Below are 57671 nucleotides of genomic sequence, written 5' to 3'. Positions count from 1 at the left end.
TACGCTGGAGATCACAGAATTATCGTTCCAAATTCCAACGGTGTATTAACTCGAGTTCTATTTGTAGACTACTACTCACAACGTTTCTTAACAGCGAAACGTGTTTTTACTGAAACGGTAAGCACCGCACCGGTTGCTGAAACACAAGCTGACAAGCTTGTCCAGTTTGCAGCCAATCTAACTGGAAAAGCCAAGTTCGGATACACGTATAATGAAAGCACACTTACCTTCACAGGTGCTGGTTTTACCTATTATGTGTTTAAAAAACATGGAATCGATTTGAAATACAAATTAGCTAGCAGACAAGCCACAGTAGGTCAAACGGTTTCAAAAGCAAACCTACAAAAGGGAGACGTTATTTACTTCTCACTTGATAATAAAGGAACAAACATTACTCACGCTGGTATCTATCAAGGGAATAATAAAGTTCTTATCTTATCTACATCTACTAAAGAATTAGTTTCACTTGATTTAAACTCTGACTGGGCAATGAAAAATTACGTGATTGCAAAGAGATCATTATAATTACTTCAAAAAGGGAGCGATATGCTTCCTTTTTGTATTTTAAGGACTAGAAAGCGGCCATCTCTCATATAGTACCCCTCACTACCCAATTCAAACTACAAATTGTTTAAAAAAGGGACAAACCTCTATACAACCATAGGACAAATTTCATATGATAGTACGAGCTTGTTTGTATGGAGGTGTTTTTTTATGATAATCGGGAATACTAGCGCTTTAATTGAATCGAATCAGCATCAAAAAATTGTTGAAGCCAAGGCAGACGAATTAATTAATCTTGGCAAAGAATTAATAAGAAAAGCAACGTATAGCAAAGAAATATATAAGCCAACATACCCATATAAGTTTTCTTGCGCCACATTTTTGATGTATATTTTTGAAAAGTGTGGTGTAGACCTGGCGACTTATAATGAAAATTACATGATGCTCCAGGGGGTATATGTACCAAGAAGTGAACTCCAGAAGGGAGATTTACTATTCTTCCTTGATAAGGATAATGTTGGTGAACCTGCAGATCATGTAGGAATGTATATTGGTGAGAATAAAATGATTCATATGGCAAATCCAAAATATAGAATTGTCATATCTGACTTAGACAGCAAATCATATTATAAAGAAAACTATGTAACCGCTCGCAGAATCCTTCCTACTCTGATTCCTCAGACCCCGTTAACTAAAAATGATAAAATCATCCAAACAGCCTTTCAACTAAAGTACAAGGCAAAAATTGGGTTGAACAATGATGAAAAAACATTTACTTTCAATCCTGCAGGGTTTATTAGTTATGTATTCGAATCAAATGGTGTACACCTTAATACCAATAATATATGGGAACAAATGAATATGGGTAAAACCGTAAAACGCAGTGAGCTTAAGAAAGGTGATTTAATCTTTTTTAGTACATCTATCCATTCAAGTAATCCATACTTAGTGGGTATATATGCCGGGGAACACCGTATGATTATTCCAACTTATCAAGGAGTTAAAACTAGAGTTCTTTTTGTTGACTACTACAAACATCGTTTCTTAATAGCCAAACGGATTTTGGATGATGAAGGTAACATCATTAATCCATATTCATTAAAGTTAGACAAAGTTATACAATTTTCCAAGTATCTGATGGAAAAAGCAACATTTGGTTATACCTATAGTCGATCCACTTTAACATTTACAGGAGCTGGCTTTGTGCATTACGTATTTAAACAAAATGGAATTGAACTCAAGTATAGAAAATCAAACCTTCAAGTACTAGTTGGTGAGTATGTTTTAAAGCCGAATTTGCAAAAAGGCGATCTTATCATTTTTTCAGGAGATGACAGCGGTTTGAAGGAACCGCACACTGGCATATATATTGGAAACAATGAGTTTATACATTTATCAAGAACAAAAGGAGTAACGATAGAAAGCATTGATACTGATTGGGCTCAAGAAAATTACATGACATCACGCAGAGTATTGAAGTAAACAGGAGCTTTGGGCTCCTGTTTTTGAATTTCTTTCATTAACCTAAAATTTTTTCATTCCTCCCTTCCTTCCCCTGTATCTTTTCACTACAATACCAACTTCGCAAAAGGTTCAACCTATTTACCTTACTTAACTCTTATTTCAGTTAGAAACTTTACTTTTATAAGGATAGATAACCATACATCATGAAACAAACTTCATAACATATATCGAGTTGTCTTTGTAGCATTATTTTTGGAGGTGGAACAATTGAATACTATTGTATTTATTGGTGTAAATAAATCTGGTTCGAGTCGAGACGCTATAAAAGCAGCAGAGAAGATGGGATATTTTACAGTTGTTTTTACAAATCGTGATCGACAAATTGAACAAAGGGAAGAGTACCCAGACGTTCATGAGATGATTTTTATAGATACAGAAAACCTTTCTATCATGAGAGATGAAATAAAGAAGTTACAAATCCAAGGGAAGGAAATTAAAACGATAGTAAGTTTTATTAATTCCTATATCCATACAGCTTCTCTTCTATGTGATGAGTTTTGCCAAAGCATTGGAACCCCTGATGCCATATTTAAAATGGAAGATAAGGTAGAAACAAGGAATGCATTAGAAGGTCAACCTTATAACCCTAAGTTTTTCATCGTAAATCCAAATGATTCATACTCACTCATGTATGAAAAACTAAACTTTCCCGTGATGGTAAAATCACCCAAATCGACTGGCTCAAAGGATGCTTTGTTTGCTGAGAACCCTCACCGCTTACAGGACCAAATGAAGAAGTTAACGGAGAAATACCCTGAAGAATCTATTATCATTGAAGAGTACATTGATGGGGATCAATATTTGGTAGAGGCTATCATTCATAATAGTAAAGTGTACACCGCAGCCATTATTGAACAAGAAATTACACAAGGAAAAAGGTTTATTGTTACTGGCTATGGGGTCCTTGCTAGTGTCCCAGAAGAGATACAAACTGGAGTTGAGGGGGTTCTAAATTCGATTGTCTCAGAACTAGGACTTAAAAATGGCTCCCTACATCTAGAATTACGACATTCAAAAAATGGGTGGAAACTGATTGAAGTGAACCCAAGAATCTCAGGTGGCGCAATGAACCAAATGATCCATGCAGCATTTGGCTACAATGTAGTAGAAGAAACGTTGAAATTATATCTAGGTGAAACTCCGATACTAAAACCGAAGAGAAAGAATTTTGTTTTTACACAATATATGATTATTTCTAAAAAAGGAATTTTAGAAAGAGTAACTGGGAGAAATAGAGCGAGAAGGTCGCCAGGGGTTATTGATGTATATATCAAACCTAGGAAAGGTACTAGGCTAATTCCTCCGCTGTCAATGGGGCATCGTTATGCATATGTAATGGCAGCAGGTCATAGCTTGGAAGAGGCTAAAGCCAATGCTAAAAACGCAGCGAATGAAATTGAGTTCCACTTAATTGAGGAATAAAACTACATTCAAAAATGGCCCGTGTATAGTCACGAGGCCATTTTATAGTTTTTCTATTTCTCATCCCTTCACTCCTGATCGTCCAGAAAGTCTTTCCAATCTCCTAATAGTTGAGGCCTCTCCCAAAAAGGAGAGGCCTCAATTAAAGTCTGTTACCCTTTTCTATTGACCAAAAGTCTCATCTAAGAATTTAACTGTGTCAAACATGTTTGTTTTACTAGCGCCTTTTACCAATACCGTATCTCCAGCGCGGATTGTATTTAGTAACTGGTTGTGTAACTTTTCCCGATCAGTAAAGTGGTATATATTTTGTGAAGGAAAACCTAACCTTTTCGCATGATTGCCAATTTCATCTGCTCGGAATCCATAAGTGAATAATACATCGATTCCCTGATCCTTAACATATTTCCCGACTCTTCGGTATTCCTCCACTCGTCTTTCACCTAACTCACGCATTTGGCCTAAAATGGCAATTTTTCTCCCTTTACCAATATTTGTTAACACATCTAATGCAGCCATAACAGCTTGAGGATGAGAGTGAACCGTGTCATCAATTACTTTTATCTGATCTTTGCATTCGTAAATCGTCATTCTACGAGGTGGTTTTCTAAACAGTAGCCCAGATTTAATCTCCATGGGTGAAAACCCTAAATAGTCTGCGACGGCTATTGCATTTAGCGCATTATACACATGATGTTCTCCGAAAATAGGAATGAATAGCGTATGTTCATCCCCCTGCAAATTCATTTTAAACGTCATTCCATTATCTCGATATTGAATGTCATAAGCTCTATAGTCTGCCCTCGTTCTTACGCCAACGGTGAAAATCTTCCCTTTGAATTGTTGTGTTTCTAACAATCTTGAGTTTTTATCATCATTATTAACGAATAGGACACCATTCTGATCCATACCGTGAATAATCTCTGATTTAGCCTTTGCAATTCCTTTTATATCACCATCGAAGTTGCCAATATGCGCCATACCAATATTGGTAACAACACTAATGTTAGGTTGAATGATACTACAGTGTTCTGTAATAACTCCTGGGTATGCCATTCCATATTCTAATACAACCGCCTCATGTTCCTGACTGATTTGTTCAGCATGTTTTTTCGTATGATCTGTTGTATTCCAATAATCCTTGGATTCAAATATGTTCCATCTCTTCGATAAAATAGAGGCTAAAAAGGCCTTGGAAGTTGTTTTACCTGCACTACCGGTAATACCTACAATTGGTATACTACCTCTTTCCTCAATCTTTTTCCTTTTAACTTCCATAATTTTTCTTTTTACTTCACTCTGGTTAGTTGCTAAGTACATTGCGTACCTTATCGTGTTAATGACAACATCCATTTCCAAATAAAAAGCTGGTGGACATCCAGGTCTCCAGTTCACCTCATAAATCCAAATTTTATGGTTTTCATCTAACCCTACATCAATTCCAATTTCATCAATTACCTCATTGTGTTCAAGCATTTGAAGCTCATCTAAATGATTTGCTAACGAAAGTGTAAAGTGTTCTAATGTACGCTTTATGTTAAAGGCTTCTTGTTGAAATTCTTGTTTTAAGAATGGGTCTAAATAATTGGTGTATCCCCCATTGTTTATGTTTGCAATAATAGACCCTATTGGTGCAATCCTTGGATATATGGTTGTGATCACCCAATTTCCTTCCCCATCTTTTTGGGCATGTAAACGGAAATCAAACACTTGGCCTGATTTGGTTACAGATTTTATATATGGCTGAATAATAAATTTTTCAGAGGAAATTTTCGATTGTATAAAGTCCTTTAGCTGCTGTTTAGAATAGAAGTTCGTCTGGGACCCTTGATTAACTTGATAACCTGAATCTATCTTAGAAATAAAAAAGATACCCTTCCCTTTCCTTCCATCAATGGGCTTAAACACCAATTTATCAAAGGCATTTAAGAATTTAAAAAAGGATTCTGTATTCCTCACTATTTCAGAAGGAATTAAATATTGTGCAAAATCCTTTGCCGCCTTCAACCTTTCATTTACACTCCACTTATTCCCAATTGAGTGAGTAGTAAATGGGATCGTTCTTTTTAATTTATTCACAATACTTTTGGATTTAGCAAGCTTTTCTGGACTTCCAGCATTGTAAATGACATCTGGAAATCTTGTAAGTTTCTCGACCCATTTACCATTTTCATAAACTTTACCCCTAATGGATTTATTAACAAGATTTACGGATCCTGGAGTAAAATAAACAAATTCAGCTCCTTCTGCTTTTGCAACCGCTGCGTAAGCATAGGACTTTACCACATTTTCGGGGTCTTTTCGATGATGGAGCATCCCTATTAATGTCATGATAATCCTCCTTTATGCTGCATCTCATCTCTATATACAATACATTCAAACGCTCCTACTTTTGATACAGGCATCTGTGTAGTTTTAGTGCCTTTTTTAAAGATGGGCGTAGCGCAAACTACTTACTAAATTACATGTATTTTAATAAGGTAATATGTTGGTAAATATCGGTTCTTTTCACATAAGAAACTTCTAGGTATTTGTACATTTTTAAATGATTTACCTATTATGGACAAGAGCAGTTACAGTTTTTTCCAGAACACCATAGAATAATGTAAAACTGAAGGGGTGGTGAAATCTGTGGGCCTAGATCACTCATTTGAAGTATTTGTAAACGCATTTGCAAATAATGTGAATGTAAAAATTGAGGATCTTAATTTTGACGTTATGGGAGACTTAACTTATCGTGTAAATGTTTGTGCTGACAGACTTGAGCATTCTACTCTTAATTTAGACTTTTTACCAGAGGATTCGACAATTCCAAGCTTTAGTTTTCATGCAACGAGGATTACTCTAGTTTCTTTTGATCAAGATGGTAAATACTGTGATATTACAGTCGGTGGTGTTGGTGAAGTAGATGGGGTAAGTTATTCTTTTAATGCGACTTTTCGAGATCATGACTATCCATCTAAAATTAGTAGTGTAGAAGATTTTATTATTACTGATTTATTTGACCAAAGTCGTGCAGTTGTATTTAATGAGATTTCTATAAAAGATTGATTACTAGTACTTGTTCAGTAATGGTAAAAGGGCTCACAGAAGGTAGATTCTGAATAATCTTGGCTCATGCGTAATTTAATAGGCTTGGAGGTGAATAGTATGTCCAACGTAAGGGGGCTTTGGAGTCAAAACTTACTAAAAAAGAATAAATACCTCTCAAAATATATGGTTGCTACTGATATATACAATAGGAAGTCACTTTTTCGCTTTCTTAGGCAATACCAAAAAGTCATGATAAAGCCTAGTTTTGGGGAAGGTACAATCTTTGTTCATCGGATAGAGCCAAAAGGTTACTATGAAATAACGACAAACGAAAGCAAACTCCTAGTAAAAGATAAGGAAGAGTTATTTGATGCGCTTAGTAACAGTCTAGAAGAACACAAGAAATATTTAATTCAAGAACAAAGTTTTCATGGAAATGTAATAACTAGGCAGCTTATTACCATTCATAAAAAAGGGTATTTTCCTGGTTGGAAAGTTACTTCGATGTTAAATGAATCTGGAGTATATCAACTATCATTTATTAAGAGAAAGCTATTGGACTATATTTGTATAAAGATCGGAGTTCAAATAGGAAAAGTACTCCCAAAGTGCCAGGCAATTGTAATTGAAGTTGGAGTGGACACAAGAAATACGATAAGAATTCTCGATACGTATCTTCATTATCCAATAAGTAAATGGAGTCAATATAACTCCTTGATATTAATGTCTAAAATTGCTCCGTATTTACCTGATACACAGCTAGCTACCTTCCAGAGTTTCAAACATTTTATTCAATTATATAAACAAGTGATCCTTAAGCCATGTGTTGGCCAGTGGGGACAAGGAGTAGTTCAAGTCACGTTGGATGCAGACTCTTCTTTTGAGGTACATTTTAAAAGGAAAAAAAGTACATTTACAACCCTAAAAGAAACGTATCGTTTTCTAGAGAAAAAGTTTCTTTCTAAAGAGCAGTATCTAGTTCAAAGAAAGATACCCCTTGCTTCTATTAATCAAAATCCATTTGACGTCAGAGTAATCACTCAAAGAACTTCTCATTCGTCACCATGGAACATTACAGGAAAATTAATGAAAGTGGCTAGTACTGGATTTATCATTACAAATGTAGCAAAATCACTCCTAACAATAGATGAAGGCATTCCGCTCTCCTCTCTACAAGGAAAATCTATCACTTCTATCCAAGACGAACTCAATCAATTATGTATCAAAACTTCCATTCAGTTAGCAAAAGTATACAAATCCATCTACATTTTAGGTTATGACATTGGAATAAATGACCAAGGAGAGTTATTTATTATAGAGGTAAACTTTGTACCAGATATCTCCATGTTTCATCAGTTAGAAGATAAAAAGATGTATCAAGAAATATTAAGATATAGCCAAAAATTCAAAAAAGCTTCTTCTCAAGATATTCATTCAATAAAAGGAAAAATGGGAGGATTAATAACAAAAATAAAAAACGCCCTAAAATGGTTTTAGGGCTTTAAGGGTATTGTTATTCTTACCATTTTGGCTCGACAATGATCTTTCTTCTAAGTAAATCAAGATCAAGGGGTTGAATTCCACATACACAAGATAGATCTACATGAACACACGTAGTTGTCCTCTTTAACTTTATTACCTTACAAATTGATGTTGCATCTCGCCCTTCAATATCTAAAGGTTGCAGCAAGGAAATAACCGCACAACAGGAATCTTTATCAACACTTTCCACTCTAAAATAATTTGTGGAAAAGCACACTTCCTTACCCGTGTCAGGGTTCACGTACGAACCAGTTAAGGTAAATAGTCCATCCTTTGTTAAAAAGAAAAAGGGAATGGTATCAACACCTATTAGTTTGGGAAGTAATTTTCCAAAGTATTTAGTTGAGGAATTTGAAAGGTAGTCTTGTAGTGATTTCAACTCTAAAAGGGCTTCGCATAAACAATCCTTGCTAAATGTTTCACTACGCTTTTCCATTTTTTCTCCTCCCTCCTATCTGTCCATTTACTATTATGATATAGGAACAATGGAAGGAGCGTGCAAAGCAATGTGAAAATTAAGCTTGGACTATTCACCCAATTTTAGGTTGAATCGATAAAGAATTTTATCTCCATTGCAGCTGATTTAGCATTATCTTTTGCTTCATCAAGTGTATCTCCGACAGCTACTATACACCCATAACGATTCCCCATAGTTCTCGGTGTACTTATAATCGCACCGCTCTGGGGTTTGATATACACATACTTGACCCCTTTATGGTCTAAAGCAGAGGATTCTCCGGTTATCTCAAGTAATTTGCCATAAGTGTTCACCGTTAAAAATTTTGCATGTACATACTGGTTTACTTTCGGTTCAATCTTCGGTTCTTCTCCAAGATGTAATTTTAAAATTTCCTTAACAAGATTGATATCTGTCCCCTCGATTATAATCTTGTTCATCACCCCTCCAGCCATCCTTGGATTAACTTCAACAAGCTTCCATTGACCATCTGTGTTTCGCATTTCTAGATGACATGCACCATCCTTCAGGTTCAACTTCTCTGCGATAGAAATAATTGATTCACGAAGAGCTTTGTAATCTTCATCTTTTAAGTCAGCTGGATAAGAATATCCTGTAATAATAAATTCGTTTTCCTTGCTAAATTCTTGTTCTACGACGCCAGCTATTTTCACTTCCCCTTTATAGACCATAACTTCGATTAAGTACTGAGGGCCGTTTAGATATTCTTCAATTAATAAGGAGGTTTCTGGATATTTTTTGGCTAATTCCTTTATAGTGCTGCGAAGTTGCAATCTTGTTTTAGCTAACATTACATCCCTTGAACCATGTGAAATAGGAGGTTTAACAATAAGGGGAAGCCTATCTTTATACCTTTTCACAAACTCTTTCTTCGAACTACCATCTTTGTAAACGGTATAAAAAGGAGAGACGGAAGAATCCTTTAACACTTCTCGAAATTTAAGTTTATCTTCCATTAACTTAAGAGAATTTATTGAAAGTCTATTAAGCCCCAGCTCTTCCGCTATTGAAGCTGCGAATGAAACATATGGATCTATAAAGCTTAAACACGCAGAAATTTGTTTTCCAGATGAAGTTAATACAGCAAGACTGGATAGGATTTGATCTTTCTCTAAAAGTTGTTTCTTATAGATAAGACAATCTACCTCTGGGAAGTCACTATCTTTATAGGAAGATTTTTCGGTGAATAATGTAACGTAATACCCCATTTCCTTAGCACACAGTAAAGCTTCTCGACTGGTCCCTGACTTATAACTTCCTATAAATACAATCGTATTCATACCGATCATTCCTTAAATAATGGGTTCTTAACATACACTATGTGAAAGTTATATTCGTGCTACTTTGTTCTTTCTATATGGCTCTTTTCGTAAACTTTGTTGCTATTAGATAATTTAAACTATTTTTGAACGGATATAGTGCTGTTTTCCTTTTTAAGGAGAAATATGCCACGAAACAGCTTAGAATCCGTGTTAGAGACCATTTACAAATAGCAAAAAACAGCCTTATATAAAGAAAAAAACCGATTTCTATGTAAATCGGCTTTTTCTACAAAGTTATTAAAATGTAGTTTTTGCTCCTAAATAACGGGGCTTCCAATAAGAGTTATTCATATCAGTAATGGTAACGCCTTTGGATGAGCTCGAATGAATAAATTTATTGTTCCCTAAGTAGATTCCCGCATGAGATGGGCCAGCTTTGTAGGTTGTAAAGAACACGATGTCCCCTACTTTTGGTGAGGAAACAGATTTAGTTGCCTTCCAAATGTCAGCTACCGTTCTTGGGATTGAAATTCCAGCTCTGTTAAACACATATTGTAAGTATCCACTACAATCAAAGCCTGAAGGAGTGCTGCCTCCCCAAACATAAGGAACACCAATGTATTTATTTGCTTCTGCGATTAATACATCCACCTTAGAGATCGTAGATGTAGCTACTCCAGTTGTATTAGATGTGGGTTGTGTTAGCTTCAGAACTTGACCAGCATAAATAGTATTAGAGTTTAAGTTATTAATAGATTTTAATTGTGTTACTGTAAGATTATTTTTAGCTGCAACTGACCACAGAGTGTCTCCACTTTTAACTGTATACGTCGATCCATGTGAGTGCGGAGCCAATAATGAAAGCTTTTGTCCTGCGTAAATCGTGGAACTTGTAAGCTTATTCCATACCATTAATTCATTAACTGTTATGTTATTTGCAGTTGAAATTCTCCATAGTGTATCTCCTGCTTTAACCTCGTATGTATTTTCATGTGCACTAGCTTGTCCATTAAACGTTGTGAAAAGTAATCCTGCTGTTAGTGCAGCTGTAAGTAGCTGTTTCCTCATGATGATCACTCCTGATGTTTTGTTGGTACTCTCATAGTATTCTCAAATCTATGAATATGGTATCTCTAAAACTTGGAGCAAAAGGTAATACTATACAGGATTGGGTTATTTTTAAGGTGCTTACAAATAAGTCCTAATTACATAACAAATATGTTACAACGAGAGCTCTGTAATTATCTGAATTTTTCAGACATTATTACAGGAGTGTTACAATTATGTATTTCAACTGGTAATATCTTGTGCCCTGAGTAAAATCTTACCATTGAACTAGAGATATATTACCTTCTATTACAAGAATGAATATGTTGTTACAAAGTTCCTCAATCACATGAAAAAAGAGCCTAAAAAAGGCCCCATTCGAAGTAGTTTCATATAAATCTCTGAAAAAACTAAGCAAATTTAATTAATCTCAGATCCAAACAGAGCTTCATTAGTTTTTTCGTATACTCTTCAAAATACATACCTGTTTCATACTTGGTCAATGTAAGGATTTCATCCAATGAGCGTTTTCCGTCCATCCAGTAGAACAAATGATCAGCATAACCCATTGGAACTTTTGTCTCAAAATCCTGTAGCCACTCTAGTCTTTCCTCAGAGGGTAAAGCCTTTATCTCATCAGTAATCCTTATGGGACCCTTAAGTAATCTTACATATATTTCATTTTGCCAGTCATCCATTGATGAATTTGGTGGTGGATTCACTGTTTTCACAAGAGATACTTCTTTTTCAACCATCTCATGAGTAAAATCAATCTGTTTCTTTAACATCTTTTCAAACCATTGAATATGGTCTGTAAGTTTATTAAACTCTCTTACTATCGAATATTTTTTTAATTCCTCGAGAGCTAAACTTTCATAGTTTGTAAATAATGTTAGAGCATCCATCGCTTCTTCTTTAGAAAAGTTTTGCTTTAGAATCCAATCCTTTGCTTCTAAAAGCTGATGGATACTTTGATTGGACATGCTTCTTAAGAATAGAATCCAGTCATCCTCATTTCCATTTGCTAATCCATAGGCATAAAGGGATGTAATTACACCTACTAACTTCATCATATCTTCACTAAGATTATTAGTTGTATCAGTCGTTGTATGATAGTTTCGGTCAGGCCATTGAATCAACATCGGACAAGGAATTCCGATAGTAGGGTCTGAAATAATATAGTGATCGCTGCCTCCAGAAAATCTTGTTTTTACATATTGGACGGTACTATATTCTGTTGTCCCAGAAAAGTTCTTTGTATTGGCTGCAAGTTCTTCAACTAGCTTGTAAGTATATCGGTCAACAAATGTAGGATTTGCTAACGGAGGTTGCTCGATACAAAGTGGACCTCCCCCTTTTGATTGATCTGCTCCAACCATGTCTAGGTTTAATGCAGCAAAAGTATACGGAATTCGGTCAGGGTGCTGTTCAAAATAAGCAGCTGTTCCCGTCATTTCTGGCATCATTAAGAATCTAATTCCAAGTTCAGGAGTTGGTAGTTTACCACTTTTAATTAACTTTGTTAAACTACGCATGACTTCCATTAATGTTCCTGGACCTGAAGCGTTATCCTGCCCACCGGGATAAGGATGACACAAATGACTTACCAGTAAGATTTCTTCCTTTTTAACACCAGGGATGAAAAACTCGATATTCTCATAAGATCCCTCATAAAGCTTTGTATTCACCTTAGCAGAAACTTGAATAATTTGATCCTTTGCAAGGCTTCTAATTTCTTCACTAATTCTCGGGGAAACAACAAAACCAAATGACTTTTGCTCTTGCTCCTTATGCCACCAGTATGACGTATATTGTCTTGCATCGGGAAAATCTAGCCTCGTTCTGATCGGTGGATATTCATTTAGGTTATCAAAAACCAAGCCAATGGCTCCGAATTTTTCAACAGCTAAAGAATGAACCACCATAGGATTTCCCCTAACTAATGCCATTTTTCCTTTTAAGTCTACCCCTTTATAACTATCTTCATCTTCAGCATTGTCAATTATAACAAGTTCTGTGGCGATACCATCTTCTGGTGTGCAAATACTTCGTTGTATAAGAGAAATCTCCTCTTCTTCAAATCGTGCAATTCTCTTTCGATATGGTTCCTCAATCCACAATTCTGCTGATTCGCAGCTCCATTCTTTAAAGGAATGATGTGAGATAAAACGATTTCCAAATGTTGCGGGATAGGAGACCAACTCAGCTTTTACCCCATCCCTTTCTAGTAACTTCATGACTTCATTTGCCGCATTGCGATATCCAGGTGAAGCCTGGATACGATGATATTGAGCAATTCTTTCTGCATATCTAAATGCTTGCTTACCTGATATTTCCTCTGTTAAAAGCTTTTTCCACTCTTGAAACATCAAATGATCCCCCCTCTTGTTTAAACTATATATTTCGATATCCTAAAGAAATACCCTTCATCAAGAAGCTCTTCGTATAAGAAAAAATGTTTTAAAATATTTTCAACCCCATTGACAAACTTGTATATACAAGTTAAAATGAAAACGCAAACAGAACTTGTATATACATGTCGTGATGAAATAGAGAAACATACATGATAGATAATAGGAGTTTTACAAACTTATATGTAAAAAAATCCAAAGATAAATTGATTCATGTATATGTTTCAAAAAATGTAAAACGATAAATATATGGATTTCCATTCGTTAGGAGGAAAAATGATGAGTCAGTATACAGATTCAGCTAAAGAATTGCTTGAACACATCGGCGGTAAAGAAAACATTGCTGCTGTAACGCATTGTGCTACGAGAATGCGCTTTGTGTTGAATGATCCAAGCAAAGCAAATAAAGAAAAGATTGAGGCCATTAAACTAGTAAAAGGAACCTTTACACAAGCTGGACAGTTCCAAGTTATCATTGGAAATGAAGTTGCAACTTTTTATAACGAGTTTACAAAGATGGCTGGAGTACAAGAAACAACTAAAGACGATGCTAAAGTTGCCGCAAAGCAAAATATGAACTTTTTACAAAGGCTCATTGCCCACCTGGCAGATATCTTTACTCCATTAATTCCAGCACTTGTCGTTGGGGGTCTTATTCTAGGTTTTAGAAATGTAATCGGTGACATTAAGATGCTTGAAGATGGAACAAAATCACTTATTGAAGTATCTCAATTTTGGGCGGGAGCACATGCTTTCCTTTGGCTAATTGGTGAAGCGATATTCCACTTCTTACCTGTTGGGATTACGTGGGCAGTGGCTAGAAAGATGGGAACAACCCCAATTCTAGGTATTGTCTTAGGGATTACGTTGGTATCTCCTCAACTACTTAATGCTTATGGTGTTGCTGGTGCTGAAGAAATACCCGTTTGGGACTTTGGCTTTGCACAAATCGACATGATTGGTTATCAAGCTCAAGTTATCCCAGCAATTTTAGCAGGGTTTGTATTAGCTTATCTAGAAAGATGGCTACGTAAGGTTGTTCCAAATTCCATTTCAATGATTGTTGTACCTTTCTTTGCTTTAGTTCCAACTGTCCTAATCGCACATACAGTACTAGGTCCAATCGGCTGGCAAATTGGTTCATTTATTTCTGATGTCGTGTACTCCGGGTTAACTTCAGCATTCGGATGGATTTTTGCGGCAATCTTTGGTTTCGCATATGCTCCGCTTGTTATTACTGGATTACACCACATGACAAATGCCATTGATCTTCAACTTATGAGTGAACTAGGTGGAACAAACCTTTGGCCGATGATTGCTTTATCAAATATCGCACAAGGATCTGCCGTTCTTTCAATGATTTATATTAATAGGAAAAATGAAGAAGAGAAACAAGTATCAGTTCCTGCAACCATTTCATGTTATTTAGGTGTTACAGAACCAGCAATGTTTGGGATTAACTTAAAATACGGATTCCCATTCTTAGCTGCAATGCTAGGTTCAATGGCTGCTGCTGTAATCTCCGTTGCAAGCGGAGTAATGGCGAACTCTATCGGTGTCGGAGGACTTCCTGGAATCCTTTCTATCCAACCACAACACATGTTGACATTTGCAATAGCGATGTTAGTAGCAATCGTTGTTCCATTCCTACTTACAATCGTCTTTTCAAAAACGAATATGGGTAGAAACGCTTTCAAGAGATTTGGTGCTCGATAATTAGGCGGAAAGCGCCTGACATACGATTCAAAATGATAAAAAGAGGGAGATAGCTCCCTCTTTTTACAATTAAATGAAATGATATTCTTTTGAATGGTAGAAAATAATGAAGTGAACGAACTAAAATTAATTCATGAATGAAAACAGGTGGTGCTTAATATGTCTAGCCCTTGGTGGAAGAAATCTGTAGTATATCAAATTTATCCGAAAAGTTTTAATGACACGACTGGAAATGGTGTCGGTGACCTACAAGGAATTATTAACAAATTAGATTACTTAAAAAAGCTCGGGGTCGATGTCGTTTGGTTAACCCCTATATACAAGTCCCCTCAGCGAGATAATGGATATGATATTAGTGATTACTTTTCGATTCATGAAGAATACGGAACGATGGAAGACTTTGATCTCTTACTAAAAGAAGCGCATAATCGCGATATGAAAATCATTATGGATATAGTGGTTAATCATACATCTACTGAACATGAATGGTTTTATAAGTCAATGGGGTCTAAAGAAGATAATCCATACCGGGACTTTTACATATGGAAAAAAGGGAAAGATGGGAAGGCTCCAACTAATTGGGAATCCAAATTTGGTGGATCTGCATGGGAATACGACGAAACAACTGGAGAGTACTACTTGCATTTATTTGATGTTACTCAGGCTGACCTTAACTGGGAAAACGAAGAAGTACGAAATACAGTCTATCATATGATGAATTTCTGGTTAGACAAAGGTGTAGATGGATTTAGACTTGATGTAATCAACTTGATATCAAAGGATCAGAGCTTTACTGACGATCCAACTGGGGATGGTCGTAAATACTATACCGATGGGCCACGTATACATGAATATTTACAAGAAATGAACAAAGAAGTATTTTCAAAGTACGATATTCTGACTGTCGGTGAAATGTCATCTACGACTATCGATAGCTGTATTAAGTACTCAAATCCTGAGCGGAATGAGTTGAGTATGACGTTTAATTTTCACCATTTGAAAGTCGATTATCCAAACGGTGATAAATGGACGAAAGCGGACTTTGATTTTCAATCATTAAAAAGTATTTTATCTACATGGCAGGTTGAAATGAACAAAGGCGGTGGTTGGAATGCCTTGTTTTGGTGCAACCACGATCAACCACGTATTGTTTCACGGCTTGGGAATGATGAAAACTACCATAAAGAATCAGCAAAAATGCTAGCAACTACGATTCATACGATGCAAGGTACCCCATACATCTACCAAGGTGAAGAATTTGGAATGACCAATCCTAAATTTAGCCGTATCGACGAGTATCGAGATGTAGAGTCTTTAAATATTTTTAGAATTAAGAAAGAACAAGGGATGAGCGAAGAAGAAATTCTTGAGATCCTGAAGCAGAAATCTAGAGATAACGCTAGAACACCAGTCCAATGGAGTTCAAATGAACATGGAGGATTTACAACGGGTACCCCATGGATAGGTGTTGCCTCCAACTATAAGGACATCAATGCAGAGAACGCCATGAATGATAAGGATTCCATCTTCTACTTCTATCAAAAGCTTATACAACTAAGAAAAGAACATGATATAATTACGAATGGAGATTTTCAATTAATTCTTGAGGATCATGATACAATTTTTTCATATATCAGAAATAGTGATAATGAAAAATTGTTAGTGATTAATAATTTCTATGGGAAGGAAACTACCTTCCACTTCCCTTCCGTTGTTGACGTGGACGGGTTAACAGGAGAAATTTTAATTTCTAACTATCAAGATTCGCCAGCGGATTTTAAAAATATTGCCTTAAGACCTTATGAATCGATTGTTTATCTGTTGAAATAAGGATTATGGGCACTATATAAGCGCTCTTAACTTTTAATTAATAAATGGGGATTTTCTTATGATAAACAAGTATTTAACGATCTATAACGAAATAGTTGAACAAATAGAAGCGGGAATTCTAGAGCCTAACTCCCTTCTACCTTCTGAAAATGACCTTAAGGATCGTTATAATACTTCAAGAGAAACGATAAGAAAAGCGCTGAACCTTCTTTCTCAAAAAGGCTATATTCAAAAAATAAGAGGAAAAGGATCCGTTGTCATCGATATAGACAAGTTTGATTTCCCAGTTTCAGGATTAGTTAGTTTTAAAGAGCTTGCACAAAAAATGGGGAATAAGCCAAAAACAGTTGTAAATGAACTTTCGCTCATAACACCTGACCAAGAAATTAAGCAACAGCTAAACTTAGCAAAAAAGGACCTTGTATGGAAGGTAGTACGAACTCGGGTCATTAACGGTAAGAAAATCATCTTAGATAAAGATTACTTCAATAAAAAGCTTGTTCCGGAATTAACAATCGAAATATGTGAGAATTCTATATATGAGTATCTTGAGGATGAACTTGGTTTAAAAATTAGTTTTGCTAAGAAAGAAATAACCGTTGAACAACCTACAGAAGAAGATAAAAATCTCTTGGATTTAGAGGGATTTCAGACCATCGTCATTATTAAGAACTATGTTTATTTAGATGATGCAACGCTTTTTCAATACACTGAATCTAGACATAGACCTGACAAATTTAAGTTTGTAGATTTTGCACGAAGAACACACTAAATGAAGAAGCCGGCTACCCTTGGGTTAGCCGGCTTTTAGTTACTACTTTTTACACTTTTTCAGATTTTAAGGTATTAAAGTAGCTTATTAGTTCCCGTTTTTTCTATTTTTTCAGGAATCAGTGTACTAACATAATCTATTAGTTACCATTTTTTAAATATATCTTAAAAATTTGTGTTAACACTACATATTAGTAACCTTTTTTATGTTATTCATTAGATATCAGGCATCAAAATGGTTCAATTAAAACCGCATCTTGCCTGATAATGTCCGTACCGCTTTCCCCCCGACACTTACAACAGGTCCTTCCTCACCTTTTTCAACAAAAATATCTAAAAAGCCTGGTCTTCCCATTGTGTGGCCTTGGGCAATTTTATAATGCTCATCAACTAGAATCTCTTCCAATGCGAAATACCCTGCCAAAGCCCCGTTAGCTGAACCGGTTACAGGGTCTTCCGCTATTCCTACTGCAGGTGCAAAATCCCTTGTATACACCTTACATGTATCATCTTGACTATCAAAAGTGAAAAGATGAGTGGTGCTAATGCCTGCCTTCTGATTATGCTCTTTCAAGTCATCGATTTTCGGGATAGCAGCATCAATTGCTGGTCGACTTTTAACCGGAATTAGGAGATGCCAGTTCCCCGTATATCCAAGTTTAATAGGATATTTACTATCAATATCTGCCACGTCCACTCCTACCATACGAGAAATATCTTCTAGATGATCGGTAAATTCCTTCACTTTAGGAGCTACTTGCGTCATTACTACAGAAGATAACTTCCCTTCCTCCTTTTTCAGCCATTTTACAGGAACCAAGCCGATGTTCGTCTCAAGTAATACTTGCTTTGCTTTATTAGACCAATCAAACTCTGTTGCCAATATCCAAGATAGACCTACCGTTGCATGTCCACAAAAATCAATCTCACTGCTCGGGGTGAAGTATCGAATTCGAAAATCAGCTTGCTCACTAGAATTATTAAAAATAAAAGCTGTCTCAGATAGGTTTATTTCTCTAGCTATATGTTGCATTTCCTCATCTGTTAAGCCATCAGCATTTGGGACAACGCCTGCTGCATTTCCTCCAAACGGACGATCCGTGAATGCATCTACATAAAATACTTGTACTTCCTTCATACAATCTCTCCCTTTTCTCTAAAACTATTTTCATAGTGGGTTTATAAAGCTTTGTAATTGATAAACTATGTAGTATATCTTAAGGCTCTTTTCGTGAACATTGTTGATATAAAATACTTGAATCGGTTTTATACGGATTATCGTGCTGTTTCTTTATTCATAAGAATAGATGCCTCGAAGCAGTAGTTAAGATAATATACGTACAGCAACTATCTATGCGAAAACAGCCTATCTTCAACTCACAAAAAAATTTTACTCGCATAACAAAAATTATAAATGATAAAGTTTTTAAATGTGTTAGTGATATTATATAATATAGAAATACTATGGAAAAATGGAAAGGCTGATTTAGGTTGGAAAACTCTTCAAATTTTATTAAAAGTATTATTAAAGAGGATTTAGAAAAGGGTAAGCACAAAGAAATTATTACCCGCTTTCCTCCAGAACCAAATGGATACTTACATATTGGTCATGCGAAATCAATTGTGATTAACTTTGGCCTTGCAGATGAATTTAACGGAAAAACAAACTTACGTTTTGACGATACAAACCCATTGAAAGAAGATCAGGAATACGTTGATGCCATTAAAGAGGACGTAAAATGGTTAGGATTTGAATGGGAAGAGCTACGATTTGCATCAGATTATTTCGATGAAATGTATGATAGAGCTGTTTTGCTTATTAAAAAGGGCCTTGCGTACGTAGATGACTTAAGTGCAGATGAAATTCGTGAGTATCGTGGAACTTTAACCGAACCTGGTAAAGAAAGTCCTTATCGTAATCGTTCAGTAGAGGAAAATCTAGATCTATTTGAACGTATGCGTAAAGGTGAATTCGAAAATGGACAAAAGGTATTAAGAGCAAAAATTGATATGTCTTCACCTAATATCAATTTGCGTGATCCTGTTATCTATCGAGTTTCACACGCTACTCATCACAACACAGGAGACAAATGGTGCATATACCCTATGTACGCATTTGCTCACCCTCTTGAGGATGCAATTGAAGGTGTGACGCATTCACTTTGTACGGTAGAATTTGAAGATCAACGCCCCCTTTACAATTGGGTAGTTGAAAAGTGTGAAATGGAAAGCACACCTCAGCAAATTGAATTTGGTCGTTTAAACGTAACCAATACAGTTATGAGTAAAAGAAAATTAAAGCAACTAGTTGATGAGGGATTTGTAGATGGTTGGGATGATCCACGCATGCCGACGATTTCTGGACTAAGAAGAAAAGGCTACACTCCAGAAGCAATCCGTGAGTTTGTTAAGGAAACAGGTGTTTCAAAGGGATCAGGCGCTGTTGATGAAGCCATGCTTGAGCATTTTGTACGTGAAGACTTAAAGCTTAAATCACCTCGTACAATGGGAGTTCTAAAACCATTAAAAGTGGTCATTACAAACTACCCTGAAGGTCAAGTAGAAATGCTAGATGCTGAAATCAACCCTGAAAATCCAGAAATGGGTACGAGACAAATTCCATTCTCTAGAGAAATTTATATTGAACAAGACGACTTTATGGAGGATCCTCCAAAGAAATATTTCCGTCTATTCCCCGGCAATGAAGTACGCCTAAAACATGCTTACTTCATCAAGTGTGAAGATTTTATCAAGGATGAGAATGGAAATGTAGTAGAGATTCACTGTACGTACGACCCTGAAACGAAGAGTGGAACAGGTTTTACTGGCAGAAAAGTAAAAGGAACCTTACACTGGGTAGAAGCAACACAGGCTGTTCCAGCAGAGTTCCGACTTTATGAGCCTCTTATTTTGGATGCAGATGAAAATAAGGAAAAAGAAGAAACTTCTGAGGAAAAAACGTTCCTAGACTATGTAAACGAAAACTCATTACAGGTTGTTCAAGGATTCATTGAACCAAACATGAAAAACGTTAAACCACATGACAAATTCCAATTCTTCAGACACGGTTACTTTAACGTGGATCCAAAGCATACCACATTTGAGAAACCAGTATTTAATCTTATTGTTTCATTAAAGAGTTCGTTTAAATTATAGAGATCAAAAAGGACCTAAACCGCTTTGGTTTAGGTCTTTTTAACTTATATAGTTTGCTGCTCGGCAATTCTTTTCTTCCTTACAGTTACTAACGTCATGAAAATAGTTATTAATAGAAAAATACTTGAAATTTGAAATAGAGTTGCGATTTCAATATATTGAGCAAGTATCCCAAATACTAATCCACTAAGTCCAATCCCTAAGTCAATAGAGGAAAAGAACATCCCATTTGCTACTCCACGTCGATTGGCTGGAGTTAAGGATAAAGTCCAAGATTGCAATGTCGGAATTAGTGATCCAAAGCCTAGCCCAAACAATAGTCCAGCGACCGCTATCGCAAAGTTAGAATGAGCATATGACAACACCCACATTCCAACAAAGGTGACACCTGAACATGCTACGATGAGACCTAGAGGTCCTCTCTGATCAAACCATTTACCTGCGATAGGTCTAGCGAGTGAAGCCATAATAGCATTAAATAAGTAGAAAAGAAAGATTTGATCGATTCCTCTCTCTTCTCCAAAAATGACAATAAAGGTAACAATCGATCCATATCCTAATGTAGCCATTACGGTTATAAAAGCGGGATACCAGCTAGATTTTTCAATTAATGACCCGGTAAACGAAAATTTTAACTCTTCCCTTTTTGTGTTTTTGACCACTTCTGGTGTGTCGTACTTTACCGTCCATAACAAGAGGATGGCAATAACGCCTAAAATTCCTGAAATCATGATCAAGTTTGTAAAAGAAGTTACTTGAAATAGATAAATTCCAAGGCTTGGTGCAATAATCATCCCGAGCGTGACGGATAGACCAAAGTATCCCATTCCTTCTCCAAGCCTAGAATTCGGTACAATGTCCACCGCAGCTGTTCCATTAACGGTTGTAGACCATCCCCACGCCAAACCGTGTGCAAAGCGGAAAAGCAAAAATAACACAACGATTTGTGAAATCGGATAAATCACGGTAATCAATAGTAATGCAATCGCACCTATTAAAACAAGTGATTTACGGGCTTTATATTCAAGCATAAAACCAATGAAAGGACGGCTTAATACCGCTCCAATCGAGAATAAAGTCGTTACGAGTCCTATTTCTAACCCTGATGCCCCGAGCGATTTTATGTATGGTGGCAAAGTTGGAATTAGCATTTGAAATGACATAAATACAAATAGATTCCCAATCATTAACATAATAAAAGATTTAGTCCATAGTACTTCTTTCTTTTGACTCAAAATATCCCTCTCCCCTACTCAATTAATAAAGTGGAACGGGCATTAAAAAAAGAATCTCCACATGAAGATCCAAATCAAAACCGTTTCATCTGTTCACTTTTATTATTTCGAATCACTAAGAAATCATAACATAATCCTAGAGTAATTGAAATTTAAATTCATGGAAATTATTAGGTGCTCCAATAGACAAAGGCTAACAAAGATTCTAGCGATTTTCGTTAGCCCTAATCTCTTCATAAAGTTTTAAAAACATTTCTTTTCGGTTAGGATGACCTAAAAAGGATTCATCTTTTACAATACTAGATAACAACTGCTTCTTCATAGTGCTATCTGTTACATGTTTGAGGATAAATTGCCTACTTTCATGAAGGAACTCGATATATTCTTCGTATTCTTCACCATATAAAGTTTCAAGATCCCTCTTAATTTTACTAGCTAACATAGGACTTGCACCTGATGTAGAAATAGAAATCATTAATTTACCACGTCTAAAAATGGACTGAAATATGAAGTCCGACCCGCTTGGATCATCGACCATATTTAATAATTGATGAGGTTGAGCAGACTCCTTTACAGATCGATTGATTTCTTTATCGTTTGTTGCAGCAATGATTAAGAAGGCATCATTTAGATCACCTGGACTGAAGGTCTTCATCTTCCATATAATTAGTTCTTGCTTAGCTAGCCTCTCAATTGTTTCAGTGACTTTAGGGCTTATGACAATCATATGATCTGCGCTTTCTAAAAGCCCAATTACTTTTCTTTCTGCTACGATTCCCCCACCAATGATGACGATTAACTTTCCTTTTAAATCTAAGGCAATTGGGTAAAATGAACTCATCCTTTCACCTTCCATCCCAGACTCTTACTGGTGCTACTTGAGTCTCTTTGACACGATATATTAATAAATCAATGATTCTCTTATCAAACCCAGTAGGATCACAAAGTATCACTTGCCTAGTAGCTTGTAAGCTGGAAATCGTTTGCTTTACTATTTCGAATAGACTGTTTGCAAAAAGTAAATGTGGAACGACAAAAACTCGGTTGTTTCCGTTTTCTAACAAACGACTAATGGTCTTATCATAATAAGGTTCTATTTTTAAGTAACTTGCTAACCCATGAGAGTAGCCTCTATCCTTTAATGTAGACACCATTTTTTCAAACTCCACTTGAGCGATTGGCTCTCGACTACCATGTCCTAACAGAAGAACAGTATCATTTCCTTCCTTCGAAAATCCCTTATATCTTAATCGCTCCTCCAAAATATTGATTAGAATTTCGTGTACACCTAAAGGATTCCCGTACCGAAAAAACACTTCTGGATATTTCCTCTTTGCATTCTCAAGCTCTGTTGGAACGTCTTCATTTGCATGAATACCTGGGAGAAGGAAGACTGGGACAACCGTGATGGTTGTTGCCTTCTTTAAGACACAATCATCAATGGCTTGCAAGATAGAAGGTTGAGCATTTTCGAGAAATCCATAGGATTTGATTGGTACATCTATTTGGTCAAATGTTTTATCAATAAAATTAATAAATTGATCGTTGCCCGTCTTCCTTCGACTTCCGTGTCCAACAAATAATATTGCCTCCATTAGAACATCTCCCTGTTTTTAAAAATTAACCTTATCCCTATTAATCGTTAATAAATCCAACATGCTTTCAATCGTTGGTACCTCAGGCTGTTCTTTCGATACAAAACCATAGAGTTCTGCTGTTTTCTTCGTACGTTCTCCCATACAAAATAGGTCTAATTTTTTTACAAGAGATGCCGAGATAAACCCTTTCTCAACGACATCTTCCACAAACATTCTTACACTTTCACTACTCGGGAAGATTAGAGAATCTAATGAGGCTTCTTCTAACATTCTTTGAAAAATAGGAATAAACTGTTCGTCTACGATTAATTCGTTTACGATAAGGAAATCGCATGTCCCGTACTGAACGGTGTAATTCACTTTATTTCTATAGGCTTTATTATCCCCAACAATTAGCAGTTTCCCGCTTATTGGCATCTCATCTGCTAATTTAGCAAACACAAATTTCTTTTTCAATTCTTCAACCGATTTTCTAGAACGGCCATAGAAATCAGCATCAATCATGCGAATATCGATTTGCTCCTCATAGATCATTTCGAAAAATTCAGTAACGCACTCCGGAGAAGAAAATAAGATCTTTTCGTAGGAGTGAAGATTGCTCATGATACGTTTATCAGGACGTACTTTTCTTTGTTTCCACTTAGGAAATTCAATGACGTCTGCTCCTTCATTTATTAATGCTTTAGCTAACTCACTCTCATTTGTACCCGTACGAGGTAAAAGAATTTGACGACCATATAGGGGCTTCCTCTCAAACCACGCTAATTTGCTTCTTAAGCTCACGATGTCCCCCACTAAAGTGATGGCAGGATTCTTGAAGTTCTCTTCCGCCACTTTCTTAGCAATCGTTGACAATGTTCCCTCTAATGTCTTTTGACGTCCATACGTTCCCCATTGGATTAAGATAACCGGTGTCTCTGGCTTTCTCCCATATTTCATGAGGTTTTCACAAATATAAGGGAGGTTCGATACTCCCATATAAAAAGCAATGGTATCAACACCGGTAGCAAGGCCTACCCAGTTTAAAAGCGGTTTTCCCTCATCCGATTTATCATGAGCGGTTACAACTGCAAAGCTTTCTCCAAATTCTCTATGGGTAACAGGAATTCCAGCTTGAAGAGGAGCGGCAATACCTGAAGTAATACCTGGTACCATTTCATAAGGAATGTCATGAGCGGCTAACTTTTCCGCTTCTTCGCCCACTCGACCAAATACACCTGGATCTCCACCTTTTAAGCGTACAACGATTTTTCCTTCTAATGCTTTTGAAACAAGCAAATCGTTGATTGCTTCTTGCCTAAGTATATGGCGGTGAGGCAATTTCCCACAATAGATTAATTCAGCATCGGAAGAAGCAAAGTCCAGAAGCTTTGGATTTGCTAACCGATCATATAGGATAACATCCGCAGATTTTATAGCTTCTAGTCCCTTTACTGTAATTAAACCAATATCCCCAGGTCCCGCTCCTACTAAAAATGCTTTTCCTTTACCCATGATGTATAGCCTCCTAAGTTGAATCATTATGGAGGGACCCCAACATCCCTCCTTCATGTTTTATACAATCATATATACCCTTTGATCGATTACTTCTATTTGAAAAGTCTTCACTTGTCCCTCATCTGGCGCCTGGACAAGGCCATCTAGTAGAGATATTTTCCAATCATATAAAGGGCAGAACACATAGTGACCACTTACTAACCCATCTGCTAATGTACCACCTTTAGGGTGTGGACTCTTATTCTCCACGGCCTTAACTTCTCCATTTGACAATCGAAAAAGAACGATCTCTTGTTCCTCTATTTTTATAACCTTTCCAACTTTTAGTGGTAGGTCTTGATAGTTTGATATTTCTATACGTGTTAAGGTTGTTTGCATCATAATCGCCCTCTCTTATTTCAAGCTTAATGAGTGAGATTGATAATATTTCTCTCGAATTTGCTTATTTTCAATCGCTTCCTTCCAAGGCTCGTTGTATCTCGTTAATGTTCGATCTAGTCGTTCGTTTAAAGTGTTCACTAATGCCTTGTCTGCAACCACTGATTGGACTGTTTCTAACCCTATTCTTTCAATCCAGTAAGATGTTCTCTCTAGGTAATTTGCTGTCTCACGATAATATTGGATATAGGCACCTACAATTTTCATAACCTCATCCTTGGTAGATACTGTGCAGAGGAGATCTCCGCCACGTAAATCAGTTCCACCGTTTCCACCAACGTAAATTTCCCACGCTCCATCAATTCCTACAATCCCAACATCTTTTATGCCGGATTCTGCACAGTTCCGAGGGCAACCGGAAACACCCATCTTAAATTTATGAGGAGTATCTAAGCGTTCAAACTTTTTCTCAAGCTCGATTCCGAGTCCCATAGAATCTTGTGTACCAAATCGACAGAACTGAGACCCAACACATGTTTTTACTGTTCTTAGCGTTTTCCCATAAGCGTAACCAGAAGGCATACCTAATTCTTCCCAAACACTTGTTAAATCTTCTCTCTTTACCCCTAAAAGCGCAATCCGTTGTCCACCGGTTATTTTAACTAGTGGAACATGATATTTCTCAGCTACTTCTGCGATTTTTTTCAAATCTTCCGCTGTTGTAACCCCTCCATACATCCTTGGAACCACCGAGTAGGTACCATCCTTTTGAATATTTGCGTGCAATTTTTCATTTACTAATCTAGAATCCCGATCATCTTGATAACCTTCTGGGTATATCATTCCTAGATAATAATTTAGAGCAGGTCGACATTTTGAACAGCCTTCTTCGTTTTTCCAATCTAGTACGTACATAACTTCTTTAATACTGTTAAGTCCTTTTTCTTTTATTTCTAGTACGACTTCATCTCGACTCAAGGAAGTACAGCCACACAATGCTTTTTTCTGAGCAGTTTGATCAAATTCGTCACCAAGTGTAAATGCAAGAATATCAGAAACTAGTGATTTACAACGACCACATGAGCGGCCCGCATTTGTGCAAGAGCTTACTTCATCCACTGATGTTAACCCTTGTCCCTTGATCGCTTCGACAATCGTACCTTTCGTCACTCCATTACATCCGCAGATCAGCTCTGAATCTGGCATAGCCGCTACGCTTTGTGATTCCTGTTCACCATTACTCAAGCCTAAAATCGCACTGCTTGTCTTTCCACTAATATCTTCTTTCTCCATTAGCATACGGAACAATTTTGTACTGTCTTTTGTGTCACCATATAAAACGATTCCAACAATCCTGTTATTTCGAATTAATATCTTTTTATAGATGCCTTCAAATTCGTTATGAATGATGATTGATTTAGTCGAAGCATCCTCTAGTATTTCACCAGCAGAATATAAATCAATGCCTGCTACTTTTAGTTGTGTACCTACCACTGACCCTTCATATGGCTTTGTTCCCTTCTCACATAAATGTTCAGCAAGAACTTTTGCCTGTTCGTATAGAGGAGCTACCATTCCATACGTAATTTCCCGATGTTCCGCACATTCCCCAACTGCGTATACAGAATCCACACTGGTTTCCATAAAATCATTGACAACAATCCCTCTGTTGACCGTCACTCCAGCATCTTTGGCAAGCTTTGAATTCGCTTGAATTCCCACAGCCATTACCACTAAATCTGCCTCTATCTCAGAACCATCTTTAAACTTTAGACCTTTTACCTTTTGATCGCCTAAGATTTCAACGGTTTGCTTTTCTAAAAGAAATTTAATTCCTTGTTCTTCAAGTTCTCTTCGAAGCATGTTTGATGCAGTTGGATCCAATTGTCTTTCCATCAGATGTGGCATTAAATGAACAACATGAACGTTCATCCCAAGATGTACTAATCCTTTAGCTGCTTCTAAACCAAGTAAACCTCCACCGATTACAACGGCATTCTTATGGCTTCTCGATACATTGATCATCTTTTCACAATCTTGTATATCTCTAAAGCCGGTTACACCATCCTTATCAGCACCTGGAACTGGAAGAATAAAAGATCGTGATCCTGTTGCAAGAATCAATTGATCGTAATGAACCTTATTTCCTTTTTCTGAAAAAACGATTTTATTGTTCGTGTCTATATGAACGACAGGATCACCCGTATGGAGATCAATGTTATTTTCTTTATACCAATCCCATTCGTTTAGGATCATTTGCTCAACTGTCATGTCACCTTGTAAAACATTTGATAATTGAATGCGATTATAGTTCGGATATGACTCTTCGCCAAAAATAGTTATATGATATGCATCGGCATTAATTTTTAAAATCTCTTCAATCGTTCTTACTCCAGCCATCCCATTTCCAACTAATACTAGTCTTTTCTTTTCCATGACCTGAGTCCTCCTCTGGATGTATCAATATTGTTTGTTGTTATGATAGCTCTATTTTAACTGCTTGAATGGTGAAAACTTGTGATGTTTGTCACAAACCACTGAATTATGTGAAGTTATTCACAAATAGTTCAAAATGGAGCCGCTTTCAAAAAAGTTATAAGAAAAGGGCTTTCCTCGAATAGGAAAACCCTCCCTTACAAGTATTAGTTTTTATGATTTTCCGTTTGCGAATAGATCTTCCAATTGCTTTCTAAGAACAAACTTTTGAATTTTCCCACTTGCATTCCTCGGTAAAACATCACAAAACACATATTTTCTAGGTCGTTTGTAATTTGCTAGTTCCTCGCTGTTTTTACACCACTCATCAAGATCGGCTTCAGTGATTGCAGGGTCCTTTTTTACGACAAACGCTGTAACACTCTCACCCCAACGATCATCGGGTTGCCCAATAACCGCTACATCAAGTACGCCACCTTGGGCATAGAGTACATCTTCTACCTCGCGTGGATAAATATTCTCTCCACCAGAGATAATCATATCGTCGACACGGTCTTTAACCCATAGATACCCTTCCTCATCTAGATAGCCGATATCCCCTGAATGGTACCAGCCTTTAAACATCGCTTTTTCAGAAGCTTCTTTCCGATTAAAGTAGCCACTCATCATGCATGGTCCTTTTACGATGATCTCACCTGCTTCACCAGCTGGGAGAATATCGTCTGGATCTGAAGGCCCATCTTCCTTAGGCCTTACAATCCTTATTTCGTGATTTAAACACGCCTGACCTGCAGAGCCAGCTTTTCTAATCTGGTCATCTTCATCTAAAAAAGTAATGGCAGGTCCCATTTCAGTCATTCCATAAGCTTGAACTAAAGAAATACCTAATTGATTTTGACAAGCATATACTAGTGCTGGTGCCATTGGTGCTGCTCCATAAAGACCGAGTTTTAAGCTGGATATATCATAGTTGTCTAACGGCTCTTGGAGAAGCATATTCCACATCGTTGGAGCTGCAAAAAACTTTGTGATTTTTTCAGTAGAGATTAATTGCAATACACCCTTTGGATCAAAGTGGTGGAGAATCGTATTTTTGGCTCCTACATGGACCCTCGGTAAAAACGCACAGTGCAGTTCAGCACAATGGAACATAGGAGCTGTAACAAGTCCATTATCACTTGGTGTAAGTCTAGTAGATCCTATCACAATTAAGCTTTGTTCCACCATTTCTCGATGACGATGGATGACTCCTTTTGGTCGACCTGTTGTACCGCTCGTGTACATAATTGCATAAATATCATTTTCATGGATGTCTGCTTCTATTTCATTATTTGGTGCTTCAATTACTTTTTCATGATAGCTTTTCGCGTAAGATGGTACTCCATCATCAATGATCCAAAACGAAGTATGGGGGAATCTTTCAGCTATTGGACTTATACTAGATTCAAGCATTTTTTCAAATAATACGACCTTTGGCTTCGCATCATTTAGTATAAAAGCTACTTCCTCAGACATTAATCGGAAGTTAATAGGATTAAAAATAGCACCAATCTTTGCACATGCAAAGAAAGCTGTTGCTAACTCTTCTGTATTAAAGAGGTAAGTCGAAACAATGTCACCCTTTTTGACCCCTTCATTTAGAAGGGCATTTGCTAATTTAGTTACTTCAATGCTCCACTCTTTATACGTATAACGAAGGTCTTTTCTCACATCATAAAGTGCTTCTTTATTAGGATACTTATTAACGGTTAAATCAAATATCTTTCCAATAGTAATCGTCATGCGATATTCCCCCTATTATATTTAATTTAAACATGTAATGTCTCGGCTGAAGCCTTATTGGTATCATGTAATGTCTTTAAAAAATAGTAAACCGTGCATAGACGAAATTCTGAATTTACCTTAAAGCCCTAAATTCTTGGCAATTATCGTCTTCATGATTTCATTTGTACCAGCATAAATACTTGAAACCGGAATATCACGGTACCTTCTTGCAATCTCATATTCCTCCATATACCCATATCCACCATGAAGCTGCATGCATTCAGCTGCTATTTGTTTAGCTATGTCCGTCAATTTAAATTTAGCCATCGATACCTTTGTAACAATGTCCCTGCCATTTATATGATCAAGAATGAGTTGATCAAGAAACGCTCTTCCCATCTCAATGTCCGTTGCCATTTCAGCAATTTTAAATTGAGTGTTTTGGAACTGACTGATTGGTTTTCCAAAAGCTTCACGGCTTTTCACATATTCAATGGTCATCCTTAACATTTCTTCCGATGCAACTTGGGCAGCGATAGCTACTAATAGACGTTCCTGTTGAAGTTTTTCCATCAGATAGATGAAACCTTTCCCTTCCTCACCTATTAAATTCTCCTTAGGAACACGACAATCTTCAAATATCAATTCTGCTGTATCTTGACTATGTAAACCTACTTTGTTTAGTTTTCTTCCTCTTGAAAAGCCAGGGTGATCTCGCTCAATGACGAGTAAGCTGACCCCTTTGTGCTTCGGCACTGCATCTGGGTCTGTCTTACAAGCCACAATGACCAAATCAGATTGAATACCATTTGTGATAAATGTTTTTTGACCATTAACAATATAATGATCTCCTTCAAGTCTCGCGGTTGTTTTTATATTCGCCAAGTCTGATCCTGTACCCGGTTCTGTCATGGCAATCGCGGTAATGATTTCCCCTGTTGTACAACGAGGTAGCCACCTCTGCTTCTGCTCTTCCGTTCCATAGGCTGTAATATATGGAATCACAATATCATTGTGCAAAGCGACACCTACCATACTAGAACCGACTCTTTCAATTTCTTCGTTAATGACTACACTAAATCCCCAATCAACGCCGCTTCCACCATATTTCTCATCTACATCTGGGCATAAAAACCCTTGTTCACCCATTTTTAACCAGAATTCACGTGGAATCATTCTTTCTTCTTCCCATTGGTCATAGAATGGGTAAGCCTCTTTCTCGAGGAACTTCCGTAAAGACTTTCTAAAAATTTCATGTTCTTCTTTTAAATATAAATGAGCCATTGTTACACCTCTATTAGAATTTAATTTCACTTATTCGTAAGCGCTTACTTTCTTCTGTAAATTAAAGGACTCATACCTCCCTATTTTTAAATTGTATTTCTCTCACTCAAGGTTCATGACAAAGATGATTTTTTGCAATACTATTTTACACTCTCTTAATACCTATATTTTAGATTATACAGAATTGTCAATCTATTTAGAAGGGATAGACTCAATTAATCTATGTTTAAGACTCTACTTCTCGGGAATAGACTAAATAGACAGTAAATAATACTGAATCTATTATAAGGAGATGGTGTAGTTGAAACCTACTGTAAAAGAATTTTATAAGGACACAGAAGTTTTATCAGAAGTTAATAGACTATCTTCTGAGGGAGTAGACAAAGAAAATATTTATGTTTTATCGCATGACGACGATCGCACAGAAAGAGTTGCAGATAACGCTGACGTTAATCAAATTGGCATGAAAGAATTGAGTTTAGGTACTACGGTAGAAAATATATTCAATAAAAAAGGGGACGAGCTTCGAAATCAATTAGAAGAGTTCGGGTTTAGTCAAAGAGAAGCAGAAGAGTATGAAGAAAAACTTGATGATGGAAAGATTTTATTAATGGTTGCACACTAAATTAAAAGCCAAGGAATAAATCCTTGGCTTTTTCTAATGCCTATTCAATATTTACTAATGCATCCAATGCTATATGAGCTTCAGCTTCAATAGCGTTTGAAACAGCATCTGTATGTGGATTATACTCTTCTCTTAAATCTGCATCTGCGTATCCATCAATTGCTAAGATAGCTCCTGCTTTTATTCCTCTTAGTGAAGAAATTACGTACAGTGCACTGTTTTCCATTTCCACAGCTAATACACCAGATTTTTTATATAGGCCATGCGGAAACTCAATAACCCCACTATAAAAGGCGTCTAAAGTAAGTGTCATCCCTTCATGTACGGCAATTTCACCATTTCGAGAGGAAGCTGCTCTACGTAGTGACTCAGTAACATGTCGGTCCGCTACAGCAGGAAATCCAGGTGGTACTAGCTGACTAGTTAACCCATCACATCGCACAGCTGAAGTACTTATTACAATGCTTCCTGGGAGTACTGCCTTTTGATATGACCCAGCCGTCCCAACACGAATGATCGTCCTAGCCCCACCTTGTATTAATTCCTCAAAACACACTGCTGCACCAGGAGCACCAACACCATGACTGACAACAGCTACTTCCTTCCCTTTCCAATGTCCGATATAACTATGATACTCTCTGTTTTGAGCGAATAACCGACCGTTCGTTAATAAGCTAGATATATGCTTAGCTCTAACAGGATCTCCACATACGACAACAGAATGTGGAAGTTCTTCTGGATTAATTTTTAAATTAGGTAGTATTTTAGTCATAATCCTTTCTCTCCCATTCATCCTCAGGTATTGGTAAATCCTCTCCTGAAAAACGTTCTTCCTTGAATGGATCACCGTTTATATGGAAGCCATTTTGCTCCCAAAAACCTGGTTTATTTTCATTGATGAATTCAATGCCTCGAAGCCATTTCACACTTTTCCAAAAATAAAGATGTGGAATAACGATGCGTAGAGGGCCGCCATGCTTATCGGTTAACGGCTCTCCTTCAAAAGAGTGAGCTAGTAAAACATCATCTCTATCTAAATCGGCTACTGAAACGTTTGCGGTATAATCCATATCACCATGTAACATAACGTACTTTGAAGAAGGCGTTACACCTATTTCCTTCAAAAAGTCACGGAACAATACACCTGAAAATTGATTATCGAACCTTGACCAACGGGTTACACAATGAATATCACGAGTTACCGTCGTTTGTGGCATTTTCATTACGTCCTCAAAAGATAACTTAACTTCCTTATCAATTTCACCAAAGACACTTAAATCCCACTTGTCTAAATCATAGACAGGCACATCGCCTTCATGTAGGATAGGAAACCTTTCTGTTAAAACCTGCCCTGCTGGAATACGCTTGGCTAGGGCTGGATCTGATACTGGAACTACTTTCATACGTTTTATCCGTTCCGCTTTATTCACAAAATCACCTCAAAACTAAGTATTATCTTGAGCTTTGTTGTCCTGATAATTCAGATGACGCTCCTCGATTTTTCAAGAAAAACATTGCAAATATGGTAATTAAGTAAGGTAGCATTGCTGTAAACTGAGTGGGCATCGAGAATCCTTGGAGACGGATACTAATGGCATCCATTAATCCAAATAAAAAGCTAGAACCAATAATTCCTAGTGGATGTGACTGTCCTAACATCATTGCGACTAAGGCAATAAATCCACGCCCCGCAGTCATCCCTTCTGTAAACATCGTAACTTGCCCTAAGGACAGCTGTGCACCAGCCAATCCGCATAATACTCCACACAATATGATAGCCAAATATTGAAGTCTAACTGTTTTAAGCCCAATACTCCGTGCGGCTACCTCATTCATTCCAACTGCTAAAACTCTAAATCCAATAACCGTTTTATATAAGAATAAATAGAGGATGATAGCAACTAGAAAGGCAAAGTAAACTAATGGAGAATGATTAGAAAACAGAACACCTACATAAGGAATATCAGATAATAATGGGAGATCCATCTTAGGTAGACCAACCATTTCTTTATCATAAAAAGCTCCCTTTACACCAAAAATCGTGCTAAGTCCAAAAGTTGTTAACCCCATTGCTAAAAAGTTTAAGGCAATCCCCACAACAATGACATTTGCTTTCAAATGTATGGACAAATAGCCAAATAATAAGGAAAATAGGATTGTTATCCCCGCAGAAAATAAAATTGCAATTAAAATGCTATTAAAAAAGTAATTTCCTACTATGGCCGAGAATGCACCTATTAAAATCAAACCTTCCAAACCTACATTGAAAATCCCTACCCTAGCACAAAGGGCTCCACCTAATGCAGCAAGTAAAATTGGCGTTACCATTCTCATGGTTGAACCAAGAAGTTCCCAATCAAACAGCTCCATGTGAATCCCTCACTTTCTTTCTACTTTTCCACCATTTGAACGTAAATTTTGCCGAAATAAATAAAATAAGAACCGATTTAATAACAGCTGCTATTTCTAACGGAACCTCTGTATTTCGCTCAAGTCCCATCGCGCCAGTTTCTAATGCAGCTAAAAAGATACCCGTCACAACAGTTCCAATAGGATGTGAGTTTGCTAGAAGAGTTGCCATTATTCCAGTCCAGGCAAACCCTGGTCCAGTTAAAGCTCCATCTACGAAACGATATTGTGTACCAAGTACTTCAACCGTTCCAGCTAATCCTGCCAAGCCTCCACTAATAAACATACTATAGAGCAATAACTTTGCTTTATTTATGCCACCGTATGAAGCGAAAAATGGATTCAACCCAAGCATTTTAACTTCATATCCAATGCTTGTTGCTTTAAAAATAAAGTACATGATCAGTGCTATGCAAATTGCAATAATAAACCCTACGTGTAAACTCATACCTTGAAATAATTTTACAAACCATGCACTTTGATCAATCATTTGTGATTGAGCAAGAGCAGCGGAGCCCGACTTGTCTTGAAAAGGCTCTGCTACTAAGTAACTAGCAAATAGCACAGCTACATAGTTAAGAAGTAGAGTTGAGATTAGAAGCTGTACTTTAAATTTCGTTTCCATCCAGCCTGCCAAAAGGGACCATAATCCCCCGGCAATAACACCAGCTAGGAGAGCAGCCATGATTTTAACAAGCCCAGGCCCTGGAACATAAAGTGCGGCTAATGCAGCACTAACAGCCCCTAATACCATTTGTCCTTCTGCACCAAGATTGAATACACCTGCACGAAATGCCAAAGCTACCCCAAGTCCAACGATGATAATAGGTGTCGCTCGTGCAAGAGTAGCAGTAATAAAGTAGAAACTACCAAATGCACCTGACCACAATTCCATATAAGTAGACAGTATAGGTTCTCCCACTACACTAATGGCTACCGCTCCCGCAAGTAAGGCAAGTATGATCGCCGTAAATGGCTGGAGTAATGGCTTAAACAGTTGTAAGAACTTTTGCTGCATGTTCATCTTTTTTACCTCCCGCCATTAACAAGCTTATATTTTCCTCATTTATTTCACTACCTACTAATCTTCCTACTATTTTCCCTTCATACATGACCAGAACCTGATCAGAAAGCACCATGATTTCTGAAAGCTCTGAAGATACAAGCAGAATGCTATCTCCATTATTTCGTTTCTCTATTAAAGCCTCATGAATATATTCCATTGCACCTATGTCAACCCCTCGAGTCGGTTCGGCTGCAATTAATAGGGGTGTGTTTTGCCCAAGCTCCCTTGAGACGATCAGCTTTTGTAAGTTTCCTCCGGATAAATTTCCAGCCTCTTCTTGTAAGGAACTAGTCTTAATCTCAAAGAGTTGGACCCAACTATTCACTAGCTTTTGGAATTGCTTTTTAAGGAGAAGAGACTTCTTATTATATTCTGGTTTCTTGTAAAACCCCATAAATGCCGTTTCTTCCACAGTGGCTCCTTTTGCGGCTCCCCACAGATAACGATCTTCTGGAATATGGGATAAACCAGCATTGCGAATGAAAGAGACAGGTTGATCCGTTACATCTGTTCCGCCAAGCTTAATAATCCCGCTGCTAACTTTACGAAGCCCAGATATCGCCTGTAGCAACTCAGATTGCCCATTTCCCGATACACCTGCAATGCCAACAATTTCTCCCCGGCGTATGGAAAAGCTAATATCATCTAAAAGAGGCTTCTTTCCTTTTTCTTCAATTGTAAGTTTGTTAACTTCTAAGAATGTATCCTTATTTAGGTTAACTCTTTGGGTAATCTCTTTAAGCTCTCGTCCAACCATTAGCTTAGCTAACTCATCTATGGTTGTTTCTTTCTTACTTAATGCTCCTGTCACCTTTCCGTTTCGAAGGACAGTGATTCGATCAGCTACCTCCATAACCTCACGAAGTTTGTGTGTAATCAAAATGACACTCTTTCCCTGATTCGCAAGGTTCCGAATCGTCTTTAGCAGACTTTTCACTTCTAATGGAGTTAACACGGCTGTTGGTTCATCTAAAATAATTATTTCTGCTCCCTGATATAAAACTTTTAATATCTCAATTCTCTGCTGCTCACCAATGGAGCACACACTTGTTTTTACCGAAGGCCTAACTTGAATTTTATAGGTATCTGATAGTTTTTCAACTTGCTCAGTCGCACTTAAACGATTAAAAAAACCATATTTTTTTGGTTCATGACCCATCACAATATTTTCAGCTGCAGTAAAATCAGGAAACAACATGAAATGCTGATGAACCATACCGATTCCACTTCTTATAGCATCTTTTGGATCATGGAAGGTTACTGGTTTTCCATTAAGTAAGATGTCGCCCGATGTTGGTTTTTCCATTCCATAAAGCATGCGCATTAAAGTCGTTTTGCCTGCACCATTCTCACCAACAATAGCATGTACCTCACCCGTTTTTAGGGTAAAAGATACATCTTCATTTGCTAGAAATGTTCCGTACTTTTTAGTCATATTTTTCATTTCTAAGCGAAATGTCATATTGTTATCCTCCCTTAAAATCTAATATCCATGGCAAACAAAATGGAAACCGACTACGAAAATAGTAGTCGGTCCCGTATTTTATTCAAATTCTACTAAATCCACTCTATTGAGCTAATGGATTCGGAACCTCAAGAGTTCCCGCTAGAATCTCATCTTTAATTGCGATAACTTGGTCAATCATTTCTTGACTAAGGAAAGCGTTTAAAGGTGTTTTACTGTCATGTGTTACGTATGTTAATCCAACACCGTTTTCTTTAAGCCCATATTCAACTACTCCAGCTTTGAAGGTCCCTTCAGCAAATGCTTTAATTGTTTCATAAGATGCAGCATCAGTTCCTTTAAGCTGTGATAACACGATGTGCTCCGGATCTACTTCTGTACGGTCAATATCTTGACCCGCAGTATAAAAGCCTTTTTCTTTCGCTGCTTCAAATACACCAAGGTCACCTACTGCTGCTGCTCCTGCAATAAAGTCAGCTCCCTTTGAAGCTTGTAAAAGTGCTAGTTCTTTCGCTTTTGCTGGATCCGTAAATCCACCAACATAATTCACTAAAAATTCTGCATCAGCGTTCGTACTCTTCAACCCTTGTTCAAACGCTACAGTCCACTTCTTCAAAAGAGGAATATCCATTGCTGCAACCATTCCTACTTTGTCAGTTTTAGTTGCTAAACCAGCTGCTGCTCCAAGAAGGTATGCAGCCTCATGCTCTCTAAAGTTAACACTTTGTACGTTTGGAAGATCCACGGTTGTGTCGATAATCGCAAATTGACGATCTGGATTTTCAGTAGCTACCTTTTTTAATGCATCTTCTGCTTCAAAAGAAGAGGTAATAATTAAATCATAACCTTCAGCTACCGCCACACGTAAATTCTCTTCAATTGCAGAGTGGTCTGCAGATTCAATCGTTTTTAGTTCTACACCAAACTCATCAGCAGCTTTTTTTGCACCATCATCCATTTGTTGGAAGAACGGGTTCACACCAATCTTTTCTGGAAGAACTAGTGCAATTCTTGATTTTTTCTCATCGCTCGTACCGTTATCACTTGCTTGTTGCTGTGTCTCTTTAGAGCCGCAACCCACTAGTAAAACGGCAAAAATAGTCAATAATACAAAAAGTTTTTTCATCTTCAGATAACCCCCTAGGTGTTTAAGTTCGTCTTTTCTAAAACCATATTCATAATTTAATAGATTCTCACTATTATTACAAGTAAAATATGAATATTTTTTAAAAAAAGATGTTAAATTGTTCGTGTTTTCCTGTTCAACTCCATAAAAAACCAATATATGTTATGTACCTATTCGTCAGTATCCGAACAAATAGCAAAATATGGGTGACTACTTTTTGAAAAATCATTTTATAGAAAAGATTCTTCTCGCCCCAGACAAGCAAATGTCCTTCCAACTTTAAGTTGAAACATTAACTGATTAAATAAAACATCAAAAAACTTTAACGTAGAGGGCTAATCGCTGGCAAGATGCAGATGCAGCTACATCAGAATGAGAGTTTTCATCAAATAATTAAAAAAACAAAAAACTCTTCCTAGTACAAGGAAGAGTTCGCATTATATTTAGATCCTACTCTCCCTCATCTTTCAGAACCATTGTTCTGCTGGAATTGGCACCATACTATAAAAAATAGTGGTTGCCGGGCATCATCGGGCCAGTCCCTCTGCCTCTCTGGATAAGGTTTTCACTATATTCAGTTCGTTTATGAAGATTAATTATCATTTTAACGAATTTTTTAAATATTTCAAGTGTTTTTTAAAATAATTTAGAATGGATAAGTTTACCTATTCCATACTCTCTTATTTTCAATCCTATTTGTATAGCCTTTAGCATCTAATTTCTCTAAAAAAGGAATCATATATTTTCTAGAAAGATCGAGAATATCCTTTGCTTCGCCTACTTCAAATTCCGAACCAGTCTCTACCTTAAGCCTCTCCACTGCATGTTTAAATACAGTACCATGCCATAAGTATTGGTCATCAATAGAAATAACTAGTAATTGCTCTTCTAAAAACCTTTTTAAGTCAGGGGCAATACTTTCTGGTATCCCTGCATCCGAGAGGTAGTCTTTGAAATACTTTACCTTCATACCGTCCTTAAGTAACTTTTCTAATAATCCTTCCATTCTTTTCTCCCAATTTTTCGGAACATGTGGTGAAAATTCACCTAAGGAGAAGAACTGGTCCTTTCTTTGAAAGACTTCCTTTTGCACTGCTTTATCAATCACATAATCTAATAAAACTTTAGGATAAACATTAGTATGAGCTTGAATGAGCTCTGCTTTATTTAACCCCTGCTTCATTGGATATTTATTATGGTAATCTCTGAGTCGATCGTAGAGATCATCTTCTACTGCCTCTACTAAGCCTTTTAATGAATAATTTTTTGTATCAATCTTTATAAAATCTTCATGATTTAGCTCTTCTTTAAGCCTCTCTTCATCTAATGAGGTACGGGTAATCAGCTCAGCTAACGATAAGCTTTTTCCATTCATTAAAGCAGAGAAAATACGTTCCGCTGGCGTTCCAACCTTCTTCTTTTCTAATTCAGAAATCGTATTCTCACCAAAGCGATATTTTTGGCCTTGAGGGTCAATGACCCACCCTCCACCAATTGTTTCTTGTGGACTTGGACGTCTAAGGATGAAGCGATCCCCACGTTTCGTTACAATTTCTTCATCCAAACGTATTTGGCAAAGGATTTCACCGTTATCTTCTTTTAGTTCGTTTCGATCAAAGAACACAATTCTCCCCATTACTTCAGCTGTACCTAGGTGACATTTGATGGGCATTCTTTGCTTCACCATATAATCTAGATCCTCTACAACTCTAATCGCAACATCAATCGTTCGAGTTACAATAAAATGCTCTGAAGATACAAGGACATCGCCACGTTCTAGCTCCTCCTTAGAGACACCTGAGAGGTTAATAGCAGCACGTTGACCAGCAAAAGCCTGCTTTGCAGGTTCATGATGGACTTGGAGTTGTCTTGCTCTAACCTCAATTCCCTTCGGCATGATTTTAAGAGACTGTCCTTCTTCTACGGTTCCCTCATAGACCGTACCTCTCACAACCGTCCCTTGGCCCTTCACCGTAAATACCTGGTCAATAGGGAGACGAAACGCTCCTTTTATATCTCTTGTTTCCTGCTCTCTCAACGTATGTATAATTAAATCCTTTAAATCATTAATCCCCTTATTTGAAAGACTATCAACTAGAACAAATGGTGCGTGCTCAAATACGGTGCCTGATAGCTCTCCCATGATATCATCTTGAACCAAATCAATGAACTCTTCATCTACCTTATCAATTTTCGTTATTGCTACAATCCCATTTTGTATCCCAAGAAATCCAAGGATATCTAAGTGTTCACGGGTTTGTGGCATTACACCTTCATCTGCCGCAACTACTAACACGACTAAATCAATTCCAGCTACACCTGCAATCATTTGACGAATGAAACGCTCATGTCCTGGCACATCAATAACCGATATTTGTAACTCATCATCTTTGTATAAAGGCGCAAATCCTAATTCAATCGAAATTTGACGTTCTTTTTCTTCTTTCAAACGGTCTGTATCTACATTTGTTAATGCCTTAGTTAAAGTTGTCTTCCCATGGTCAATATGACCAGCCATACCAATCGTAAAATGCCTTTTAGCCAAAACTGCCACCTTCTTATAACAATCTTCTTATACTGTAGCTTGATTATAGAATTTGTTCAACAGATTGAATTATATCGTAAGAAGTGCTCCTACTGCCCCACTATATTCACCGTGATCTAAGTTAAACGATTTTAATCCAAGCATGTTTGTATAAAAGTGTAGACTCTCTTTTAATTTCGGATGACCTGAAACCGTACTCCCGATAAAAATGACTATATCCACTTCATTGTTTATTGCCAGTTGGCTTGTTAACAAAACAATGGTTTCGGATATCATATTTGTTAGAGAAGCTAAATCATCACTTTTATGTGATTGATCTGTTCTCCCTTTCGCAAAATTACTTGCAGTTAAATCTCCATTAATAGGTGGCTTATTGGGTCCGTAGATATCTTTTACGAGTAAATCAACTTTCTCTCTATTCCCACTATTCGAAAGGTCTACAAATGACGAAAATGCTGTCTCCCCCGCTAAAATACTTCCCAATCCTAGAAACGTGCCACCTCCAACACCACTTCCAAAAATGCGCTTATGTTGATCACCATTTATTATATACCAAGAGGTACCTGTACCTACATTTACGAGTAAATATCTTTCTAAACTTAAAGAAGCAGCTTTTGTTAAAAAAATGGCCCCTTCACATGTAGCCTGAAACTCCGGTACTACACTTACATTTGCAAAATACTTCTCTTGAAGGATTCCCGCCTTTCCCCCGGTTAGTTTATAGTTGGCGTTAGGTGTAACGAGATTTAACCATTTTAGCACATCCTCCATTTCATGATAGTGATGTTTTCTGTAATGGAGTTGGTTATTTTGTTCATAGCATATTTTCACTAATGATCCACCAGCATCAATTCCAATCCGTTGCCTCATAGTTTCTACCTCCGTTCATACTATCATTTTATAAAAAAGCTGATTTTTTCTCTATTTCTAACCTCAGGATCGAGTAAATGATGACAAAAGCAGGATTCAAACACCAATAAATGGAATATTTTTTTAGGAGGCGAAACAGATGGATAAATCTGGACTATTCTTGATTGGACCAGTGGAAGGTCATGGAACAGAATTTTCAAAATTAATAACGATGATGAATTTTACTAGGATCACAACCTTGGAGGAAGTTAAGAACTTAACGATAGACGAACTTGACTTTCAATTTGATGAAGAAGCTAACACGATTGGCATGTTACTTTCACATTTAGTTGCCGTAGAGCGAGGATACCAAATTGAAACCTTCCAAGGCAGATACGTTTCAAAAGAAGAGATTGAGGAATTAAATCCTTCCCTTCAGTTAGGGAAAGACGCTCATTGTATTAGAGGGAATCATATTAAATTCTATCTAAATGAATTGCATATGGTGAGACAACAGACGTTAGAAACCTTTAAAACCCTACCAGATGAATGGCTCTTTATTGAATCACCTTTTTGGGGAGGAAAGATGGCCAATAATTATTTTAAATGGTTTCATGTATTCGAAGATGAATTAAATCACCGTGGGCAAATACGCCTTATTAAAAAGATGTACCAAAGACAAAAGACAGTTAATCTTTAGCTATCTTCGAAAATAGTGATTTTTTGTTTGAAAAGAGTCATTTTCCTTCAAAATCTCAAAGTTTATAATTGAATTTTTTAATCTATTGATTATTCTACTAGATTAAAGGTTAAGCACTAAAAGAGGAATGTCCACTTTTTATTATTGGACACTCCTTTTTTTCTTACGCTCGCCCAATCCAAAAGGTAAATACATAATAACAAATAAACTAATTGCAATGACCTCTAACGAGAGAATATAGGTTGGGTAAGGCCCTAGATAATCTAACAATGAAGCATTCGTCGGTTTTCGGGCAAGGAACATGTAATTCCCACCTGTTATAATATTGGCAATAAACGCAAACACGGCAGCTGCATTCAAAAATAGAAATGCATGCAGTAACCCTTTACTAGTAGGTCTATAACCCTTTACAAACAAATAGTAAAGAGCAACCCAAATAATTAACATATGCGTAATGAAAAATTGAATGAAACGAAAGTGGGGAAATCCTACAAATAATTCAGGAGTAATCAAGGCCTGCAGGGCACCAGCTCCTCCTAGAAAAAATACAATTTGAAACATCCATCTTAAATTTGTCGCTAATAAAACTAAACATAGTAATAAACTTATTGAACAAAGTTGTAGAGGTAAGGTAAAAGATACATCCCAATAACCATCTTTAAATAGCCAGTAATGGTAGGCTAATTCAAATAAAAACAAGCTTAAAAACATGACAATCCGTATCTTTTTATCGTACATTCTCAGCCGTTCTCTAAGCAAGTACATGATAAAGGATACCGCCAAAAAGACTCCAATCGTCAGGACATGTAAAACAGAAAAAATTTCAAAAGGATATAATTCGTAATTATGCCCAAACAACTCTTTCATTCGTTCCCCACCTAACTATTAGTTAAAATAAACGAATCGAACTCTACTTTTTTTGAGGACTCGTATTCTACAATTGAAGGTTCTCCCAACTTAATTTTCTTTTTAAATAACGGACCATTAAAAACGTATGTATGGTATTCTCCCGCTTCCCCCATCGGACATATGTTCATCTTGATGATATCATGATAAAAAGAAGAATCGACCTTTCTCCCTAACCAAGCTTCATCCACCAACTCTTCTCTCACCCGAATGACAACAGCTTCATAGCCTGACTCTACAAACTTCTTTAAAGCAACCTCTGACTCATCCTGTTTCATCCATAATGGGTAAATGGCATCCACCCCAGCTCTCTTAGCAACTGACTCTCCCCAATCTCGATGCTCATCCATGTACAGATCACCAAAGGCAATTCCTGTTAGTTGATATTCTTCTTTAAGTTTTGATAATGACTCTACAAATCGGTCTGTATAACTTTTAAACGTACACTCTATAAAATGAACTGGAATATTAAGAGCTTCTGCTTGGAGCTGAATCATTTCGGTTCTATCCCCATGCCCAAACGTTCTCCCCATTTCAGCCGGTACGGTTGTCACAAGGCATGCTATTGTGTAACCTTGCTGCACTAAAGTATGGAGTGCCATACATCCATCTTTTCCACCACTCCAAGATAATGCTAGTCTTTTGTTCATTTTTCCCCACCCCTTATTGTGTGTAGTCCGGTATTAACTATTATTCTAATAATATCACACTCATTCCAATTGGCTGTACCGATATATTCTGCCCTTGAAGCTATTTCGGCATGGAATAAGAGCACAATAAAAAAAAACGCACCCCTTAAACTAGGAGGTGCAGTTCAATTTAATCTAAGAATTTAGGAAATGAAATTTTGTCATGCTTCCTGTTTGTGATGCAATTACTTCTAGACGGACATCAATCCGCTCTTTAAGTTCAGGAACATGTGAAATAATACCGACTAGGCGACCACTGCTCTGAATATCAATCAAAGCTTCTATCGCCTGATCTAATGACTCTGGGTCAAGCGTTCCAAACCCTTCATCAATAAACATCGTTTCTAGTGAAACTCCACCAGCGTATTGTTGAACGACATCTGCCAATCCTAATGCAAGTGAAAGGGATGCTTTAAAGCTTTCACCGCCAGACAATGTTTTTACATGTCGCTCCTGCCCGGTGTACTGATCAAACACAAGGAGCTCTAGTCCACTTTGAGCACTCCCCTTTGATCGATCTGTTTTTCTTAACAATTGGTAACGTCCGCTAGTCATTTTAGACAATCTTCCATTTGCTTCTTGTAAAATATCATCTAGAAAGGCTGCTAATACATATCGCTCAAAGGTCACTCGATATGTGTTTTGACCTTTTGAAATTTCATAAAGGTGGCCCACGAGTTTATATCTGTCTTCTAATTCCTTCATCTTTTCATTAATAGAAGAAACTTTCGCTAAAATATCCTCATTATCTCTTTTCTTCATCACTAAGTCTAGCTTTTGGTCTTCTATTCCCTTTATACTTGCATTGGATTCATTTAAACGCTTATTTAACTCCTCCAAATTCGGTTCCTTAACGTCTTTCAACAACTGAGAAAGTTCTGCGAATCGATCGGTAACTGACCTTAATTCTTCTCGGTAGTTACGTATCTCTTGTTCCAATACTTGGATTTGTTCATCTGTTCTCTTCGCTTCTTTATAGGCCCCATAATTCTCAAAACCCTGACGATCCATATTCTTAACAAATACTTCTCGTTCAATCGTTAACTCTTTTTCTTTTTCTGAATAGTGCTTTTCAACTGTTACATATCCGGCCTGTTCTGTTGCATGATTCTCTCGACATTCTTGATACTTCTGTTGAGATTCTTCCAGTTTCTTTTGAAGCTCATCCTGTCTTTCAATCGCGAGCTTTAATTGCCTATTAAAATCTTCTAACGACCTAAGATTTTCAGGAACTTTTTCCATCATCCTATTGTAATTTGTGTTCTTTTCAGTGAATTGAATCGTCAAATCTGTTAATTCTTCATCATGAGACAGCAGCTGCTTGGCTACTGTTTCTTTATTCTCCTCATAATTCTTTAGATCAAGAATAACTTTGTCTAATCGTGCTTTATTCCTTTTAAGACTTTCTTGTTGCTCGAGTAGCTCAGTTCTTCTAGATGTAATGCTATTTTTAATAGTAGTAATATTTTCTTTTTCCGCACTTGGCTCTTGCTTTAAAACATCCTTCCACAATTCAGTTAACTTCTGTTCGATCGATTTTAATTCGGATTGAACCTCATATAACTTTGATTCTACCTTTGCCTTTTCTTGTTCAATCTCCGTTGCTTGTTTCTTCGCTACCTTCAAGTCCTTTTCATCTGGTATACCATCTCTAGATAATTGATTGGCGAGATTTGGATGATGAGTAGAACCACAAACCGGACAATGGTCACCTTCATGTAACTTGGCTGCTAGTATGGAAGCTTGCCCATGTAACCAGCTAGTCTCTAGTTTTTCAACAAGCTCCCTAGCATCTTTTAAGCGAGCATTAACTTGAAGAAACTCCCCATTTTGTTGTTCAACCACTACTACCATTTGATTGTGCTGCTTCAGTATCTGTTCATATTTCGATATACCTTCAAGTTGTAATTCTAGCTTTTCAATGCTACGTTCATTTTCTAAGAAAGTAATCTGTTCTTTTTCAATTTGTTGTTTGCTCTCTTGTAGTCCCTTTATTTTCTCCTCAAGTTTTTTTAGGGTCTCTTCTCCCAATTTACGTGCATTTTTCACTTCTTGTAGACGTTGGTGAAGGTCACTAACCTCTTTCCGAATTCGGGCAAAGGACTGAACATCCTCTTTCATTTGAACTAGACGGTTACATTCATCCTGTGCATGTTTTCGTTCTTCCTCACGATTCTTTTCAGAAGTCCAAGCTTGCTCTCTTTCTTTTAACAGGATGGACAATTCTTCTATTCGACTCTTTCTAACTGTCAAATCTTTTTGATATTCATCCAGCTCTCGCTTTAAACGATGGCAAAGTTCTTCCTGTTGGGCAAGTAACGCCGCTCTCTTCCCTAGATCTACAGCACGTTCTTTTTCTAGGTATTCTTCTCTTTGACCTTCAAGGTGCTCCTTCTTAATTCTCAAGGCGTCTAGCGACTTGAGTTGATTAATCGTATTTTGTGCCTCGTGAATTTTTTTCTGGATTTCGTCTCTCTTTTCCTTCTCAACCTCTTCTGCCTTCACTAAGGAAGCTAATTGAGTTGCCATTTTGGTAATTTCATCTGCGAGTAGAGGAAGAAGAATGGTATCGTTCACACTTTCAGCTTCTATATACTGGATGAGCTCCTCATTATACACTCCCTGAATTCTTCTAATTGATTGATTGCGGTCTTCCACATGCTTTTCCACTGACTTTCTTAGTTCTGTTGCTTCTTCTTTCAACTTCTCTTCCACACGCTTATACATTTCTGTATGGAACAGACGTTGGAGAATTAATTCTTTATCTTTGCTATCTGAAGTGAGTAGTTTGCGAAACTCGCCTTGTGGAATCATTAAAATTTGACGAAATTGATTGCTATCAATTAACATAATTTCTTTAATTTTCTCATCTACATCTCTTACATTCGCAGCTATAAGCTGTAGTTCACCTTGTTCATTCACTAGATAGAGTTCAGCTTTTGCTCCTATTGTGCGCGTTCCATCACCACGTTCTTTTTTCTTTTCCTGCTGTGGGGATCTCGTTATTCTATACACTTTTCCCCTAAGGGTAAATTGGAGTGTAACTTCCGTTAATAAGTCCTCATGTGCAAACTGACTTCGTAAATCCTGTCCGTTTCGATCTTCCCCGCTTGCTTTTCCATAAATAGCAAAACTAATTCCATCAAATATCGTCGTTTTTCCAGATCCTGTTTTCCCTGAGATGACAAACATCGTTCTGTTTTCCAACTGAGTAAAATCAATTGTTTCCGTCCCTGCATAAGGTCCGAAGGCTTGCATCGTAAGTATTAACGGCCTCATGCTAAGCCCTCCTCTTTTAACACTTTATCTATTACTCCACTCATGACTTGCTTCTTTTCATCCGTGAATTCAGAGGTGGTCATCTCCTGATAAAATTGTTGGAATAAATCAAGTTCTGATTTCTTTTCTTCCTTCATGGTCGAAAAAGAGTGTTTATTTTTCATATCTATATGAGTGATTTTTCTCTCTAAATGAAGTACGTTCGGATAGACCTGTCTTAATTTGTTGATTGGATCTAAGATAGCCCCTTCATCATGAAGAGTTATTTTTAAATAATCGTGAATACTTTGTTTTTCATAAAAGCTAGGGTCAAGTAGCTCATCTAAGAAGCCCTCTACTTCCCGCATATCTTGTTTTGGTGTCAATGACTTATAGCGTATAGTAAAGCTCCCGTCCATTTCCATTTCGACGATCGAAACCGATTTTCTTTGCTTTGCTTCTGAAAATGAGTATTTTAATAGTGAACCAGAATAGTATATTTTATCGTGCTTGATGGCGTCAGGACTATGTAAATGACCTAAAGCAGTAAAAGAGAACGGAGCAAACACATCTTGGCTAACACAACCTGAACCACCAACTGATAATGAACGTTCTGAATCAGATGTACTTCCTCCTAATACAAAAGCATGACCAACAAACACGTTCGGCTCATTCGGATTTAGCGTTTCTTCTATCTTCCCAACGATTGCTTTCATCGCTTCCTGATGAGAGTGGATCGAATCATTTCCTAAAACATGACGAACAACCCCGGGCTCTGCATATGGAATCAAATAAAAGTTAACTCCATTAACTTGAACGGGTTGAAAATAATTTTGTATCTTCCCTGTTAAATAGAATTGGCTATTTCGATACCAAGAACTACCGAAAGAGAGCCGTTCTGCACTATCATGATTACCAGCAACAGCAACGATTGGTATCTTTAACTCTACATTAATTTTAAACAGAATTTCATCCAGTAGATCAACAGCATCAGTGGGTGGAACAGAGCGGTCATAGAGGTCCCCTGCAATGATAACAGCATCGGGTTTTTCCTCTTCTACTAATCTTACAAACTGATTTAGTACTTCCCGTTGGTCCTCTGTCATATAGATTCCGTGAACGAGTTTTCCTAAATGCCAATCAGCCGTGTGTATAAACTTCAACGCATTCACCTCTTAATTTTTAATGTTCTTATTTATAATGTACCATTATACCAAACCAAAACTTCAATAACTTTTTACAAATAGAGGAAATTTTTATTCAAATAGAGGAACTTTGATTTCATGACCTTTAGCGATTAAAATGGTATGCAACTGCCCTCTATGATGATAGACATGACCTACTATTTCGATTAACCATTCATATTTTGTATAAGTTACTCCCCACCAGGAGGTCATTGGAGTAAGAAAATCTTCTTCCGAAAAACGACTTATGTTAGTGTATAGAAACTGAAAATTCTCCACTAATGCTTCCTTAATTTCCAAGAGAGAATGTGGAGTAGAAGACTCATAAAACCGGTCCATTTCTACTTTACTCGCTCCACTCATTATGAAGAAGTCAGCTTTATAAATTAAAGCGATATGGGATAGGATTTGTCTAACCGTTCTCTTCTTCTCTAGTATTTCTTCATCAATCTCTACTTCATTTATTGTATCTATTATTTTTAAGATAGAATCATTAGCTACTTCTAGTTGGTGAAGTACCGCTTTTACATATTCTTTCAAAAAGAACCCTCCTTTAATGATTTCTATTTTACCAAAAAAACAGCCCAATCTTTTAGATTGAGCTGTAACTACTTGTGTTACTACTTTTCTATTTTATCCACTTGCTCCTTTAACACTCTTGAATTTCCATATATTTTTATTGGTTATATATTTTTCTCCTTCAAGCGTTCGGGTAAGGTTTGAATGGACTGCACCACAACATCCAACTTTGCTTCTATCCTATGAAGCAAATATAGAGTTACGACAATAGGGAAACCAACCTCACTTATGAAGGGAATGATTTGTTCCATCTGTAAGAAACTCCTTTCCTAGATATATTTAATAAATCAGGGCAGAGTCACGAAAATTCGACTCTGCCCCATGCCCTAGAATACTAGATTAAATCTCATATTCTGTTACATTTCGCTCAATTACTCTTGCACCTTTAGCGCTAACTAACTTTCCTTTACTACTGTAAAAAGCGTCTGATAGAACAATTTCGTCCATAGCTTGTTTAACTGCTATTCGATCCACAGGCTCTTTAGGAAAGTCAACTGTAATACTTGTAGATTCTCCTGTATCAGTCGTAAATTGTAGTTCTAATGTCTTTGCCATATAAAACACCTCCCTGTTTTTTAGTTCTTTCATTCATTAGGCAATAATTTCAAAGTTGTCTGTTCTTTCAACCCCTACAAGTAGGTGTTGACATAAGCTTGCAAGAGCATTGGCTGCTTGAAACAACTGATCTGCTGTCGCATCCTTTCTAATGTTGTTGTAAGTTTTAGGCTTATGAATCGGTTGACCTTTTTCATCCATACCTGTTTCTACTACAAGACGTAGCTTTGAATTCATAATCATTGCTTGAGCCATCTTAATCACCTCCTTTCACCTCTTATATACAAACGAGAGAGGTAAAAAGGACAGGGTCATTTAAGAAAATTGGTAAAAAATTTATAATTGGAAAGATTAATCGTGTAGAAACCTAAATAGAGTCATTTTACAATGTCAAAGAATTGTAAAGAGTTTCTCCCCGTTAGGATCATGAAACATGTTAGGATAAATTCGTTTAGAAGAGAACTTCTAAGCTATTTTCCTTAGCATCCTTGAGGATTCAATCTTAAAGAATTTTGGTGAAACTATGAATTTCTTTCAATTACTAACTGCTTTAACTCCTATCCTTGCTGTATTTTTGTTTTTAGTTGTACTAAGATTGCCGTCATCAAAGGCAATGCCCATTAGCTTTCTAACTACAGCTTTCCTTGCCATATTTGTTTGGAAAATGGATATTATTCGTGTCACTGCTGCCACCATTGAAGGGCTCATCATTGCTATATCTATACTCTGGATTGTGTTCGGAGCTATTCTTCTCCTAAATACACTTTCACTAAGTGGAGCCATGAATTCAATTCGGAATGGTTTTACAACTATTTCTCCTGACAAGCGTATCCAAGCCATTATCATTGCCTGGCTTTTTGGATCTTTTATCGAAGGCGCAGCAGGCTTCGGTACTCCAGCCGCGATTGCTGCACCTATCTTAGTGGCACTTGGATTTCCCCCTCTTGCTGCTGTCGTAACAGCACTTGTTGCAGATTCTAGTGCTGTCACTTTCGGCGCTGTTGGAACACCTATACTAGTAGGGATTGGACAAGGGTTGCAGGAGGGAGCAGCGTTAGCTCCACAAGTATCGGAGTTTATCGGTCCTAGAACCTTAGAGGCATTATTAAAAGAAACAGCAGAAACGGCTGTTACCATTGATTTATTTATTGGTACGTTTATCCCCCTTATCATTGTAATGATTTTGACCAAATTCTTTGGTAAAAACAAATCGTGGAAAGAGGGGTTGGAGGTTTGGAAGTTTGCCCTAGTTGCAGGACTAGCCTTTACCGTTCCAGCATATATAGCCGCACACCTTTTGGGTCCGGACTTTCCTTCTTTAATTGGAGGTCTCTTCGGATTATTCATTATGGTCCCTATTGCTAAAAAAGGATGGTTGGTACCAAAAACCACATGGGATTTTGACCATCATGTAGAAACGCCTGTACTAGACGAAAAACAAGTTCCCGAAAAAGAGATGTCCCTGATTCGGGCTTGGGTACCTTATATTTTAGTCGCCATTTTACTCGTTCTTACTCGCCTGAAAGTTCTACCCCTAAAAGAGTGGCTACAAAGCATTAAAGTTGGAATGACAGATATTCTAGGCACTGGAATTAGCAGTAAGTTTGAGCCACTTTATCTACCAGGGACCATTTTTATCCTCGTCGTCCTTATTACGATTTATGTACACAAGATGAATAATGAAAGTATCAAGAGGACATTCACCTCCTCTATCCTGACACTTGGAGGAAGTGCAATAGCTCTAGGCACTGCTGTACCTATGGTTCGCATCTTTATCAATTCAGGAGTAAATGAAGCAGAATTATTAAGCATGCCCATGGAACTTGCATCCTTAATTTCTATTGCAGTTGGAGGAGCTTGGCCTTTAGTCTCTCCACTAATCGGGGCACTCGGTTCCTTTATTTCAGGTAGTGCAACCTTCTCAAATATGATGTTTTCTTTATTTCAATTTAGTGTAGCTGAGCAAATTGGAGTTAATCCGGTCACAATCTTATCCTCTCAGGTCCTGGGAGCTAATGCTGGAAATATGGTTTGTGTTCTCAATGTAGTAGCAGCCGCCTCTGTGGTAGGACTTGTAGGGAAGGAAGGAACTATTATTAGATTTACGTTGGGCCCCATGTTGTTTTATGTCCTTATGAGTGGCCTACTGACATTTATTGTGACTTATTTTATATAGGCTCTTTTCTATCTTTGTTTCTATTTAAATACTGTTTTTTGAATATTTATGGTGCTGTTTTCTTTATTTTGCCGAGAATAGATGCCACGAAACAGCATAGAATCCATGTTGTGTACCGAATACGAATAGCAACAATTTATTCGAAAACAGCCTTTATATAAGCGAAAAGAGAGAAGGATTCGAGTCCCTTCTCTCTTTATTATAGTTCTATCCTATTCTAGTTAACTCCCTTTTCTATATATTCAGAGATAATCTGCACATGGTCTAAGTTTGAGATATCATGCTCTAAAAGCGGGATAAGGATTCTATTTTGCTTATTAAAAACCTCTTCAATTTCTAATTTATATGATTGTTCATTCTCTCTTCTTCTGGCCATAAAAGACCCATCTGCTTCATCCGGAATTAGCTTGTTTACAATAACTGTATTTACATTCAGTTGATGTTGACTCAATGTATTTATTGCCTTACTTGTCTCGAGGATAGGTAGTCGTTCCGCATTTAACACGAAGATGTATTCGGTTAAACCTTGGTTAAGAAGCACCTCTCTAACCTTCATGAACCTCCTCTTTCTCTCTTGAAGTTTTTCATAGATAGGATCCTCAATTGGATCACCGTCACTCATCCATTGGTTATAGTTATCGTTTACTTTCTGTCTTCTTTGTAGCAACCCGTCCATCCAAACCCCCATTAATTCTGGTAACGTTAAGAGTCTAAGGGTATGACCTGTTGGCGCTGTATCAAATACAATAGAATCATAATGATTTCCTTCTTCTAAAATAATAGAAGTAATCCGATCAAACAGTGCAGCCTCCTCCGCTCCAGGAGAGGTAGCAGCTAAGTCGATTTGACGATGTACCTCGTTAATCATCGTTGCTTTAACAAGCCCTTTTAAATTGTCCTTGACTGTCTCTATATAATTTTTAGACTCTTGTTCCGAGTTAATTTCAAGGATATCTAAACCCGGTAGAACAGCTGTTACACGTCCATCCAGCTCAACATGAAATAAATCACCTGTGTTGTGAGCGGGGTCTGTCGACACAAGAAGAACTTTCCTTCCTTTTTGGGACAATAGGTATGCGAATGCGGCTGACGATGTACTTTTTCCAACTCCACCTTTTCCACCAACAAAATAGATTTTTTTCTGTAAAAAAGTCAAATTTTATCCCCCTAGCAGCAACGAACTCCGTCTAATGGGGACTTTTCCATCCCCATACGGATGTGCCATTCGTGAAATCTCTCAATAATATGTGGATATAGCTCTAACGTATAATAAAAAGCAGGGTTTGGAATTCCAAGTAATTCGGAAAAACAAAGGAGCATGAACAAATCCTCTTCATCTCTCAATTCTCGTGCAAGCTCAGCTTTGTGCGGGTGTTTCAAAATTTCATCATATGTATGAATCACTTTTTTTAACAAATCAAACAGTGTCATCTAGTGCCCCCTTTCAGTCACATAAAATAGGAACAGAGACCGGATTAATCCGGCCTCTCTCTTTCCCTACATATTATGCGTGATGGATGGTGGTTCATTTTTCCTGAAGGCCGAAATTGCTTCAAGGATAATCCAGAATACGAAAATTAAGATTAAACCTCCAAGAATAAATAAAAGCATATTTGCATCTGCCGTTCCTAGACCCGACCAGGTAAATACAACTTGTTGAATCATCGCCCATAACGTCATAAAGAACAAGAACACCATTGGAATAAAGGTGACGAGATAATTCCTTCCTTGGCGTTTTAACCAAATGGAAATGAGCAACAAGCTTACTCCCGCTAAAAGTTGATTACTTGTGCCGAATAGTGGCCACAGTAAGTATCCACCTGAACCAAATCCGTTTGGACCTTTTGGAAGTAGAACTAATGCAGCACTAGCAACAACAGCAACAGATGTTGCTACATGTGTCTTCGTTAGTGGTTTAAAATTATATTCGCTTCCAATTTCAGATATGATGTATCGCATTAATCGTACAGAGGTGTCTAGGGTTGTTGCCGCAAAACTGACTACGATAACAGAAACAATCGTTCTAGCAATATCAGCTGGAATCCAGATTCCTGTTGCAAGGGCTGCGGCACCATTAATAAAGTTTCCAAGTCCACCTGCGCTTGCAGCAGCAAAACTCTCGTATGCAGTTAAGAACTCACCCTGTGTAGCAAATACAGTCGTACAAGCAATAATGGCTACTAAAGCTAATATTCCCTCTCCAACAGCACCTAGATAACCGACAAATCGAGCATCCGTCTCTTTATCGAGTTGTTTGGAAGAAGTTCCAGAAGAAACTAACCCATGGAAACCGGAGATTGCTCCACACGCGATTGTGATAAACAACAGTGGGAACCAGGATATATCAGCAGATGCATTGGTTGCAGGCGCCGTTAATTTTGGCTGAAGGAACACAAGTCCAGCATATAAAATGACTAAGCCAACCACCAGTTGATGTGAGTTAATATAATCGCGGGGCTGAAGGAGTTTCCAAACTGGTAGGGTTGAAGCAATATAACAGTACACCATGAGGATGATGATCCATACAAAGAACGACATGGCGACACCATCTAATCCAAACAATACTGTACTTTCAGCTCCACCAAAATACTTTACTAAATCAATTTGTAGAGCAGGAATCTTACTAGATAAAACAGCTGTACCATACATAACAATAAGTGCAATAACCGACGGAATCAGCATGGACTTTTTCTTCTTATAAACGGCATACCCAATCCAGATGGCAAGTGGAATCTCGATGAATACGGGTAATACACTAGCAGGGAATTTTATAAAAAGATTGGAGATTACCCATGCAAATACTGCATTAACCATTAATACTAAAATTAAGATAATAAATAAAAACATCATTTTTGCTCGTTGACCAATCAGTTTGTTTGTAATAGTTCCTACTGATTGTCCTTTGTTTCTCACTGAAAGTACTAGAGTTCCGAAATCATGAACCCCTGCTGCAAAAACAGTTCCTAAAATAACCCAAAGAAACGCTGGCAACCATCCCCAGTAAACGGCAATTGCAGGACCTACAATCGGTGCTGCTCCAGCTACTGATGTGAAGTGGTGTCCCCATAATACTGTCTTTTTCGTTGGAACAAAATCGACCCCATCTTTAAATTGATGAGCAGGTGTAACAAAGTTCGGATCTAACCGATAAATCTTCTCCGCTACCCATTTTGAATAAAATCGATAGCCAATTGCAAAAACAGTCATTCCAATTATGGCAAGCCAAAGTGAGTTCATCTTACTGTTTCAACCTCCTTTTATTACCAAATATGGTTTTCAACCTAATCATAATGAAAACACTTCCAAAAATCAATATTTTCTAAATATTTATATTAAAGGAATATTCAGTTAATACTTCGATTACTCATTTAGTGGACAACAAAACACGCAACCTTTCTAAAGGTGCATATAATATTTTAGGAACAATATTTATTCGGAGGTGAAAAAAAGATTATGGATTTCCTTATCCAGTTTTTAAACAAGAACTACTATATGTTAGTTCCAGCATTATGGGTTCTCGGTTATGCCTTAAAACAAACACCGAAAATTCCAGATTGGTCAATTATTTGGATTTTATTAGTATGTTCGCTTGGATTTGGTACTTTTGCATTTGGATTTAGTTTTAAAGGGGCTTTAAATGGAATTATCGCAGCTGGAATTGCTGTTTTGGGGCATCAAATGGTTAAACAGACCTTAGGTGCGAGAACGGAGAAGAAAGAAATCATTATAAAGAAAGAAGAAAGTAAATCGAATAAAAAATAATACTTCACTATAACCTCCCCTTCACCTCCTATAAAAATTTCCCATTTTATGTTTATGATTAAATAAATCGGGGTAACTTTCCATTAGAGTTAGCATTTGATCCTCTCCCCTATACCCTGCCGAACTTCCCCCTCGGCAGGGTTCTTTTTTTATTTTGTACCTCTAGCTTTGCTCTTCTTTTTGACCCCCTGCCTTACTTGGTTCTGGTCCCTCGTCTCCTATAATGCCAGTCAGAGATTCTCGATTAAATTTCCCTTTATCCTCCCCCATACCTGGAGCAATATTTGACATGGGTAACTGTTCTAATTCTTTACCTCTTGGCATATCCACACCCCCTTTATTACTATCGTGCACACTCTTTAAAAAAGTACACAAAGTTTTAATCATGTTCAATTTAAAAAGAAATGAATATTTCTTTGTACAACGGTTACAATAATGTTATACAGAGGTCCTCCTATATGCCCAGAGATACAACATGTATATGACATCTATAGTTCCTCCACAACTACACACCATTGGACACTTATGAGGGCTTCTTTCATCACACGGCTTTTTAGCCGTGTGTTTTCTATTTCCAACTAAAAACCATAAGTATAACCACAGAAATTACATATACTTTATTTATAAGGTTTAATAGAAGGGAGAATTGTTTTGGCTAGGGAAATAAACTTTGAAAATGAATTTTCAACTTTAGAAAAAGCAATGGAATATGCCGGAACAGATGAAGAAAAAGCAATCATCACAAGAGACCATCGAATGTATTATGTCGTCGACTGTGAGAGAGTTAGCGATTTTCGCCATTTAGGCTATGATCACATATAAACTTCCTACTGGAGCCAACGAGGCTCCTTTTTTAAATAACGAAGGTTTTCCCTCAAAAATAAGGATTAATAATTTCCGAAAGACTTATGTTAAAATGCTCGAATTACTATCACCTGAGCTGATGATTTTTCTTTTCTTTTATAAAGAACTTATAATAATCTTCGTCGGACTCACTTTTTATGGAGGCGTACTATGGAGTTTATTGCACAACTACTAGAAGAACCCTTGTTATTATTATTTACAATACTATTTCTTGGTTCTTGGATTGGTCAGACTAAACTAAAGGGGTTAAGTTTAGGTTCAGCGGGAGTTCTTTTGGTAGCGATGGTTTTCGGTCATTACGGATATCTGGTATCACCTATCATTCAAAATTTTGGATTAAGCTTATTTATTGTCGCGATTGGCTTACAAGCTGGTCCTCGTTTTTTTAGGATGATTCGTACAAGCGGCGTGGTTTTTGGTTTTATCTCTTTGATTATCGTTTTATCTGCAGCCATTACAACCATTATTGTTTCAAAGGTTTTTGACCTTTCAGAAGCTTTAAGTATTGGTCTCATGACAGGAGCGCTAACTAGTACACCAGGACTTGCTGCTGCGCTTCAATCAACCAATGATCCTCTGGCATCGGTCGGTTATGGAATTGCATACCCCTTTGGTGTTTTGGCTGTTGTTTTGTTTGTTCAGTTATTACCGAAATTACTAAAGGTAGACTTAATGGATGATTTACAACGAAAAAATAATCCCACTAGAAATGAAGAATCGCCAGAGGTTACTACCATCGAAGTAGCCAATCCTTCTATTCACAAATGGACTTTGAAGGAATTAAAATTTTCAAAGGGGAATTCAATCGTTATTAGCCGCGTCATCCGTGGCAGTCGCAATATCATCGCTTTAAGTGATACCGTCTTGTTAAAAGGAGATCGCTTAGTTACCGTTGGAACAAGGTCAGAATTGGATAAGTTTACTAAACACGTAGGAATTGAGGTACCAACAAATCTACAGAATGTTGATCACATTAAGATTCGTCGGTTGGTAGTAGATTCAGATGAAGTCATCGGAAAAAATATTAAAGAGTTACAATTAAGAAGAAATTTTGGAGTCACCGTTACAAGGATTGAACGTGGAGGTATTGAGTTTAGCCAAAATGCTAGAATGCGTTTAGAACGAGGGGACGTTCTCACAATTGTAAGCAGCGAGGACCGGTTAAATGAGGTTGAAAAGCTTTTTACAAGAAAGACATTAGCCGTTACAAATATACATATCTTCTCTTTGAGTATTATCCTCCTGATGGGTATTCTACTCGGATTGCTTCCTATCCCCTTACCTGGCTTAGGAACAGTCACGTTAGGAGTAGCGGGTGGTCCACTATTCGTTTCTCTTATTATTGGGCATTTTGGTAAACTAGGACCGATTAAAGCACGCTATTATCAACCTTCCAATCAGGTAATTCGAGATATCGGCCTTGTTCTATTTTTAGCTGGTGCTGGAACGACCGCTGGACAAGGGATTATAGACGTTGTAAAAACTGAAGGGCTAAGATTGGTATTCGGAGGAGCACTAATTACCATCATCCCTATTATTGTCGGTTATGTTCTTGCTAGAAAATGGTTCCACCTAAGTGTAATCCATTCACTCGGCTCCCTTTGTGGAGGAATGACTAGTACGCCTGGATTAGGAGCCGTCAATCAACTGGTAGATTCTGAAGACCCTGCTATTGCATACGCAGCAGCCTATCCGTTTGCATTAATTCTTGTTGCCGTTGTCTCGCAAATACTAGTGTTCTTTTTATAATAGATCCCCTGTTCACTGTAGGGAATCTATTTATTCTTATATTACTGTCTGCTAGTACTTTTAAATCTTTATTTTTTTGTAAAACCTGCGCTTTATGGGGCATTAATATACTGTGTAACAAACAAAAGGAGTGTTTTGAAATGAATTCATTAAATGGAAAAACAGCTATCATTACAGGAGCAGGGCGAGGCATCGGGAGAGCAACAGCCATTGCCTTAGCAAAAGAAGGGGTAAACCTTGGATTAATAGGATTGAACATGGAAAACCTTGAGAAGG

Annotated in this window: 50 protein-coding genes and 1 riboswitch (2 of these 51 running past the window's edge); of the genes, 16 read left to right on the top strand and 34 right to left on the bottom strand. The window is 37.2% G+C overall.

Annotation, left to right across the window (positions count from 1 at the left end; genetic code table 11):
- The 3 genes from ACFYKX_RS01350 to ACFYKX_RS01340 all read left to right on the top strand — a co-directional run.
- Positions 1-525, top strand: partial view of a C40 family peptidase gene (locus ACFYKX_RS01350; protein WP_389357315.1) — the end only. Its footprint begins 819 nt before the window's first position; 525 of the gene's 1344 nt are visible here — the last part of the coding sequence; the start codon falls outside the window, past its left edge; it ends in the stop codon at positions 523-525.
- A gap of 189 nt (positions 526-714) precedes the next feature.
- Positions 715-1986, top strand: coding sequence for a C40 family peptidase (locus ACFYKX_RS01345; protein ID WP_389357313.1), 1272 nt, complete (start codon positions 715-717; stop codon positions 1984-1986).
- Positions 1987-2226: 240 nt separating this feature from the next.
- Positions 2227-3450, top strand: coding sequence for an ATP-grasp domain-containing protein (locus ACFYKX_RS01340; RefSeq protein WP_389358983.1), 1224 nt, complete (start codon positions 2227-2229; stop codon positions 3448-3450).
- A gap of 162 nt (positions 3451-3612) precedes the next feature.
- Here the strand turns inward: ACFYKX_RS01340 and ACFYKX_RS01335 are convergent, their stop codons facing one another.
- Positions 3613-5781 carry a YheC/YheD family protein gene (locus ACFYKX_RS01335; protein ID WP_389357311.1) on the bottom strand — a complete coding sequence of 723 codons (2169 nt, stop codon included), beginning with the start codon at positions 5779-5781 and terminating at the stop codon, positions 3613-3615.
- A gap of 300 nt (positions 5782-6081) precedes the next feature.
- Here ACFYKX_RS01335 and ACFYKX_RS01330 point away from each other — a divergent pair, with 300 nt between their 5' ends.
- Together ACFYKX_RS01330 and ACFYKX_RS01325 are read left to right on the top strand one after the other, a co-directional pair.
- Positions 6082-6501, top strand: coding sequence for a hypothetical protein (locus tag ACFYKX_RS01330; RefSeq protein WP_389357309.1), 420 nt, complete (start codon positions 6082-6084; stop codon positions 6499-6501).
- Positions 6502-6600: 99 nt separating this feature from the next.
- A complete protein-coding gene (locus tag ACFYKX_RS01325) occupies positions 6601-7980 on the top strand; it encodes a YheC/YheD family protein (RefSeq protein ID WP_389357307.1) in 1380 nt (459 codons plus the stop codon).
- Between the two features lie 22 nt (positions 7981-8002).
- Here ACFYKX_RS01325 and ACFYKX_RS01320 read toward each other — a convergent pair whose 3' ends face one another.
- From ACFYKX_RS01320 to ACFYKX_RS01305, 4 genes are all read right to left on the bottom strand, one after another.
- The gene (locus ACFYKX_RS01320) at positions 8003-8461 is read right to left on the bottom strand and encodes a CotY/CotZ family spore coat protein (protein ID WP_389357305.1); all 459 of its coding nucleotides are present in this window, start codon (positions 8459-8461) and stop codon (positions 8003-8005) included.
- 104 nt (positions 8462-8565) lie between these two features.
- On the bottom strand, positions 8566-9783 hold the full coding sequence (locus ACFYKX_RS01315) for an ATP-grasp domain-containing protein (protein WP_389357303.1): 1218 nt from the start codon (positions 9781-9783) through the stop codon (positions 8566-8568).
- A gap of 279 nt (positions 9784-10062) precedes the next feature.
- On the bottom strand, positions 10063-10833 hold the full coding sequence (locus ACFYKX_RS01310) for a C40 family peptidase (protein ID WP_389357301.1): 771 nt from the start codon (positions 10831-10833) through the stop codon (positions 10063-10065).
- 389 nt (positions 10834-11222) lie between these two features.
- Complete coding sequence (locus ACFYKX_RS01305; protein WP_389357299.1) at positions 11223-13181, bottom strand: DUF4910 domain-containing protein; 1959 nt, start codon at positions 13179-13181, stop codon at positions 11223-11225.
- Positions 13182-13502: 321 nt separating this feature from the next.
- Between ACFYKX_RS01305 and treP the strand changes: the two genes are divergently transcribed.
- The 3 genes from treP (at position 13503) to treR (ending at position 17541) form a co-directional block, all read left to right on the top strand.
- Positions 13503-14939, top strand: a complete 1437-nt coding sequence (gene treP / locus ACFYKX_RS01300; RefSeq protein ID WP_389357297.1) for a PTS system trehalose-specific EIIBC component — start codon at positions 13503-13505, stop codon at positions 14937-14939.
- 159 nt (positions 14940-15098) lie between these two features.
- Positions 15099-16769: an alpha,alpha-phosphotrehalase gene (gene treC / locus ACFYKX_RS01295; protein ID WP_389357295.1), complete on the top strand. Its 1671-nt coding sequence runs from the start codon at positions 15099-15101 to the stop codon at positions 16767-16769.
- 58 nt (positions 16770-16827) lie between these two features.
- Entirely contained in the window at positions 16828-17541 is a 714-nt protein-coding gene (treR, locus tag ACFYKX_RS01290; protein ID WP_389357293.1) for a trehalose operon repressor, read from the top strand.
- A 243-nt stretch (positions 17542-17784) separates the two neighbouring features.
- Here the strand turns inward: treR and ACFYKX_RS01285 are convergent, their stop codons facing one another.
- On the bottom strand, positions 17785-18678 hold the full coding sequence (locus ACFYKX_RS01285) for a PhzF family phenazine biosynthesis protein (RefSeq protein ID WP_389357291.1): 894 nt from the start codon (positions 18676-18678) through the stop codon (positions 17785-17787).
- A gap of 353 nt (positions 18679-19031) precedes the next feature.
- Between ACFYKX_RS01285 and ACFYKX_RS01280 the strand changes: the two genes are divergently transcribed.
- On the top strand, positions 19032-20696 hold the full coding sequence (locus ACFYKX_RS01280; RefSeq protein WP_389357289.1) for a glutamine--tRNA ligase/YqeY domain fusion protein: 1665 nt from the start codon (positions 19032-19034) through the stop codon (positions 20694-20696).
- A 44-nt stretch (positions 20697-20740) separates the two neighbouring features.
- On the opposite strand, the gene ACFYKX_RS01275 is transcribed toward ACFYKX_RS01280, so the two are convergent.
- The 8 genes from ACFYKX_RS01275 to ACFYKX_RS01240 all read right to left on the bottom strand — a co-directional run bounded on the left by ACFYKX_RS01275 (position 20741) and on the right by ACFYKX_RS01240 (position 30888).
- A complete protein-coding gene (locus ACFYKX_RS01275) occupies positions 20741-21889 on the bottom strand; it encodes an MFS transporter (RefSeq protein ID WP_389358981.1) in 1149 nt (382 codons plus the stop codon).
- A gap of 247 nt (positions 21890-22136) precedes the next feature.
- On the bottom strand, positions 22137-22772 hold the full coding sequence (locus tag ACFYKX_RS01270; RefSeq protein WP_389357287.1) for an NAD(P)-binding protein: 636 nt from the start codon (positions 22770-22772) through the stop codon (positions 22137-22139).
- Positions 22773-22776: 4 nt separating this feature from the next.
- Positions 22777-23526 carry a sirohydrochlorin chelatase gene (locus ACFYKX_RS01265; protein ID WP_389357285.1) on the bottom strand — a complete coding sequence of 250 codons (750 nt, stop codon included), beginning with the start codon at positions 23524-23526 and terminating at the stop codon, positions 22777-22779.
- A gap of 18 nt (positions 23527-23544) precedes the next feature.
- Positions 23545-25023: a uroporphyrinogen-III C-methyltransferase gene (gene cobA / locus ACFYKX_RS01260; protein ID WP_389357283.1), complete on the bottom strand. Its 1479-nt coding sequence runs from the start codon at positions 25021-25023 to the stop codon at positions 23545-23547.
- A 60-nt stretch (positions 25024-25083) separates the two neighbouring features.
- Positions 25084-25404 carry a nitrite reductase small subunit NirD gene (gene nirD / locus ACFYKX_RS01255; protein ID WP_389358979.1) on the bottom strand — a complete coding sequence of 107 codons (321 nt, stop codon included), beginning with the start codon at positions 25402-25404 and terminating at the stop codon, positions 25084-25086.
- Between the two features lie 15 nt (positions 25405-25419).
- Positions 25420-27840: a nitrite reductase large subunit NirB gene (nirB, locus tag ACFYKX_RS01250; protein WP_389357281.1), complete on the bottom strand. Its 2421-nt coding sequence runs from the start codon at positions 27838-27840 to the stop codon at positions 25420-25422.
- A 213-nt stretch (positions 27841-28053) separates the two neighbouring features.
- Entirely contained in the window at positions 28054-29622 is a 1569-nt protein-coding gene (locus ACFYKX_RS01245; RefSeq protein WP_389357279.1) for a fatty acid--CoA ligase, read from the bottom strand.
- 120 nt (positions 29623-29742) lie between these two features.
- Positions 29743-30888, bottom strand: coding sequence for an acyl-CoA dehydrogenase family protein (locus ACFYKX_RS01240; RefSeq protein WP_389357277.1), 1146 nt, complete (start codon positions 30886-30888; stop codon positions 29743-29745).
- 301 nt (positions 30889-31189) lie between these two features.
- On the opposite strand from ACFYKX_RS01240, the gene ACFYKX_RS01235 reads away from it, so the two are divergent.
- Positions 31190-31513, top strand: a complete 324-nt coding sequence (locus tag ACFYKX_RS01235) for a general stress protein (RefSeq protein ID WP_389357275.1) — start codon at positions 31190-31192, stop codon at positions 31511-31513.
- A gap of 40 nt (positions 31514-31553) precedes the next feature.
- Here the strand turns inward: ACFYKX_RS01235 and ACFYKX_RS01230 are convergent, their stop codons facing one another.
- The 8 genes from ACFYKX_RS01230 to coaW form a co-directional block, all read right to left on the bottom strand.
- A complete protein-coding gene (locus ACFYKX_RS01230; RefSeq protein WP_449257603.1) occupies positions 31554-32285 on the bottom strand; it encodes a nucleoside phosphorylase in 732 nt (243 codons plus the stop codon).
- Entirely contained in the window at positions 32278-32943 is a 666-nt protein-coding gene (locus ACFYKX_RS01225) for a sulfite oxidase-like oxidoreductase (RefSeq protein ID WP_389357273.1), read from the bottom strand. Before ACFYKX_RS01225 ends, ACFYKX_RS01230 begins: the two co-directional genes overlap by 8 nt.
- A gap of 22 nt (positions 32944-32965) precedes the next feature.
- Positions 32966-33883 carry an ABC transporter permease gene (locus ACFYKX_RS01220; protein WP_389357271.1) on the bottom strand — a complete coding sequence of 306 codons (918 nt, stop codon included), beginning with the start codon at positions 33881-33883 and terminating at the stop codon, positions 32966-32968.
- Entirely contained in the window at positions 33870-34946 is a 1077-nt protein-coding gene (locus tag ACFYKX_RS01215; protein ID WP_389357269.1) for an ABC transporter permease, read from the bottom strand. The genes ACFYKX_RS01220 and ACFYKX_RS01215 overlap by 14 nt, the downstream gene beginning before the upstream one ends.
- Entirely contained in the window at positions 34912-36450 is a 1539-nt protein-coding gene (locus tag ACFYKX_RS01210; RefSeq protein WP_389357267.1) for an ABC transporter ATP-binding protein, read from the bottom strand. Before ACFYKX_RS01210 ends, ACFYKX_RS01215 begins: the two co-directional genes overlap by 35 nt.
- A gap of 106 nt (positions 36451-36556) precedes the next feature.
- Complete coding sequence (locus tag ACFYKX_RS01205; RefSeq protein WP_389357265.1) at positions 36557-37579, bottom strand: BMP family ABC transporter substrate-binding protein; 1023 nt, start codon at positions 37577-37579, stop codon at positions 36557-36559.
- A gap of 457 nt (positions 37580-38036) precedes the next feature.
- Positions 38037-38142, bottom strand: a riboswitch (SAM riboswitch).
- A 98-nt stretch (positions 38143-38240) separates the two neighbouring features.
- Positions 38241-40097, bottom strand: a complete 1857-nt coding sequence (gene selB / locus ACFYKX_RS01200; RefSeq protein WP_389358976.1) for a selenocysteine-specific translation elongation factor — start codon at positions 40095-40097, stop codon at positions 38241-38243.
- A gap of 96 nt (positions 40098-40193) precedes the next feature.
- Positions 40194-40994 carry a type II pantothenate kinase gene (gene coaW / locus ACFYKX_RS01195; RefSeq protein WP_389357263.1) on the bottom strand — a complete coding sequence of 267 codons (801 nt, stop codon included), beginning with the start codon at positions 40992-40994 and terminating at the stop codon, positions 40194-40196.
- 139 nt (positions 40995-41133) lie between these two features.
- Between coaW and ACFYKX_RS01190 the strand changes: the two genes are divergently transcribed.
- A complete protein-coding gene (locus ACFYKX_RS01190; protein WP_389357261.1) occupies positions 41134-41673 on the top strand; it encodes a DinB family protein in 540 nt (179 codons plus the stop codon).
- 141 nt (positions 41674-41814) lie between these two features.
- Here ACFYKX_RS01190 and ACFYKX_RS01185 read toward each other — a convergent pair whose 3' ends face one another.
- The 8 genes from ACFYKX_RS01185 to ACFYKX_RS01150 all read right to left on the bottom strand — a co-directional run bounded on the left by ACFYKX_RS01185 (position 41815) and on the right by ACFYKX_RS01150 (position 49099).
- Positions 41815-42540: a YwaF family protein gene (locus tag ACFYKX_RS01185; protein ID WP_389357259.1), complete on the bottom strand. Its 726-nt coding sequence runs from the start codon at positions 42538-42540 to the stop codon at positions 41815-41817.
- 11 nt (positions 42541-42551) lie between these two features.
- Positions 42552-43229, bottom strand: coding sequence for a Dph6-related ATP pyrophosphatase (locus tag ACFYKX_RS01180; RefSeq protein WP_389357257.1), 678 nt, complete (start codon positions 43227-43229; stop codon positions 42552-42554).
- Positions 43230-43403: 174 nt separating this feature from the next.
- On the bottom strand, positions 43404-46547 hold the full coding sequence (locus tag ACFYKX_RS01175; protein ID WP_389357255.1) for an SbcC/MukB-like Walker B domain-containing protein: 3144 nt from the start codon (positions 46545-46547) through the stop codon (positions 43404-43406).
- On the bottom strand, positions 46544-47689 hold the full coding sequence (locus tag ACFYKX_RS01170; RefSeq protein WP_389357253.1) for an exonuclease SbcCD subunit D: 1146 nt from the start codon (positions 47687-47689) through the stop codon (positions 46544-46546). The genes ACFYKX_RS01175 and ACFYKX_RS01170 overlap by 4 nt, the downstream gene beginning before the upstream one ends.
- 93 nt (positions 47690-47782) lie before the next feature.
- Positions 47783-48250: a DinB family protein gene (locus ACFYKX_RS01165; protein ID WP_389357251.1), complete on the bottom strand. Its 468-nt coding sequence runs from the start codon at positions 48248-48250 to the stop codon at positions 47783-47785.
- Positions 48251-48393: 143 nt separating this feature from the next.
- Complete coding sequence (locus tag ACFYKX_RS01160; RefSeq protein ID WP_389357249.1) at positions 48394-48540, bottom strand: YvrJ family protein; 147 nt, start codon at positions 48538-48540, stop codon at positions 48394-48396.
- Between the two features lie 88 nt (positions 48541-48628).
- Positions 48629-48844, bottom strand: coding sequence for a DUF2922 domain-containing protein (locus ACFYKX_RS01155; protein WP_389357247.1), 216 nt, complete (start codon positions 48842-48844; stop codon positions 48629-48631).
- Positions 48845-48880: 36 nt separating this feature from the next.
- Positions 48881-49099, bottom strand: a complete 219-nt coding sequence (locus ACFYKX_RS01150; RefSeq protein ID WP_389357245.1) for a DUF1659 domain-containing protein — start codon at positions 49097-49099, stop codon at positions 48881-48883.
- Positions 49100-49367: 268 nt separating this feature from the next.
- Between ACFYKX_RS01150 and ACFYKX_RS01145 the strand changes: the two genes are divergently transcribed.
- Complete coding sequence (locus ACFYKX_RS01145; protein ID WP_389357244.1) at positions 49368-51020, top strand: L-lactate permease; 1653 nt, start codon at positions 49368-49370, stop codon at positions 51018-51020.
- Between the two features lie 217 nt (positions 51021-51237).
- Here ACFYKX_RS01145 and ACFYKX_RS01140 read toward each other — a convergent pair whose 3' ends face one another.
- The 3 genes from ACFYKX_RS01140 to ACFYKX_RS01130 form a co-directional block, all read right to left on the bottom strand.
- The gene (locus ACFYKX_RS01140; RefSeq protein WP_389357242.1) at positions 51238-52176 is read right to left on the bottom strand and encodes an ArsA family ATPase; all 939 of its coding nucleotides are present in this window, start codon (positions 52174-52176) and stop codon (positions 51238-51240) included.
- An 11-nt stretch (positions 52177-52187) separates the two neighbouring features.
- Positions 52188-52451 carry a cory-CC-star protein gene (locus tag ACFYKX_RS01135; RefSeq protein ID WP_389357240.1) on the bottom strand — a complete coding sequence of 88 codons (264 nt, stop codon included), beginning with the start codon at positions 52449-52451 and terminating at the stop codon, positions 52188-52190.
- Between the two features lie 66 nt (positions 52452-52517).
- Complete coding sequence (locus tag ACFYKX_RS01130) at positions 52518-54257, bottom strand: carbon starvation CstA family protein (protein WP_389357238.1); 1740 nt, start codon at positions 54255-54257, stop codon at positions 52518-52520.
- Between the two features lie 216 nt (positions 54258-54473).
- On the opposite strand from ACFYKX_RS01130, the gene ACFYKX_RS01125 reads away from it, so the two are divergent.
- Positions 54474-54782 (top strand): phage holin family protein, encoded by a 309-nt coding sequence (locus tag ACFYKX_RS01125; RefSeq protein ID WP_389357236.1) that lies wholly within the window; start codon positions 54474-54476, stop codon positions 54780-54782.
- 162 nt (positions 54783-54944) lie between these two features.
- On the opposite strand, the gene ACFYKX_RS01120 is transcribed toward ACFYKX_RS01125, so the two are convergent.
- Positions 54945-55106, bottom strand: a complete 162-nt coding sequence (locus ACFYKX_RS01120) for a hypothetical protein (RefSeq protein ID WP_389357234.1) — start codon at positions 55104-55106, stop codon at positions 54945-54947.
- Between the two features lie 327 nt (positions 55107-55433).
- Between ACFYKX_RS01120 and ACFYKX_RS01115 the strand changes: the two genes are divergently transcribed.
- The 3 genes from ACFYKX_RS01115 to ACFYKX_RS01105 form a co-directional block, all read left to right on the top strand.
- Positions 55434-55604 carry a hypothetical protein gene (locus ACFYKX_RS01115; protein WP_389357232.1) on the top strand — a complete coding sequence of 57 codons (171 nt, stop codon included), beginning with the start codon at positions 55434-55436 and terminating at the stop codon, positions 55602-55604.
- A gap of 192 nt (positions 55605-55796) precedes the next feature.
- A complete protein-coding gene (locus ACFYKX_RS01110) occupies positions 55797-57395 on the top strand; it encodes an aspartate:alanine exchanger family transporter (RefSeq protein ID WP_389357230.1) in 1599 nt (532 codons plus the stop codon).
- Between the two features lie 140 nt (positions 57396-57535).
- A protein-coding gene (locus tag ACFYKX_RS01105) for a 3-ketoacyl-ACP reductase (protein WP_389357228.1) crosses the window boundary here: on the top strand, positions 57536-57671 show its start. The gene runs 581 nt beyond the window's last position; 136 of the gene's 717 nt are visible here — the first part of the coding sequence; its start codon is at positions 57536-57538; the stop codon falls past the right edge of the window.

Source organism: Cytobacillus spartinae (assembly GCF_042865285.1).
GTDB classification, from domain to species: domain Bacteria; phylum Bacillota; class Bacilli; order Bacillales; family Cytobacillaceae; genus Robertmurraya_A; species Robertmurraya_A spartinae.
The sequence above is the reverse complement of the archived record's forward strand: the minus strand, read 5'-3'. Positions and strand labels throughout refer to the sequence as shown.

Bases quoted from the DNA above. Each gene is read 5' to 3' on its own strand.
- ACFYKX_RS01190 (WP_389357261.1), top strand. From the start codon at position 41,134: ATGGATAAATCTGGACTATTCTTGATTGGACCAGTGGAAGGTCATGGA.
- ACFYKX_RS01110 (WP_389357230.1), top strand. From the start codon at position 55,797: ATGGAGTTTATTGCACAACTACTAGAAGAACCCTTGTTATTATTATTT.
- ACFYKX_RS01310 (WP_389357301.1), bottom strand. From the start codon at position 10,833: ATGAGGAAACAGCTACTTACAGCTGCACTAACAGCAGGATTACTTTTC.
- ACFYKX_RS01135 (WP_389357240.1), bottom strand. From the start codon at position 52,451: ATGACACTGTTTGATTTGTTAAAAAAAGTGATTCATACATATGATGAA.
- ACFYKX_RS01150 (WP_389357245.1), bottom strand. From the start codon at position 49,099: ATGGCTCAAGCAATGATTATGAATTCAAAGCTACGTCTTGTAGTAGAA.
- ACFYKX_RS01220 (WP_389357271.1), bottom strand. From the start codon at position 33,883: ATGGAGCTGTTTGATTGGGAACTTCTTGGTTCAACCATGAGAATGGTA.
- ACFYKX_RS01240 (WP_389357277.1), bottom strand. From the start codon at position 30,888: ATGGCTCATTTATATTTAAAAGAAGAACATGAAATTTTTAGAAAGTCT.
- ACFYKX_RS01130 (WP_389357238.1), bottom strand. From the start codon at position 54,257: ATGAACTCACTTTGGCTTGCCATAATTGGAATGACTGTTTTTGCAATT.
- ACFYKX_RS01315 (WP_389357303.1), bottom strand. From the start codon at position 9,783: ATGAATACGATTGTATTTATAGGAAGTTATAAGTCAGGGACCAGTCGA.
- ACFYKX_RS01345 (WP_389357313.1), top strand. From the start codon at position 715: ATGATAATCGGGAATACTAGCGCTTTAATTGAATCGAATCAGCATCAA.
- ACFYKX_RS01270 (WP_389357287.1), bottom strand. From the start codon at position 22,772: ATGAGTTCATTTTACCCAATTGCCTTAGATTTAAAAGGAAAGTTAATC.
- nirD (WP_389358979.1), bottom strand. From the start codon at position 25,404: ATGCAAACAACCTTAACACGTATAGAAATATCAAACTATCAAGACCTA.
- ACFYKX_RS01185 (WP_389357259.1), bottom strand. From the start codon at position 42,540: ATGAAAGAGTTGTTTGGGCATAATTACGAATTATATCCTTTTGAAATT.
- ACFYKX_RS01305 (WP_389357299.1), bottom strand. From the start codon at position 13,181: ATGTTTCAAGAGTGGAAAAAGCTTTTAACAGAGGAAATATCAGGTAAG.
- ACFYKX_RS01275 (WP_389358981.1), bottom strand. From the start codon at position 21,889: ATGTTAATGATTGGGAATCTATTTGTATTTATGTCATTTCAAATGCTA.
- ACFYKX_RS01245 (WP_389357279.1), bottom strand. From the start codon at position 29,622: ATGACGATTACTATTGGAAAGATATTTGATTTAACCGTTAATAAGTAT.
- selB (WP_389358976.1), bottom strand. From the start codon at position 40,097: ATGGCTGGTCATATTGACCATGGGAAGACAACTTTAACTAAGGCATTA.
- ACFYKX_RS01180 (WP_389357257.1), bottom strand. From the start codon at position 43,229: ATGAACAAAAGACTAGCATTATCTTGGAGTGGTGGAAAAGATGGATGT.
- treR (WP_389357293.1), top strand. From the start codon at position 16,828: ATGATAAACAAGTATTTAACGATCTATAACGAAATAGTTGAACAAATA.
- treP (WP_389357297.1), top strand. From the start codon at position 13,503: ATGAGTCAGTATACAGATTCAGCTAAAGAATTGCTTGAACACATCGGC.
- ACFYKX_RS01210 (WP_389357267.1), bottom strand. From the start codon at position 36,450: ATGACATTTCGCTTAGAAATGAAAAATATGACTAAAAAGTACGGAACA.
- ACFYKX_RS01215 (WP_389357269.1), bottom strand. From the start codon at position 34,946: ATGAACATGCAGCAAAAGTTCTTACAACTGTTTAAGCCATTACTCCAG.
- nirB (WP_389357281.1), bottom strand. From the start codon at position 27,840: ATGGAAAAGAAAAGACTAGTATTAGTTGGAAATGGGATGGCTGGAGTA.
- cobA (WP_389357283.1), bottom strand. From the start codon at position 25,023: ATGGGTAAAGGAAAAGCATTTTTAGTAGGAGCGGGACCTGGGGATATT.
- ACFYKX_RS01320 (WP_389357305.1), bottom strand. From the start codon at position 8,461: ATGGAAAAGCGTAGTGAAACATTTAGCAAGGATTGTTTATGCGAAGCC.
- ACFYKX_RS01155 (WP_389357247.1), bottom strand. From the start codon at position 48,844: ATGGCAAAGACATTAGAACTACAATTTACGACTGATACAGGAGAATCT.
- ACFYKX_RS01145 (WP_389357244.1), top strand. From the start codon at position 49,368: ATGAATTTCTTTCAATTACTAACTGCTTTAACTCCTATCCTTGCTGTA.
- ACFYKX_RS01230 (WP_449257603.1), bottom strand. From the start codon at position 32,285: ATGACTAAAATACTACCTAATTTAAAAATTAATCCAGAAGAACTTCCA.
- ACFYKX_RS01335 (WP_389357311.1), bottom strand. From the start codon at position 5,781: ATGACATTAATAGGGATGCTCCATCATCGAAAAGACCCCGAAAATGTG.
- ACFYKX_RS01175 (WP_389357255.1), bottom strand. From the start codon at position 46,547: ATGAGGCCGTTAATACTTACGATGCAAGCCTTCGGACCTTATGCAGGG.
- coaW (WP_389357263.1), bottom strand. From the start codon at position 40,994: ATGAGGCAACGGATTGGAATTGATGCTGGTGGATCATTAGTGAAAATA.
- treC (WP_389357295.1), top strand. From the start codon at position 15,099: ATGTCTAGCCCTTGGTGGAAGAAATCTGTAGTATATCAAATTTATCCG.
- ACFYKX_RS01265 (WP_389357285.1), bottom strand. From the start codon at position 23,526: ATGGAGGCAATATTATTTGTTGGACACGGAAGTCGAAGGAAGACGGGC.
- ACFYKX_RS01325 (WP_389357307.1), top strand. From the start codon at position 6,601: ATGTCCAACGTAAGGGGGCTTTGGAGTCAAAACTTACTAAAAAAGAAT.
- ACFYKX_RS01285 (WP_389357291.1), bottom strand. From the start codon at position 18,678: ATGAAGGAAGTACAAGTATTTTATGTAGATGCATTCACGGATCGTCCG.
- ACFYKX_RS01120 (WP_389357234.1), bottom strand. From the start codon at position 55,106: ATGCCAAGAGGTAAAGAATTAGAACAGTTACCCATGTCAAATATTGCT.
- ACFYKX_RS01160 (WP_389357249.1), bottom strand. From the start codon at position 48,540: ATGGAACAAATCATTCCCTTCATAAGTGAGGTTGGTTTCCCTATTGTC.
- ACFYKX_RS01205 (WP_389357265.1), bottom strand. From the start codon at position 37,579: ATGAAAAAACTTTTTGTATTATTGACTATTTTTGCCGTTTTACTAGTG.
- ACFYKX_RS01125 (WP_389357236.1), top strand. From the start codon at position 54,474: ATGGATTTCCTTATCCAGTTTTTAAACAAGAACTACTATATGTTAGTT.